Raw genomic sequence first — 57,057 nt, 5'->3', positions numbered from 1 at the left:
ATGCCCGCAGCGACGACGACGAAGTGATCCAGCACTTCTTCCGGGATCTCTCGGTGGAGGTGCGGGCCTACGCGGGCCTGCCGGCCGACACCGACGTCGGCTTCCTGGACGTGCAGAGCATGCCGATCGGGGTCACCTGGTCCCGGGAATTGATGCATGCGCTGGCCGATTGCCGCACTTTTGTCGCCCTTGTCTCGCCCCGCTACCAGCTCAGCGAACCGTGCGGCCGGGAGTGGGGCGTCTTCGCCAGCCGCTTGAAGATGCTGGAGGAGAGCGGTCAGCAGGTCCCGCCCGCGCTGCTCCCGCTGCTCTGGCTGCCCCCGGAGGAAGTGCATCCGGTGGTCGCCGCCGTGCAATATCAGAACAGCACCACGCCGGAGGCCTATCACCGGGCCGGCCTGCGGCAATTGATCCGGTTGCAGCGCCACCACGACGACTATCTGCAATTCGTCACCGAGCTCGCCGAGCACATCGTCAGGTCCAGCCGGCAATCCATCCCGGCGCCTCCCGACAACGTGAATTTCGATCAATTTCCGAGCGCCTTCCACCATCCGCCGTCGAACAATGTGGTGGAACTGGCCGCGGATCAGGTGCGATTCGTGGTGGCGGCGCCCACCCGCGCCGATCTGTCCGGGCCCGAACTGCAGGGCCGCCACACCGAGTTCTACGGCCGGCGGGCCGAGGATTGGGCGCCCTACCGGCCGGCCCTGGACCGGCCGATCGCCGAGTACGCCCGGGCCATCGCCGAGGAGCGGCAGTTCCGGGCCGTGGTGACGGATCTGCCCAGCCTGCTCAAGTGGCTGAAGACCGCCCCGGCGGCCGGCCAGCTGGTGGTGCTCCTGGTCGATCCGTGGGCGACCCGGCTGCGTAACCGGCGCCGGGATCTGGCCGGCTGCGATCAGTACGGCGCCGAGACGATCACCGCGGTGATGGTTCCGGCCAATGCGGACGACCAGCAGACCCAGGAGAAGCTCGGCGAGCTGACCGACGCCCTGCGCAACATCTTCACCAACCGGCTGGCCGGGGGCGAGGACCTCACCTTTCGGACCAGCATCGTGGCCCACGAGTCGTTCGGTGCAGACCTGCGAGTGGTGCTCGAGCGATCGAGGAACAGCTCGTTCCGCACCGCGCCGGTGCGCCGGCGGCCACCCGGCGAGACCCGGCCGCGTCCCATCCTGCGCGGCCCCTAGGAGGAAAGATGACCCGGGACGGACACATCGTCACCTTCTACTCGTTCAAGGGCGGCACCGGCCGGACCATGACACTGGCGAACGTCGCATGGATCCTGGCCGCCAACGGCAAGCAGGTTCTCGCCGTCGACTGGGACCTGGAGTCACCCGGCCTGCACCACTACTTCCGGCCGTTCATGACCGACAAGATGCTGCGCAGCTCCCGTGGCGTCATCGACATGGTCCGGGACTTCGCCACCGCGGCGATGCAGGAGCGCCCCGACGCGGCCGGCCCGGACTGGTATCGCAGGTATGCCGACGTGGAACGCGAGGCCGTCTCGCTGACCTGGAACTTTCCGAAACCCGGCGGGCTCGATCTGTTGCCGGCCGGCCAGCAGGACAGCTCGTACTCCGACACGGTCAGCACGTTCGACTGGGCCGCGTTCTACGGGCGGCTCAACGGCGTCGCCTTCCTCGACGCGCTGCGGGAGAGCCTCCGCAACACCTACGACTACGTGCTCATCGACAGCCGGACCGGGCTGAGCGACTCGGCCGGCATCTGCACGGTCAACCTCCCGGACACCGTGATCAACTGCTTCACCCTCAACGACCAGAGCATCAACGGGGCCGCAGCCGTGGCCGAGTCGATCCTGATGCAGCGCGGCGACGAGCCGATCCGGATGCTGCCGGTGCCGATGCGCATCGAGGACGCCGAGCTGCTCAAGCTGGAGGCCGGCCGGGACCTCGCCCGATACCGCTTCGAGGGGTTGCTCCGGATGCCGCCCGAGCGCGCCGACGCTTACTGGGGCGAGGTCGAAATCCCTTACAAGCCCTTCTTTGCGTACGAGGAGATTCTCGCTGTTTTCGGCGAACGGTCCCGCCAGGAGAACTCCCTGCTCTCCTCCTTCGAGCGCCTCGCCGCCCTGATCTCCAACGGCGAGATCACCGCGCTGCCGCCGCTGGAAGAGCGGGACAGACGCCGCTGGCTGGCCGTCTTCGAACGGCAGAAGCCCGCACGGGGTTTCGACGTCATCGCCAGCTACGCCGCGGTCGACCGCGCCTGGGCCGACTGGATCTCCGACGAGCTGACCGAGCTCGGCCAGCGGGTCACGCTGCGCGAGGTGGACCTGACCGCCGAGACGACCGCGCCGGACGCCGTCACCGACGTCCGCGCCCACCTGGACGCGGGTGGCCGGGTGGTGGCTGTGCTCTCGCAGGACTACGTGCGCTCACCGCAGGCCGCCCAGTTCTGGCGCGCGGCACAGGAACGCGACGTCGACGGCCGCGGGCTGATCCCGATCCGGGTGGACAGCGGCCGGATCGGCCCGCCGTTCGCCGAGCGGCCGGTGGTCGATGTCGTCGGATTGCCGGAGGGGCGTACGCGTGACGCGCTCTTCGCCGCCTTCGACTGGCCTTTCCCGCCGCGCGGCGGGCGCGGCGGCGACCGATCCGGCACCCGCTTCCCGGCGACCCGGCCGCCGATCTGGCGTGTCCCGCCGCGCAACGCGACCTTCACCGGCCGCGCCGGCCTCCTCGAAGGCCTACGGCAGGGCCTGCCGACGAGCGTCACCGCGGTGGTCCCGCAAACGCTGTACGGTCTCGGCGGCGTCGGTAAGACCCAGGTCGCTCTCGAGTACGCCCACCGGTTCGCCGCCGACTACGACGTGGTCTGGTGGATCTCCGCCGAGCAGCCCAGCCTGGTCGGCGCCGCCCTGGCCGAGCTCGGCGACGAGCTGGGCCTGCCACCCCGCGAGACCACCGCGGAACGGGTCCAGGCCGTGCTGGAGGCTCTGCGGCGCGGTCAGCCGTACCGTCGCTGGCTGTTGATCTTTGATAACGCGACCGGACCGGACGAGATCCGGGAGTATCTGCCGCAAGGCCCCGGCCACACCCTGGTGACCTCGCGAAACGCGGGTTGGACACCGCTGGCCACCCCGGTCGAGGTGGGCGTCTTCACCCGCGAGGAAAGCGTGCGGCTGCTGCACCGGCGAGTCCCGAAGCTGCCGCCGGACGCCGCCGACCGCGTCGCCGAACGGCTCGGCGACCTGCCGCTCGCCGTAGAGCAGGCGGGCGCGTGGCTGGCCGCCACCGCCATGCCCGTGGACCGGTATTTCGAGCTGCTCGACACCCAGATGTCGGAAATGCTCGACCTCGCGCCGCCGGCCGGCTACCCGCAGTCAGCTGCGGCTACCTGGCGGCTCTCCCTGTCCCGGCTGCGCCAGATCATGCCTGCGGCGGCAAAGCTGCTGGAGGTCTGCGCGTTCTTCGGCTCCGAGCCGATCCCGATGTCGCTGATCTACAGCCCGAGGTTCACGGCGGTGCTGCTGCCGCTCGACCCGACCCTGGAAGAGCCGCTGCTGCAGGGCCGGCTGGTGCAGGAGATCAGCCGGTATGCGCTGGCGAAGGTGGATCCGGCCGAGGAGAGCATCCAGCTGCACCGTCTGGTGCAGGCGGTGATCAGGGACGGCCTGCCGGAGGCCGACCGGGTGGAGAACCGGCGGCATGTGCACGAGATCTTGGCCGCGGCCAACCCGAAGGCCCCGGACGACCCGGCCGAGTGGCCGACGTACCGGGAGATCCGCCTGCATCTGGAGGCGGCGGAGGCGTACGCGACGCTGACCCAGAACGTCCGGCAGCTGGTCATCGACATGGTCCGGCACCTGTGGCTGGCCGGCGACTGGGATGGCAGCGAGGCATTGGGGCGGCGCGCGCTCGCGGAATGGCAAGCCGCCGGCACCCGCGAGGACGACCTGACCCTGCTTTGGCTACGGGTGCAGATGGCCAATCCGATCCGGCACTCAGCCCGATATGCAGAAGCGCACGAGTCTGACAGCGAGTCGCATCGGCTACTCATGGCCAGCGTCGGGCCCGATCATCCGTACACGATCGTCAGCTTCTCCAGCCTGGCGGCGGACGTGCGTGGTCTGGGCCGCTACGTCGAGGCGCGCGACCTCGACCAGGAGGGGCTTGACCGCTCGATCCGGGTACTCGGCGAGGAACACGAACGAACGATCAACGCGATGAACAACCTGGCGCTGTCCCTCTTCGTGACCGGCGACCTGAGCGGCGCGGTACGCCTGGACGAGCAAGCTTACGAGGTCCGGCGGCGGGTCTTCGGCTCGGATCACATCTACGCCCTGCTGTCCGGCATGAACCTCGGTCGCGACTACCGGGAGGTCGGCCGTTTCCGGGACTCCCGGCGGGTGCTCGAAGAAGCCCTGGAAGGACGGAGAAGAGTACAGGGGGCAAATCATCCCGAAACGCTTAAGGTCGCCAAGACCCTCGCTGTGACTCTGCGCAAACTGGGCGAGCTGACCGAGGCACGGGAGCTCAACCAGAGCACGTTGGGCCAGATGCGAATCATCCTGGGTGAGAACCACCCGGAAACGCTCGGCTGCCTGAGCAACCTGGCGTGCGATCAGGCCGCCATGGGCGAGGACGAAACGGCTCTACGGACCGCGGAAACCGCATGGGAGCAGTACCGCCGGGTCCTCGGTGACGACCACCAGTTCACGCTGGCCTGCCAGAACAACGTGTCGATCTTCCGGCGGCGCCTCGGTGACGTCGCCACCGCAGGAACCCTGGCTCAGCAGGTCGTCGAGCGGCTCACCGCGCGGCTCGGACCGCACCACCCGTACCCGCTGATCTGCCGGGTCAACCTGGCCAACGCCGCGTTCGACGGCGGCTCGCACCGGGAAGCGCTGGAGATCGACCAGGAGGTGTACGCCCGCCTGACCGCGGTGCTCGGCGAGGCCCACCCGGACACCCTGGCAGCCGGCAACAACCTGGCGATCAGTCTGCGCGTCGCCGGCGAGCGCGTCGCCGGTCAGCGTCTTCTGGAGCAGGTGCAGGCCCTGACCGAGGCCGAACTCGGCGTCGATCACTCGAACACCGTGGCGGTCGGCGCCGGCGTGCGCCTCAACTGCGACATCGACCCGCCGAGTCTGTGACAAGCGGGCGGCGGGCCGCGAGCAGGTCCGCCTCCACCCGGCCACGCACGTGGTTGATCAACCGCTGCTGGTCCGGGCAGAACACCGTGGGATGCCGGAATCCTGCGCCGTCCCGGTAGCGATGTGCGTACAGGCCGCCGCCGCAGACCTGGACGAGAGGGCAGCGCCGGCACTCGTCCGCGAGCGCGGTCAGCCCTTCCTGCCGGGCACGCACGCCGGGATGATCCAGCGCGGCATCGAAGGGGTGGTCGAAGACGTTCAGTCCCGTGCCCGCGAGGCCTTCCGCCGCGGTTTTCAACGCGTCACCCTGCTCGATCGCGCCGTCCGCCTCCACCGTCACGAACTCGACCGGGTCCAGGCCGAGGGACTCGACGCCGCTTCGGCCGCCGAGCAACAGCGAAAGCAGGGCGCTGAACAGACGGATGTCGGTCATGGCGGCACCATGCGGGGTGTCGTACCACCGGTCGAAAATGCGAACCAGCCAATCACCGTACGGTGTCTCGCCGTTGTCGGGCCGCAGCGGCGGCCTGGTCGTCCAGTTACCGTGTGGCAGCAACAGATCGATACGGGGCGGTTGGAAGCTGAGCAGGTCCTCGTAGACCGCGACCGGGTCGTTGCGCACATCGACCGTGCAGAGCAGACCACTGAACAGATGCTGGTAACGCGGGCCGCGGAGGCGTTCGAGCGCATCGGCCACCAGCCCGTAGCTGCCCCGCCCGTCGGCGAAACGACGATGCCGGTCGGTCGCGTCCCGGCCGCCGTCGAGGCTCACCCCGACGCTGATGCCGTAGCGGTCCAGCAGATCCAGCATCGGCTCGTCGAGCAGCAAACCGTTCGTCTGGACCGAGAAGCTGACATCGGTCACTCCGGCGGTGGCCCGTCGGACCGTGCCGACGATGAAATCCAGTGACTCGGTTCCGCCCAGAAGTGGTTCACCGCCGTGCAGGACCACCTCGACCTCGGGCAACGACCAGGCGGCTGCGTGTTCGGCGATCCGACGGGCGACCGCCTCGACCACGGCCGGCGGCATCATTCGAGGACGCCGGCGCCAGGACTGGTCGGCATGGCGATACACGTAGCAGTAGTCGCAGGCCAAGTTGCACCGGCTGTGCACCTTGAGCAGCACCTGGCGAAAGGGACTGAGCGCCATGCCGTTCATAGGACCTCAGATGCGGTTCGCGAATCCGGCGCCGCTGATCTGCCGACCGAAGTCCTCGGCTTCGAGCCGCTGCAGGGCGGCCAGAAGTGCCTGACTGACGACAGCATTCAACCTGATGTCATCCCGAGTCAGGATGTCGTTAGGGCGTCCATCGCTGACCGGCTTCACTGCCGCCCTCTCCATGTTCCGCCCTTTCGACTTAAGAGGCCGAACTATAGCGGTGTCATGGTCGACAGTGAACCCCCGCCCGGTGCACATTATCGGACATTCCAGTGATCAGGTGGCGGCGAATCGCCGAGCTCGCTATTGCCTGCCTCCAGGCTCATGTGTCTGCAGGATCGATATCCAAGGTGATGCGAGTTTCATCCCGGATAGCCACCACATTCGGGTGAGCCGCACCCAGCTTGTCAGTGGCCCGCCGGAGCGCTGCCTCCCGAAGCGCCCGCCCACCGTCACGGTCGCCCGTCGCCGTCCGGCTGGTGGCGAGGTTGGCGGCCGCGGCCAACACCGTGGGGTGGTCGTCAGTGAACCGGGCACGGAGCCGTTCGTAACAAGCCTCATCCAGGCTGAGGGCCTCCTGGATCTCACCCACCCCGAACCGCGCCGTGGAGAGGTTGAGCTGGCAGGTCAAGGTGTTCGGATGGTCGGCACCGAGCACGTCCACCATTCGAGCGACGGTCTCGGTCAGCGCGTCGAGCGCCGGCCGATAGTCCCGGGAGCGCAGCATGAAGACCGCAAGATCGTTGATCGCGGCAAGCGTGAACGGGTGCAGGTCGCCGAGAACTTCGCGGTAGATCTTGATGATTTCTTCAGTCCGCGAGCGAGCCTGCGCATGGTCGCCCAGCGCCGAACGGAGGCAGGCGTCCTCCAGCGCACACGCGAGAGTGTCGGGGTGGCGGGGCCCGCGATTCTTCTCGCTGTGGGCCTGTGCCTGCCTGACAAGATCCACACCGTCTTTGGCGCGACCCAGTCGACGAAGGGTGACGGATTGGTTACGCGCCGCGGAGCAGGTGTTCGGGTGCGCTTCGCCCAGCGCTTCACGGCTCTCTTTGAGAACCTGCTCCAGCGCCGCCTCCGACCGCCCGAGATCACCCATCTCGCGCATGTCCCGACCGTGGTGCACCCGGTGCTGAAGCGCGAACGGATGCCGGCGACCGAACGTTTTCTCGCTGCGCGAAACCAATTCCTGATCGTTGTTAAGCGCAGCGGCGTAATCGCCCACGAATCGTAATGTCAACCCGAGGTTGTTGAGCGCCATCAGGGTCCGCTCATGGCTGGCGCCCATGATCGCCGCCCAGCGGATATGAGCCTGGTCGGCCAGGTCTCGCGCGCGTTGATACTGGCCGAGGCCGGTCAAGGCAGCGCTGATGGCATTCAGAGCGACCAGGGTGTACGGATGCGACTCGCCCAGCGTCGGCGCCTTCAACATCCGGTCGTACGCGTCCTCGAGGAGACCCAAAGCCTCTTGATACTGCCCGCGAGCGTTGAGGACGTTGCCGAGTTCGCCGTGCATGCGAAGCACCGCCTCGGCGTTCTGGCCCATCAGACCTTCCCAGGTCTTGGCCGCCCGCTCACCCAAGCGCTGCGCGCCACTGAGGTCACCGCGATAGCGCAGGTAGCGGACCAGGTCGATGACGAGGTTGTGGACCTCGGTGTCGGTCGACTCCAGCGCTGCAGCAGGCTCACTGTGCGCGAGCAGCGACTGATACACCGACCAGTTGTTCGGGTCGTCGGGGTTTCCGCGCTGCTCAGCCGCCAAGATCACGTGCACCTGCCCTTGTCGTTGAACCCGATCATACTCGGGCAAACTGCTCCGCAAGACCGCCTGGACCAGGCGGTGCATGCGCAATGCGTTGGCTGCTGGGTCCACCCGGGCGAGGCCGAAGCGGGTAATTTCGCGCACAAGAGAGCCCCGCAGCAACGGATCTCTGAGCTGCGGGTTGCTCTGCGCGAGGACGCTCACCATACCAGGGCTGCCGAGCAGTCTGACGGGAATCGGCTCCGGCGCGAGGAAAGCACAGATTTCGGCCAGAAGCGCGGCCGCCGGGTTCGATTGCCGCAATCGGGCCTGCGAGAGCCGCCACGTCTCGGCCGCGGGGTGACGGTAACCAGGCGGCGGCGGCTGATCCAGGATGCGGGGCAGCTGCTCGTCGAGAAGTTCCAGGTAGTTGCGGGCGCTCATCGCGGTGGTGGAAAGCCACGACGCCGCCTGTTCGACCGCCAGGGGTAGATCGCCGAGCTTGCCGGCGATCTCGTGAGCTTCAACCTCCGGCAGGCCTTCAACCCGGTTGGTCAAAAGCGCGATGCTCTCCGACCGATCGAAGACGTTGACGTCCAGAGTCCAGGCCACCCGTGACCATTCCTGCCCAGGTGTGGTGATGATCACATCCCCACCGCCCACGGGGATGAACGGCTTCAACTGTTCGGGGTCGTCGTTATTGTCGAAGACGATGATCCAGCGGCTCGAAGGCCGACCTAGTCGCAGCGCCTCCAGCACCGCGGACAACTGCTGATCAGCACGATCGGCGCGATCGGCGACGGGCAGGTCGAGTTCGCGGGCGAGGTCGGCCATCGCGGTGAGAACCAGGGCCGGCTGTTCCGCGGAGATCCACCAGACGATGTCGTAGTCCGCCGCGAACCGGTGCAGGTACTCAGCGGCGATCTGCGTCTTGCCCACCCCGCCGATGCCCTGCAACACCGCCGGGCCGGAGAACGCCGTACTGGAGGCGAGACGCTCTCGCAGCTCTTCCAGCGTCGGGTCGCGACCGACGAAGGTCGCGTTGCGAGCCGGAACTCGCCAGACGCGGGCCGGATTGTACGGAAATCGAGGGCTGGGGCCACCACCCAGGGACTCCGCCACACGTACTGCATCGCGCAGGTCCAGCCGGGAGAGCAGTGCGTCACGGGCGTGATGATCGGACACGTTGGATACGTCCACCGGGTCCCGGCGGTCGTACGGCTCCGGCAAACGGGTTCCGTCCAGCCGCACCGGGACCAAGAACCGCCCCTGACCCGGCACATCCCGGGCGACAGCCTCGTCCCACCAGACACGCAAGGCCGGCGATCGAGTGGACTCGGCGGACAGGATCACCACTGAGCGTTCCACCTCGTCCAGGGCGGCGATGGCCGCCTGTGTACTGCTCAGGTCCTGCAGAATGCTGCGCTGCCCCACCAACCGCAACTGGTGGGCGATCCACTCGGCCCAGACCCGTTCCCGTGGGATGTACCCCACCAGGACTGTGCCGGCATTGGCGGAGCCGCGCTGCTCGAACTCGGTGAGCCAGCCGCGGCGGACCGGCTCCGGCACGCCGGCGAAGGTGATCTTCTCGCCGACCAGCTCGCTCGCCAGCCGCTCATACGCCGCAAGCAAGGTGTTCTGCTGCTTCGGCGGGTCGCCCAGGGTCGCGAGCGTCTCCTCGTACGCATAGAACACCTTGTACGGCACCTCGACCTGACCCCAGTACTTACTCGGATCGGTGTACTTGAGCGCCGCCACGTACTCGGCGAACCGCTGCTGCGCGAGACTGCGCCGCCGGTCCAACTTGGCCGCCTCGCCATCCTCCACCCTGGTCGGAACGGGGAAGATCCGCACGTCCCGGAGGCGTCCAGGATCGGTCCGGATCGACCTGGCGACGGCCACAGCCCCGTCGATGGACTGATTGTTGTAGGTGAAGCAGTTGACCACCGTGTCGGGCAGGATGACCGTACAGATGCCGGCGTTGTCGCTCAGGCCGGTCCGGCTGTCCACCAGCGTGATGTCGTAGTTGTCCCGCATGTCGTCGGCGAGCGCCAGGAGGAATTCGTCGCCGTTGAGCCGGGTGTAGAAATCGTCCCAGTTGAACATGCTGACGATGCGCGAGTACTCCGGCTTCTGCTGGCCCGCCGGCATGAAGTCGATGGAGCCGCCACCGGGAAACTCGTACCGCTCGAGGGAAGTCGCATATCGGCGGACCCGGGCGAGATCCCGGACCTCGTCGACGCTCAGCGTCCTGTCACCGGGTCGAGTGACCACGTCGGCGAACTGCTGGATGGCGTCCATGACGCCCGGGGAATGCCGCAGGTCGCGATCGGCAAGAAACGGCGAAAAGTAGCGGTGCAGCCCGGGAGACTCCAGATCCCAGTCCACCGTCAGGACGCGGCGCCCGGTGCTGGCCAGGATCCAGGCGATGTTGGCCAGCGCCATGGTCCGACCGACGCCCCCCTTGAACGAGTAGAAGGTGACGATCTGGCCAGCTGGAGACGTCGATGTCATGGCGCGCTCCCTCCACCGGTCACCCAGCGTACCGAGGTACGCCAATACGAGTTACTTTTCCCGATCATGGCCCGCCCAGGATCGGACGTTGACGACCACGACTGCCGACCGGACGGCGGAACACCCGGCCGGTGCGATAGATGCGATGCCGCGCGTCGGCAAGGACCCGCCCGAGATCCTTGTCGAACCCCTCCATGGAGCGGATGTCCATAGTCAGCGTCGCAGCCGGACGCGAATCGGAACCGTCGAAGGCCCGGGCCATCGCCTTCCGCAGTTCACCGGATTGGCTGACGGTCTCCGTGTCCTCGCCGTTGGCGGGAACCAGAACAGCGAAGTCGGCGTCCTGCCGCTGGGCCAGGTCCTGCAGCGCCTGGCGGAGTTCGGTCAGCCGGGTGGCCCAGGCGTCGACGAGGAGCACCACTATCTCGTTGCGCTCACGCGCGGCGGCGACGTATTGCGGCATCCCCTCGGCGGACACCACCTCGGAGCCGAGCAACTGATCGGCGGCCACGCCACAAGCGTGTTCGGCGATCGGCTCGGGGACGGTCGGACAGAAGGGTGCCCAGTCCTCACCGCGGTCGCCGTAGAACTGGACGTCCCGGCGGACCTCTCGCATCTGCTGACGGGTCCCGGCCACGACGACGAAATAGACTCGCTGTGGGTGCTCGCCCTCGTCCCAGTGAAACGCGTTCTCCGCCGATTCGAGATTTGTGCCTGGCGGTGCACTCGGCAAACGCTGCTTGTGTGCCACGTCGACCACCCGGTGGGCCAGGGAAGTCACGAATGCCCGATAGGCCGTGTGATTCCGGCGCAGGCGCAGGAGGACGCGGAGGTCCTCACCACCCGGAGCATGATGCGGTGTCACGTCCACGCCATGTCCGTGGAAGGCGCCGTTCGGCAGCCCTCCGCCGGACCAGATGACCGGGATCAGGGCGGGAGCGCGCACCCCCGTCTCGATCTCGTGCCGGCGCACCCGATCGGCGAAGATGCCCCAGGCTCGGCCGCAACGGTCGCTCAGAAAATATCGCCGGGAGCAGAGCGCGATGAACGTCTGGCAAGTAGTGATCGCAGTATGCGCGTCGGCCGGCCACTGCGGTCCGTCCAACATGGATGAGTCGAGAAAGCCAACTCCCGAGCTATCGCGGCCTGCCCGTCGGCTGACCTGATCTGACAGGTCGGCGAAGAACCGCTTGACGAATGGCTCGTCCTCGCCGGGAGCGTGGCTGAGGAAGAAATACGTCATTGGTTCCCCTCAGACCGTGAGCGGGCAGTATTTGAAGAATCCGAGTCGTTGTTGCCATCCGTTCAATAATGATCCGCACGCGACATCCAGGCGTGCGCTTCGACCTGCCGGGACTAGGCATTGAGCTAGCCTTTGTTCATTCCTACCGCAATCGCGCACGGTACGCCAGAGCGTCACCGGGCAGGCGGTAGATCGGTAGCCAGCCGGCCGGCCACGTGGCGGACGAGTTTTGCCAGATCAGCACAGTAGATCGACGGGTTGTCGAAGCCGTTCTCAGCTTGATAACGATGGGCATACAGGCCCCCACCGCAGACTTGGACGATCGAGCAGCGCCGGCACGTGTCACTCAGTCCCGCGAGCCCGGACTGGCGGGCCTGCACGCCAGGATGCTCCAGGTACTCGTCGAACGAGTTCCAGGTGACGTGCAGCCCGGTCGCCGGCGCACCCGGAGCAGTGATCTTGAGAACGTCGCCCTGCTCGATCGTTCCGTCAGTCTCCACGGTGATCAGGTCGACCGGTGCCAGCCCGATCGATTCGCTGCCGCTCGGGCCGCCCAGCAACAGCGAGATCAGCGACTCGAAGAACCGGATCCGAATCTCCTGGACCTCGTCGTCGTACCAACTGTCGAAGATCGGGATGAGCCAGTCCGCATACGGGGTGGCCGGGTCGTCCGGGTGGCGGCCTGGCGGTGGGCGCGTCCAGGTGCCGTGCGGCAGCAGGAAGTCGATCTCCGGCGGCTCGAAGCCGCTTAGATGCTCGAAGACCTCGATCGGGTCGTTCGCCAGGTCCACGGTGCACAGAATGCCGCCGTACAGGTCGCGGTAGCGAGGCTCCTGCAGCCGACGCAGCGCCCGGATCGTCGCGGCGTGGCTGCCACGTCCGTCGGCGTACTTACGGTGCCGGTCGTTCGCCGCGGCGGGTCCGTCGAGGCTGATGCCGATCCGGATGCGGTGCCGGAAGAACAACTCCAGGAAGCGGTCGTCGAGCAGGATGCCATTGGTCTGGACACCGAGCGCCACCTTCGCATGCCCGGCGAGCGCCTGCCGAATCGTCCGGGCCGCGTGGTCGAGTGCCTCGACGCCGGCGAGCAGCGGCTCGCCACCGTGCAGGATCACGATGACGAACGGCAGATTGTGCTTGATCACGTGCTCGGCAATCCGGGCCGCGGTCTGTTCGACCACCGCGGGCGACATCACGAGTGGGCGTCCCCGCCAACTCTGGTCGGCGTGCTCGTAGATATAGCAGTGATCGCAGGCGAGATTGCACCGGCTGTGCACCTTCAGCAGCACTTGGCGCACTGGTGCCGGCGGCGCCACGGCCGGCCTCTAGACGGGCCGCGCCGTGAACATCGGGTCCGGGTCACTAGACGGAGTCCCGTGCGAGACGAAATTCTGGAATGCGGTGACCTGGTCGCAACCAGCCCGGCCGATGATGCGAATCAGAACTGATCGCCGCAGGGCCCATATCTGATCCGGCGAAAGATCCTGCCAGCGCGGGATCTTGGTCAATTCCGCCTCTTCGGACATGGATCCCCCTCGACTCGCAGGTCGGCTAGCCACGGTCAATATACCGCGCGTCAACCGACGCCGACGAGATGTCCATTTACGCCGACGCAATCACTCACGTGAATGATCAATTTGCAGAGATCATCAAGCCCGCGTCCAGAGTCGCCCCGGCTGGACGTAATCGGCGATCAGCGCGGTCGATCACCAGGATCGTCTCTCCCGTACGTCGCGTGCACGACGCCCGGATGACCGACACCCAGAACGTGGATCGCATGCCCACTGACGTCGTCGCGCAGTCTCGGGACACCGACGAAACCACGGTTCCGGGTGAAACCGACGGCGATCAGACCACCCCGGGCGGGAATGTCGAAGACCTCATTGACGTGGAACTGCACGGCTGTCATGGCGACCTGTTCCTATTCCGGTTCAACGCCGGCGCTTCGCTGTCGTACGCCTCGTCCTCGGGCTTGCACAGGGGCCGCTCCCGATGCTCGCCGGCCAGCTGCGAGAACGGGACCGGTGACGCGTCGACGAGATCCAATCCATGCGGCCTGCGCCGTCTCGCACGTTGTCGAGCGTCATCGGGTGCCGGGCCGTGGTCGAGAACGTCCTGGTTGCTCGGAACTGGGCTCTCACTGAAGAGGTGCGTGGCCGCCTGATCTTGCGAAGTGCCTGCTCCATGCGGTGCAGCAAGCCGTTCAGCTTGTCGAGCTTGCTGTCGAGTTGTCGCAGGTTGTTGAGCAGTGCACGGATGAATTCCTGAATCTGGTCCACCCACTTGGCGACCAGGGCGGCTACCTGGCCGGTGACGACCGGGGTGGCGACGCCGAGAGTGAGCCCTTCCATCGCCAGCCACTGGAGCAGACGGGCGGCGAGGGTGAGCCTGGCGGGCTGCCACTATCCGGGTCGCGCTGTCCTGGCCGAGAAAGTAGGCCCGGGATTCGTCGACCGGATCGTGCCGCCGAAGTCATTGCTGGTCAGCGTCGGGTGTTATCGGGTGCTGGCAGTCACCGCTGGTCAGGTAGCATGAGCAACCGCGCCCTCGTAGCTCAGGGGATAGAGCATCGGTTTCCTAAACCGTGTGTCGTAGGTTCGATTCCTACCGGGGGCACCACACCACCGCCGGCCGGCCTGTTCAGGCCGCCGCGCTTCTCTCAACCCGCCGGCGCCGAAGCCCGATGGTTCCCGCCCTCTGTATCGACCCCGGCGAGGCCAAGTTTTCTTGACTCGATCCAGAGAATGGGGCCGGCGTGGGCGGACTTGATGATCCTGCTCCGGATACCTGGCACGGGGGGACATCAAGCAACGGACCTTGCTTCATCAGCGAGGCGCGCCTCTCAGAAAGCCGCCCGGCAATGCTCCAGAAAGACAGCCAACGCCGGGCTGCTGCGCTTCTGCCAAACCAGCGCAAGCAACGCCGGAGTCTCGATCCCCTCAATCGGAACCGCGACCAGATCCGGATAGGCGCCGGCCATCGACTCACTCAAAATCGCCACCCCTAAACCCCTGCGCGCCAGCCCGGCAACTGTGTCCGGCGACGTCGCCACAAGGGCGACCGAAGGATCAACCCCAAGCACAGCGCGAGCTTGATCAAGCACGTTGCGGATGCCGGTCCCGACCGGCAGACAGATGATCGGGTACGCCGAAAGCCCACCAACCGTAATCCCCCGCTGACCAGCCAGTTCACTGTCGCGCGGAGTCAGAGCGACAAGCCGTTCACGCGAGATCACGTGCGTCGCGAGGTGCTCCGGAGGCTCGCCCGCCAGCCCGACCAGAGCCAGATCCAAACTTCCGGAACGGACACCGGCGACGAGTTGGTCGGAGTTCGCCTCCACCAGGTCAAGTTCGATGTCGGGATGCTCGCGATGGAACGCGGCAAGCGCATCGAAAAGGGGCGCCACCTCGCAACCGATCACCATGCCGACCGTCAGCCGGCCACGGATCAGGCCGTTCACGTCGTCGATCGCGTCGCGCAGATCGGCTGCCGCGTCGAGCGCCTCCCGGGCGTAGCGCAGCGCGGCCGAACCGGCCTCGGTTAGCCGCGCGGTGCGGCCGGTGCGGTCGAAGAGGCGGGCGCCGAGCTCGTGCTCCAGGGCTTTGATCTGCGCACTCACCCCGGATTGGGTGATGTGTACGCGCTCCGCGGCCCGAGTGAAGTTGGCCGTCTCGGCGACCGCGACGAAGTACTCCAGCTGCCGCAAATCCATGACTCGCGATTGTAGTTGCCATAAGAACTATGCGTTGGACTTGTCATCGCGCTGAAGGCAGGTTGGAGTCATGACCGATCGCGAGAAGGCGTACCGACCTGAGGACCTGACCCGACTGTTCGTGGAGCGCGCCAACGCGAAGGACGCCGAGGGCCTCGCGTTGCTGTATGAGGAGGACGCCGTGATGGCGTTCCCGCCCGGCAGTCAGACGCGTGGGCGCAAGGCGATCCAGCAGCTTTGGGAGCAACTGCTGCCCAAGATGCCGCAGTTCGAGCCCGAGCAGCCACTGCCCACCCTGCTGAGCGGCGACCTGGCGCTGACGTCCACCCCACCCAAGGACGGGTCGGGCGCTCGCGCGCAGGTGGTGCGCCGGCAGCCGGACGGTTCGTGGCTACGCGTGCTCGACCAGCCGGAGTTCGTCCAGCCGGACGTCCACTGAGGTCCGGTGTGTGTTGAGCCCGGCCGTCCCGTCGCGGGACGGCCGGAGCCCGACGTTCAGATCGTGATCCGCTGGCCTGCGTAAAGGAGGTGCGGGCTGTTCAGGACCGTGTCATTGGCCCGGTACAGGGCACGCCACCCACCAGCCACGTCGTAACGGTTGGCAATGCCCGCAAGGGTGTCGCCTGGCCGGACGACGTACGTGCGGGTGGTCGCGGCGCTGGTGGCCCTGCGCGCCAGTGCGTTGCGGGCGGCGGCCCTACTGGCGGCTGCCCTGCGAGCTGCGGCTTTTCGGGCAGTGGCCTTCGTGGACGCGCTCGGTTTGTAGGCGTTGCGCCTGCCGCAGTGCGGCCAGGCACCGATTCCTTGACCGCGGAGTACGCGTTCGGCGATCAGGATCTGTTCGGACTTGGTCGCCCGATTCGCGGTCGTCGCGTACCTTCCGCCGCCGTAGGCACGCCATGTGCCCCGACTGAACTGGAGGCCGCCGTAATAGCCGTTGCCGGTGTTGATGCGCCAGTTGCCTCCGGACTCGCATTGGGCGATGGCGTCCCAGTTGACGGATGCCTGAGCGGGCGAGGCGGGACCGACCAGTGCCACGGTTCCGGCAAGGCCGGCGGCAACCACGCCGAGGGCACGGTGAAGTTGTTTGTGGATGTGAAACATGAGTAGTTGTCCTCCACGCCTGCGAGGTCAGCTGTCGGGTTCGGGCAGAGGTGCCCGGCCGCACGTGGCGGCTTCACCCCGAGGCGCATCAGCGCCGAGGAACCTTTGGGTCCCCCGCTCCATGCCGTTTGGGTTATTGATCCGTGGTCGGCGGCAGGACTCGGCGTTCCGGCCACGGTGTCCGCAATGTGCGGACTGCCGACAATTGTCACCGCCCGACGAGGCTGGCCATGCCTGCAAGCGGGGTCGGTGACCTTGTACCCCCAAATTAGCGGCTTTGATCCAACTTCGTGCGAGTAACTCCATATATTTCCGTGACTCGACTACCGATCGGTAACCAGTGCTGCGGACCGTCCACCGAGGGTGCACAATCGGCAGCCATGAGCGATGGAGCACGCGAGTTCGACGTGATCGTCTACGGTGCCACCGGTTTTGTCGGTGTCCTGGTGGCGCGGCATCTGGCCGGCCACGCGCCAACCGGCACCCGGATCGCGCTCGCCGGGCGCTCACCGGCGAAACTGGAGTCCGTCCGGTCCGAGTTGGGCGTCGACTGGCCACTCGTTGTCGCGGACGCCACCGACGCTGCCGCGCTGGCCACGATGGCCGCCCGCACCCGGGTTGTCATCACCACGGCGGGGCCGTATGCGAAGTACGGCCGGCTTCTCGCGCACGCCTGCGCCGAGGCGGGCACCGACTACGTCGACCTGACCGGTGAGGTTCTTTTCGCCCGGGACAGCATCGACGACAACCACGAGGTCGCCCGGCGAACCGGGGCCCGAATCGTGCACTCCTGCGGCTTTGACTCGATTCCTTCCGACATCGGCGTGCACGTGCTGTACGAGCAGGTTCAGGCCGACGGTGCCGGCGAGCTGACCGACACCACGCTGGTGGTGACCAGCATGCGCGGGGGTGTCAGCGGCGGCACGATCGACTCGATGCGCAACCAGCTCGACGTCATGAAGAAGGACGTGAAGCTGCGCAAGATCGGGGCCAGCCCGTACTCGTTGAGTCCCAACCGTTCCGCGGAACCAGATCTCGGCCGCCAGCCGGACATGGTCACGCTGCCCGCCTCCGAAGTGGATCCCACGCTTCGCGGCCACCTAGCGCCGTTCGTCATGGCGTCCTACAACACCCGGATCGTCCGCCGCAGCAACGCCCTGCGCGGCTGGTCGTACGGTCGCCGGTTCCGTTACCGCGAGACGATGAGCGTCGGCACCTCCCCGCTGTCACCGGTGCTCGCCTTCGGCACGAAACTCGCGCTGGGCGGCCTGGTCGCCGGGCTGGCGTTGCCGCCCACCCGCTACGTGCTGGACCGCATCCTGCCGAAGCCGGGCACCGGCCCGAACGAGCGCACCCAGCGCAACGGGCACTTCACCATGGACATCTTCACCACCACCACGGAGGGCGCGCGCTACACCGCACGGTTCCGCGCCAAGGGCGACCCCGGCTACGCCGCCACTGCCGTAATGCTCGGCGAGTCCGCCCTGGCACTGGCCCTGGACCGCGACCAACTGCCCCCCAGCCAGGGCGGCGTCCTGACCCCAGCCACCGGCATCGGCAACGCCCTGGTCACCCGCCTCCGGGCCGCCGGAATGGAGATCACCGCCCGCAAGCTGTAACAGCCCGATCAGCCACCTCCAAGCGGCAGCCCGGAAGCTGTAAACGTCCCGATCAATACCTCCAAGCCGCCGGCATGGAAATCAGCGCCCGCAAGCTGTATTCGCCGGGCGCTGGTGGGCCGGTCAGGTTGGGCGGCCGGGCGATCGAACGGAAATCAGCGCCGTCGGCAAGCTGTAGCCGCCGGACGCCGACGGTCTGGTCAGGTTGGGCGGCCGGGCGATCAAACCGAAATCAGCGCCCGCTAGCTGTGGCCGCCGGCGCCGCGGTCCGGTCAGGTTGGGCGGCGGGCGATCAGTTCGAAGACGTGCCAGTGCTTCGGGCCGCTGAAGGCTGGGCCGGGCGCGTCCTGCTCATGCCAGTGCTCGGTCTCCAAGCCGTCCACCAAGGCGCGCGCCTCGGCCTCGGGCAGGAACGTCATCGCGGGATCGCCCGCCCACGAGTCGTGGTCGCCGAAGACATCGACGGCCACCCGGCCGCCGGGACGGAGCGCGGACCTGATCGCTGTCCACAACTGATCGAAGGACGAACGGGGCTGGAACGGAAGGGCGTAGCCGGCGTAGACGAGATCCGCGGCCGGGAGCTCGGACACGGCTTCGAAGCCGCATGTGCGTACCGTCAAAGCTGGATGACGGCCGCCTATGGTGCGCAACAGGCGTGCCTCCGTGCCCGGCTCGCTGTCGACCGCGACCACCCGCCAACCGGCGTCGAGCAGCGCCCGGGTCTCGCGGCCGGCGCCGCAGCCCAGGTCGATCGCGGTACGGCCGGCGCCGGGCCCGGCCAAGGCCATCGCATGCCGGCACAGATCGCGAACCTGCCGGCTGGTCTGGCGGGCGTTGTACCGGGCCCAATGGCCGGCGTCGTGGCGCTCAGTCATGCCCCGATCATGCCGACCAGGCACGCACCCCGGCGATGCCGACCGGGCACGCACACCCCCATCACGCCGGCCGAGCACGCATAGTCTGAGCGTGGCGGATGAGCGGCAGGGATCCGTGGCCCCGGCCGTGCCGACCGGGCGCGGAAAGCCCTGATCATGCTGGCCGGGCCGTGTGGCGCGAAGATCTGGCAAAGGTGGCAAAGGGCTCTGAGCAGGGGCGAGACCGGGCAGCTCAGGAGCGGTGTCTGGTACATGACGCCTGCACAGTCTGGAATCATTCAGGACCTTCATATCGATCGCTACTGGCACCAACCAGGTCCATACGGGCAGGATTCTGACGTGACCGCCAATCCTCTGCCGCACCCGCTGAGGTTGACGGGAACCGGTGTCGTGCTGCGTGAGTGGCGCCCGGACGATCTGGATGATCTGGTCGCGCTGCTGGACGAGCCGGAGATCGCGCGGTGGACGCCGATGCCGTCGCCGTTCGATGCTGAGTCCGGCCTTGCCTACCTCAAGCGGGCCTATCAGGGGCGCACCAACGGCACGCGGATCCAGCTCGCGATCACTGTGGCGGGCGGGCGGCCGCTGGGCGAGGTGCTGCTTTTCGGCGTCAACGCCGATCTCCGCGAGGCGGAGCTCGGCTATCTGGTCGGGCGCCCCTATCGGCGGCGCGGTCTGGCGTCGGCCGCGCTGGCAGCCCTTTCCGGGTACGCGTGTGGCACGCTCCGCCTGCGCCGGCTGCTCCTGCGCATCGACCCGGAGAACACGGCGAGCACCTCGGTGGCCCGGCGCTGCGGCTACTGGCTGACCGGGGAGGCGCCGATCCACCAGGAGGGTCCGTACGGGCCGATCCGGCTGGAGACCTGGGAGTACGTGGACGGGCGGTCCGGCACCCGTCCGGAGCGGCGCGGAAATGTCGCAGCTCGGCGGTACGGTCGTCGGTAAGAGGGGGTGCCGATGATCAACGTGGATCGGGCGCGCGTCATGGCGTACCGGATGGTGGCTCTGGGTTTGGCTGATCGGACCGCGCAGCGGCCGGCTGATCTTGCCGTGCTGGACCTCGGCATTCAGGAGTACACACCGGGTTCTCCACAGGTGGCCCTCACCGCCCGGAGCAGCGCGGAGCCTGAGGACGACCGGCTGATCAGTGTCTGGGGCGCGCGGGGCGCGCCGCATCTGCACCGGCGGGCCGACCTGGCCGATCTGGTGGGGCAGCTCTGGCCGCTCAGCGACGCCGACGCGAGTGCACGGATCAACAGTGCGCAGATCGCCGACGGGGTGCCGCTGGGGACTCGGGCGTTCACCACGACGGCTGAGGCGTTCCGTGAGGTGGTGACCGCCCCGATGCCGCGCGGGGAGGCGAGCACCGAGGTGAGCCAGCGGGTGCCGGCCGAGTTGACCTATGACTGCCGTGGCTGCCAGGCCCGGCACATCGCCGGCAATGTGTGGCAGCAGGCGGGTCTGGCCGGGGGCGTGGAGGTGCTGTCGCGGGGGCGTGACGCGCTGCTCGGGCCGATTCCGGATGCGCCACCGATGCCCGAGGCGAATGCCGGGATCGACCGGCTGATTGCGACCTACCTGCGGTTTCTCGGTCCGGCGACACCCGCCGACGTGGCGAAGTATCTGGGCAGTTCGACCGCGGAGATTCGCAAGGTGTGGCCATCCGACCTGGTCGAGGTTCGGGTGGACGGCAAGAAGGCGTGGGTGCCGGAGCCGCAGGTCGCCGAGCTGGAGTCTGCCGCGACGCCGGAGGGGGTTCGGTGGCTGCCCGGCATGGATCCACTGCTGCAGGCCCGCGACCGCGATCTGCTGCTGCCCGGCCGGGAGCGGCAGAAAGAGGTGTGGCGCCCGCTCGGCAATCCCGGAGTGCTGCTGCTGGACGGCGAGATCGCCGGGGTGTGGCGGGCCCGGATGGCCGGTCGCAAGCGGGTGGATCTGGCCGTGACACCGTTCGAGACGTTGACCGCTGCGCAGCGCAAACGGGTCGACGCCGAGGCGAGCGAGGTGGCCCGGGCCCGGGGTGTGCCCGAGGCAGTGGTTTCCTTCGACTGATCTGCCACACTGCGGCGTGGCCACGATTGGGTTTCTGCACACCTCTGATGTGCACATCGCGACGTTCAAGCAGCTTTTGGCCGAGTTGGCGCCGGAGCATGAGGACCTGCACATGGTCGATCAGCGACTGCTGGCCGACGCTCAGGCCAACGGTCTGACGCCACAGCTGGCGAGTCGGGTCGAGGCCCGGCTGGGCGCGATCGAGGCGGGCGGCGCGGACTTGATCGTCTGTACCTGTTCGACGATCGGCGCGATCGCCGAGAGCCGGGCGGGTTCGCTCGGTGTGCCGGTGCTGCGGGCGGACCGGCCGATGGCCGAGGCGGCGGTGGCTGCCGGCCGGCGGGTCGGCGTTCTGGTCACCACCGAGTCCACGTTGAAACCGACCGTCGATTTGATCTGGGAGAGCGGGGTCCGCGCCGGCGTCGAGGTGAATGTGGTGGCGGGACGCTGCTATTCCACCTGGCAGCACTTCGAGTCCGGTGATCTGGAGAGCTACTACGCGGAGCTCGCGGACTATGCCCGCCAGCTCGCGCCGGACGTGGACGTGATCGTGCTCGCGCAGGCGAGCATGGCGCCCGCGGCGGAGCTGCTGCGGGACCTGCACGTGCTCACCAGCCCGCGGTCGGCGGTCACCGCCGCGGTGGCCGCGGTGCGGGCGAACGGCGGCTGATTCCACCGGGCTCCCGACCGGAGCTTGCTGGCGACACACTAGCGATATATCGTTAGTGTCATGAGAGGTGATGGTGGCCCGCCCTGGGGCGGTGGACATCCACGCGGACGCGGCGGTCGCCGGATGCCGCGTGGTGACGTGCGCACAGCGGTCCTGCTGCTGCTGGCTGAGGAGCCGATGCACGGCTATCAGCTGATGCACGCGATCGCCGACCGCACCGGTGGGCGCTGGCAGCCCAGCCCGGGCGCCATCTACCCGACCATCAGCCAGCTCGAGGACGAGGGCCTCGTCTCGGTGACGGCGAGCGGCGGCCGCAAGCTGGTGACCCTCACCGGGACCGGCCGGCAGCACGTCACCGAGAGTTCGGGCGGCTGGTCCGACCCGTTCGCCGCGTTCCCGGAGCAGTCCGGTTCGACCGACCTGCGCCCACTGCTGGAGCAGGTGCACGACGCCGCCCGCCAGGTCGGGCGGACCGGCTCCGACGCGCAACGATCAGCGGCCGCGCGCATCCTGGCCGACACCCGCAAGGCGCTCTATCTGCTGCTGGCGGAGGGGCCCGACGGACCCGAGGAGTTTCAATGACCACCCAGCACACCGCCACCGCGAGCGTCGCCACCGACAACGCGCCGCGCTACGCCAAGCAGCTCGCCTCCCACCTGGGCCGGCGCAGCGAGATCAAGGAGCTCGGCGAGGACATCGCCATCGTGCTCACAGTCGGCGAGTGCCGGCTGCACAGCACCGAGGCGGCCCTCGAGCTGACCGCCACGGCCGCCAGCGACGACGACCTCCGCACCGTCACGCGGGTCGTCGGCTCCCATTTGGAGCGCTTCGGCCAGCGCAACGAGCTGGCGGTGAACTGGGATTTCCCGGCCTGACCCAAGAAGCACCCAAGGCCATTTTTGTACGCCGACGAGCTCGCCGTCGGCGCCACCAAGACGATCACCGACACCGCCGATGCGACCACCGTGCCGGCGATGACCGGCAGTCTCCCTGCGGCCGGCACGCTTTCCAGCTCGGCGCCTTCGACGGCGATCCGGCCGGCTGCCGGAACGCTGAAATTCACCCCGAACTCGGTGGCGGCCTACGACGCGAAGCCGCGGACCGCCACCACGTCGGACTTCGCCGTTCGACGGCGTCGCCCTCGACCCGGCGTAGCACGTCGATGTCGAGGGGTCCGGCCGCCGGCGAAAGCGGCCGGGTCCCGCCTCCTATTTGGAGAAGGTGAGGTACTGCCAGGTCGCCTCGGTGGTGGTGTAGTTGAAGCTGTCGCCGGATCGGCCGCGCGTGTACTCTGAGCGAATCCGCCACTTCGAGCCGACGGGATGGTTACCCGTCAGCCTGAGCGACGAGTAACCCTGCACGCTCAGTGGGAAGTAATTGTCGGAGAAGACCCTCCATTTGCCGCCGGAGTATCGCTGCAGGACGATCCGGTGGTGCCGGGCTGGATAGTTGGCCGTCATCGAGACGTAGATCTTCGGTTTCACCTTCTTGCGGAAGACGGAATACTTCGTGGAACCGACCTTCTTCGTCTTGTAGTGCCCACGCAGTTCTGTCTTGACCTTGACCTTGGCGTAGACAATCGATTTCACCGTGCGCGCGGCGTAGCCCGCATCGCCGCTGAACTTGGCGGTCACGGTGGTGTTCCGGGTCATCTTCAGACTCGCGGTGACCTTACCGGCACTGTTCACCGTTGCCCGCTTGAGCAGTTGGTTGTAGTGAGTTTCGTGATCCTCGGTCCAGATCTCGACAACGCGGTTCGTCGAGGTGACGCCGAGTGCCGCCGTGAAGGTCACCGTGGTTCCGTATGCGACGACGCCGTTGTTCCGGTCCAAGGTCAAGGCCGGGGTTCGCAGAACCACGTTTATGGTGGCGCTCGCCAAGGCGCCACGCTGGACGTAGGACGAGGCGGAGTACGTGGTCGAGCCCAGAATTGCCGGGGTGTCAGTGAAGTGAACGCTCCCGCGGAGTCGGGCCACACCTGTGCGATCTCGGTTTCCCAGGGCTTCTCCGGATCAGCGCGGGCGATCGTGAGCCATCGGTTCTCGGGAAGGTTGGTGGCGACGCCGGTGATCGTCACCGGCTGCCCCTTGATGACCGATGCCGGCGCACGAAGTGTGGCGGCAGGCGGTTTCGGGGACGCAGTGGTGGCACTCGGGGTCGGGACGGCCGGCTCGGTCTCGCTGACGGACCAGAGGGCGTATTTGTTCGAGCCCCCGCTGAAGACTTCTGTGACGGCAAGGAGGCGGTCGGTGCCCGGCTCCCAGATCAGTCCCCCGGTGACTACATATCCCTGCAGCTCGACTCGCCATTCTGGCGTCTCTGAGCCCGCTTCGTAGACACTTACAGCACCCGTGGCGACCGCGTACCGACCGTCCGGGCGGATGTCCAGTTCGGAACCCGAGATATCGGCGGTAGCGACGATCGCCCCATCACTTAGACGAACTCGCCGGGCTTCACCCGCTAGTTGCACCAACTCGGCCCCATCCGGGCTGAAACCGAAGTCACCGTTGGACGAGGGGGCACTCGCCAGTTCGGTGATCAGTGCCTCCGTGCCGGACGACACGTCGTAGATTCGAGCATCGCCGCTAGTTGCGTATTCTGACGCCACGACGAGTACGCCAGGAGCCGAGGGACTCGAATGCACGGTCGGCGATACGCCGTAGGACTCGAGGCTCTGACGAGGATGAAAATAGACCTGCCCGGACGAGTCCACCGACCCGAACTGCCCGGAAAGCGGCGGACCGTCGTAGCCGAACCATGCCTTTCCTCCGACGATCGTGACATCAGACGGGTGGATCTGATCGCCCAAGACGTAACGATTCGCTTCGGTGAGATCCGGTGTGGAGAACGTGACGATGGCGCGCAAGCTGGGCACCGCTGCATACAGCGTGCCTCTGTCATCGGACAGTGCAAGCCCTTTCACGCCTGGCAGGTCACCAGTCCGCGCCAGCTCCCGACCGCTGAAGTCGGTCGCGACGATCTCTCCGGATCTCGGATCGCTCACGAACAGTCGCTTCTGCCCCGCGTCGAATACCACCTCGCCCACCGAGGTGACCCTGATTGTTCCGGTCTGCGCCGCAGACGCATTGCCGAGTGACACGGCGAGACCTGCCGCTGTCGCTGCGGTGAGGACCGTGGCCGCCAACGCGACCCGGAAGAAGCGCCTCGAGGATCCCCGTATCGATCGGAGCGGATTGTCCGCGCCAGGAGCGTACGTCGAAGATCATCCCGGCATGATCAGCCAAACGGACGAGTCGGGGGCGGTTCGTCGTTACGTGGGCGGATCGGCGTGCTTCGAGCGTACGCCGCTGGGGTTTTGGGGTTGCCGGGATGGGCATGCCCGCGGCATGGCTGTCGTGCTTGACCCGCCGCTGCCCGCTCACCTGCAGGTGGAGGTGACCTCGGCATGCAATCTGCGCTGCACCATGTGCCTGGTCCGCTATCGGCCGCCGGTCAACAAGCTGGCCGGCGCCATGCCGCCGGAGCTGTTCCACCGCCTGGTCGACGAGGTGCCGCTGCGGCGGCTCACCCTGCAGGGGCTCGGCGAGCCGCTGCTGTCTCCCTATCTGCCGGAGATGATCGCGGCGGCCGTGCAGAAGGGGATCCGGGTCGGTTTCAACACCAATGCGACGCTGCTCAATCGAAAGCGCGCCGAAGAATTGGTGGCAAGCCGGGTGGACTGGCTGCATGTGTCGCTGGACGGGGCGAGCGCGGGGGCCTATGAGGCGATTCGCGAGGGTGCGCGATTCGACACGGTAGTCGCGAATCTGGCCGGGCTGGTGCGGGCCAAGCGGGCGGCCGGCAGTGCGACGCCGTGGATTCGGGTGGTCTTCGTGGCGATGCGGGACAACGTGGCCGAACTGCCTGCGCTGGTCGAGCTGCTCGGGGAGATCGGGGTCGACGAATTGCGGGTGCAGAATCTGTCGCACAGTTTCGACGACACCGATCCGGCCGGGCGGTATGACGAGATCCGCAATTTCACCGCTGACCAGGCATTGTGGACCGGAGCTGACCAGGAACGCGCGGCCGCGGCGTTCAGCGAGGCCGAATCAAAAGCCAAGAATCTCGGGGTACGCCTACGACTGCCGAACTTCCACGACGAGGGAGGCGGCAATTGCACCTGGCCGTGGGACGCGGCTTACATCACGAGTTCCGGCACCGTCCAGCCGTGCTGCATGGTGATGGGCGACGACCGGATCTCATTGGGCAGTCTCAGCGAGGCCGGCTTTCCGGAGATCTGGCGGGGCGAGGCGTACCGGGATTTCCGCCGGCGGCTGGCCAGCGCCGAGCCGCCGGCGGTGTGCCGGGGTTGCTCCCTTTACCACCACACGTTCTGAGCGCTACTTGGTGATGGAGGTGCGTCCATGGCGCAAGACCTCGGGTCACCGGCCTCGGCTTCCGGGACCATCCGGAGATCACCGTGGCCAGCGCGGTCGGCCCGGTCCTGGCCGAGCAGGAGACGCTCGCGCTCAGCAGTACGCACCTGGCGATCTGGGGTCTGCGCCGGCACCTGCCGGAGAGCCCGCGCTGGCTGATCATGCATGGCCGCGAGGACGAGGCCGAGGAGAACATCGCCCGGATCGAGCGGGCCGTCGAGGGCCGCCGCTGGACGAGTCGAAGGCGATCGACATCCGGCCCAGCAAGCCGCACGGCTATCTCTCGCTGTTGCGGGTGCTGTTCCGGGTCTATCCGTCCCGGTCGACGCTGGGCGCCACGCTGATGATCACGCAGTCGTTCTGTACAACGCGATCTTCTTCACCTACACGATGGTGCAGACGGCGTCGACGAGAAGAACGCGCCGCTCTATTCGGCGGCATCGTCGAGGCGATCATCGGCATCGACGCCGAGGGCAAGTCGCTGGAGGATGTGGCGACGCCGCTCTCGGCCGCGAGCCACCGGCTGACCGGGCGCAGTCCAAGGTATACGCAGGCCCGGGTGGGGTAGTCGGCGCGCATGAGACGGCTGCTTCGTACCCCGGGCCTGCTGCTCGGCATCGGCCTCGGTGGATTCATCGACGGCATCGTGCTGCACCAGATCCTGCAGTGGCATCACCTGGTGTCCAGCTGGCGTTCCCCGGACACCCTGGACGGCCTGCGGATGAACACCCTGTGGGACGGTCTGTTCCACGTGGTGGCCTGGCTTTTCGTCCTCGCCGGGATCGGCACCCTCTACAGCCGGGTCGCCCGCGATCACCGGCAGGCCTGGACGTCCGGCGCTCTCTGGGGGTGGGCGCTGGTCGGCTGGGGACTCTTCAACATCGTCGAGGGCCTCATCGATCATCAGATCCTGGGCGTGCACCACGTCCGGCCCGGGCCGGGTCAACTCTGGTGGGATCTGGGCTTCCTGGCTCTGGGCGCCGCGCTGATCGGCGCCGGCTGGGCGATTCAACGGCGCGCGGCGCCGTGACCGGTCACTCTCCCGGGGGCGGCACCGGGCCGCTGCTGGTCCTGCTTCTGGCGGTGGCGTACGAGCTGAGCGCACTGAACTCCCCCGGATGGAGCCGATGGCGCGCCGCCGCGTTCCAGGCCGGCTGTCTCGTCCTGCTGGTCGGTCTGGCACTGCCGGCGCACACCATGACCGAGCACATGCGGGGCCACCTGCTGATCGCGATGATCGCCCCGCTCGGTCTGGTTCTCGGTGCTCCGGTGACGCTGCTTCTGCGTACCCTGCCGGTGTCTGCGGCCCGGCGCCTCAGCCGGCTGTTGCGTTCCCGCCCGGCCCGTTTCGTGGCCCACCCGGTGACCGCGCTGGCGCTGGTCATCGGTGGTCTCCCGCTGCTGGCGCTGCCCTCGGCGCACGCGCATCCGCTGATCACAGCGCATTTCGTGCTCGCCGGCTGCCTCTTCGCCTGGGTGATCGCCGGCCCGGACCCGGCACCGCATCGCCCCTCGGTGCCGGTCCGCCTGATCCTCCTCGGCCTGGCGATCGCCGCTCACGCCGTCTTCTCGCAGGTCCTCTACGCGACCGCGACCACCGACGACCAGCGCACCGCCGCCACGCTGATGTACTACGGCGGCGACCTCGCGGAGCTGGCGCTGGCCTTCGCGGTCGTTCAGTCCCGCACCACGCGGAAGGTCGTGAGCTCCGCCTGGGGTGAACCTGGCGCTAGATCAGGCCCGCGCTGCCGGCCAGGGCGGCCGCCTCGGTTCGGCTGGAGACCCGCAGCTTACGCAGCAGGCCGGCGGTCAGGCGCTTGACCGTACGCTCGGAGACGTGCAACCGGCCGGCGATGTCGCTGGTCGACGAGCCGGCGGCGATCAGGCGCAGCAGCCGGCGGTCCGCGTCGTCGAGATGGGCCGTGGCCGCCTGCCCGGTCGGTGCGGCGGCCTGCTGAGCCACCGCCGCCAGCAACTCGGGTGAGAGCACCGCCCAGCCGTCCAGCGCGGCGAGCAGCGGCTGCCGCAGCTCGGCCGGGTCGGTGCCGCGGCGCAGGAAACCGGTCGCACCGGCACGAATCGCCTCGACCACCGGCCCCGGCTCGTCATCGTCGGCGACCGCTACGAGACGGGCCTGCGGCGCGGCCTCCCGGAGCGTGGTGATCACCTGAGGGCTGCCGACGGGCGGCAGTCCGAGACCCACGAAAACCAGATCGGGTACGGCTTCGCGTACCGCTTTCGTCGCCAGGACGGCCTCGCCCGCCGTCGCCACCACTGTCGCGCGCCCACCGCTCAGCTCGGGGAGCAGCAACTCCAGGCCACGGACGAAGTTCTCCCGGTCGTCCGCCACGGCCACCCGGATCCTGTTCTCCATGTGGCCGGGATGCCCACGTCGGCCCGGGTCATGCCTCCGGGCGCGGGTTGGCCGCAACGAATTCGGCGATGTACTCGTCGAGCTTGTGCTCCGGGTGCCAGCCCAGCTCGGTCGCCTTGGTGATGTCCGCCTGGCCGCGGGTCCGCTCACCGCGCCGGACGGGCGCCAGCACGTACTCCGTGCGGAACATCTTGGCGACCTCGAGCAGCGGCCATTCCCGCCCGGCGCCGAGCAGGTAGCCGTCGCCCGAGCCCTTCCGGGCGACCAGCAGCAGGCCGCGGACGATGTCGTCGATGTGGGTGAAGTCGCGGGTCTGGGTGCCCGGGGACACCACGGTGAGCGGCTCGCCGGACAGGTACTGGCGCTCGAAGATGCCGATCACCGTGGCGTACTTCCCGTCGGTGATCTGTCCCGGTCCGTAGACGTTGTAGAAGTATGTGATCGCATAGTCCAGGCCGTACCAGTTCGAGTAGTTCTTGATGTACTCGATGTTCTTGGCCTTGGTCCACGCGTACGGATTGAGGTTCTCGTCCTGCCCGTCGTTGCCGAACTTCGAGCTGGACCCGGCGTAGATCAGCTTCGCACCGTGCCCGGCCGAGAACTTCACCACCTCCTTGGTCCCCAGCAGGTTGAAGTCCCAGGTCAGGTCGTGATCCTCGAACGACTGGACGATCCTCGAGTATTCGCCCATGTGGAAGACGACCTCGGGGCCGGGCAGGCCACGACCGGCCCAGATCTTCGCGATGTCGACGGTCGAGCCGTCGAGATAGCTGACCCGCGGGTCGTTCACGTGGTTCGCCGGGGTGCCGGTGAAGTAGTTGTCCAGCGAGACGATGGCCGCGTCCGGGTACTCGGTCAGCAGCGACCTGATCAGCGCGGCGCCGACGAATCCGGCACCACCGGTGACCAACAGGGTTCGGCTCAACGTACTTCCCATCTTCCGGTCCTCGAAGCGCCGACCAGGCTACCAACCGTTCACGCCCGATACCCTTAACGACCGATGGGACCGAGACCGCGCGGCCGGATCATGCTGTTTCTCGCGTCGATCCTCGCTGCCTGCGCCGCTCCCGCCGAGACACCGGCCTGGACCCGGATCGACCTTCCCGGCGCCGAGTTGCACGCCACCGCCGACTGCGACGGCCTCTGGTACGTCGTAGGCGCTACCCGCGATCCCGCCGGCGCGACCCGGCCGGCCGCCTGGACCAGCCCGGATGCCGTCACCTGGCAGCGGGTCCGGTTCACCCCGGACCCCGCGAGCCAGTACGGTCCGCAGAACGTGATCTCCGCGGTGGCCTGCGCCGCCGGCCGGGTCGTGATGCTCGGCTCGGCGTCCGGCGGCGCGCACGGCAACCCGCGGGTGAGCACCTGGCGCCGGCTGCCGGACGGCTCGATGGCCGAGAACACCGCGCCGTTCGAGACGTACGGCGGGGACACCGCGGTCGACGTGGCCCACCTGAGCGCCGGGCCGGCCGGGTTCGCGATGGCCGGGACCCGCTCGTCCGGCGCGGCCGCCTGGCTCTCCCCCGACGGCGCCCGGTTCACCCTGTTCGAGAACGCGCCCGGACTGGCCGGCCCGAGCGTCGGGCGGGACGTGGTCCCGTTGCCGGACGGCAGGTGGGCGGTGGTCGGCGGGCGCGACGACCGGGCCGCCGCCTGGTACAGCCGGGACGGGCGCCGCTGGACTGCCGCGGATCTGCCGTCCGGCGGATCGGACTGGTCGGAGTTGCATCGGGCGGCCCGCGACGGCGACGACGTGGTGGCGGTCGGCCCGCGCGGAACGGCCTTCGGCGTCTGGCGGCTGCACGCCGGCGTCTGGACCGACCTGGGCGTCTTCGGCGGCGCGCCGACGGGCGTGCAGTCGCTGGCCGTGGCCGGCGACCGGCTGATCGCGGTGGCCGGCGGCCTGTGGCTCTCCACCGACGGGAAGTCCTGGCAACAGCGAACCGTCCCGGTGACGCCGCTGGCCGCGACCGGCCGTGACCACACCCTGCTGGTGGTCACGGCCGGCGCGGCCTGGCGATCGACTCTCTAACCGCTCCCGCTCACCAGCTGGACGGCGCCGGCGGCGGGACGACCGGCGGCCGGTCGTTGCAGGTGATCACGTTCGGCACGTACGGCCCGAGCCAGCCGCCGTCGTTGCCGCCGAGGTCGGTGAGGGTGAACTCGGAGCCGGTCGCCGGGAAACCGAACCGGCCGCAGTTGTTCACCCCGACCGCGCCGACGTTGCGGGCGTCCACGTTCTCGAAGGACGCGGAACCGCCGGCGCGAGCGCTGACCACGCTCGTACCCGTACCGTCGACTTTGATGTCCTTGAACTTGATGCCGTTGATCGAGTAGAGGTCCTTCACGCCCCACTCGGCGACCATCATGATCGCGTTGTACGTGTTGTCGAGGAAGTGGGCGCCGGTGACCTCGACGTTCGCGTCGAAGCTGCGCTCGAGGGCGTAGAGCCAGATCGCGCCGAGCCCGATGTTCCAGTTCAGCTCCAGGGTTCCGGCCCGCACCGTGGTGTTGCCGGTGAATCGCAGACTCCCGGTGAAGGGCTCGGCGCCGAACCGGGTGCCGGCGTGCAGCGCGCTGCCCTCCCGGATCGGGTCGGCGATCAGGTTGTTCGACACGGTGGTGTCGTCGCCGCCGTAGATCGCGATGCCATTGGCGAGGGTGGGCGTCTGGATCGTGTTCCGGTCGAAGGTGTTCCCGCTGTTGGCGGTCTTCTCCGACCACATGGCGAGCGCGTCGTCACCGGTGTTGCGGACGAAGTTGTTGCGCACCAGCGACTTGGTGACGCCGGTGTGGAAGTTCAGCCCGTCGGCGATCTGGTCGACGATGACGTTGTCGGTGACCCTGACGTTCGACATCGGACCGTCGAACCAGAGACCCACCTTGGTGTGCTGGATGTGCAGCCCGCGGATCGTCGAGTCGGTCATCGCCCCGCCGACGCCGTTCACCTGGTCGGTGTCGATCCGCTCCCGGACGTCGCCCTGGATCGCGAAGTCGGCCAGATGCACGTCGCGGCTGCCACCGTCGGCGGCGTCCTTGCCGTAGAAACCGACGCCGGTGTGCACCGAACCGTCGGGAGCGGGCTCGTCGAGCGCGACCTCGCGACCCTTGATGATCGTGTACCAGTTGCCGGCGCCGGTGATCGTCACGTCGTCGACCAGGATGTGCCGGTTCACCTGGTAGACGCCGGGCGGCAGGTAGACCTCGCCGTTCGTCTTCTTCGCGAAGGCGATCGCCTTGTCGATGGCCGGCGCGGAGTCCCGCCGGCCGGTCGGGTCGGCGCCGAAGAGCAGCACGTTGGCCGCGGTCAGGTCCACCTTCGGCAGGCCCACGAGCTCGGAGTCGAGCAGGTCGATGGTGGTCGGCACGGTCCGCGCGGTGAGCCGGATCTTGTCGCCGGCCCGGTACGTCGCACCGAGGAGCAACCGCTGCTCGTCGTAGAAGTGGGTGGGCCGGAACGGCTTGGTGATCACCGGGGCCGGCGTCGTCGCGGACGGCACACACGCGCACTCGGTGATCCACCAGTCCGGGTGCAGCAGGTCGGCCTGCGGGTCGTTGGTGAACGGGTACTGGTTGTAGAGCCAGGAGTACTGCGAGGTCAGGGTCATCGTCCGGGACCCGTGCTTGGTGCCGACGGTCAGCGGCGCGGTGATCCCGCCGCCGCCCGGCGCGTCCGGAATGCTGTACCGCACGGTGATCGCGTTGGCCGAGCGAGGGAGCGTGAACTCCACGTACTCCCCCGGGTCGAGGGTGACCGCGGACCGGCCGGACGCCTCGGCCGGCAGTGTGTACGCCGTCCGGTCCGGCCCGATCACCGTGCCGGTCGTGGTGGCGTGCTCCGCCTCCTGCTCGAGGAAGGCGACGGTGGCGCCGCGGCCCGCAACCAGCGCGGGATCGAGGGCGGCTCGGGTGACGGCGGGCGCGGCCGGGGACGCGGCGGCCCCGGCGGCCTGCGGGGCGCCGGTCACACCGGCCGACACCCCGAGCACCACGCCGAGAGCCAGGACGGACCAGCGCGGTGGAACGCCGGCCCGCCTCGAAACAACGGACATCAAGGGCTCGTTTCTCTTCGATGCGAAGGAGCGAAGTGAGCCGACGATAGATGTCCGGTGATGTTACTCACAAGAGATGGTAGAAGTTTTTCGCATTCCTGCTCGCTTCTTGCAAGCCTGCGCAAGTTCGTGCCCGCCGGCGACCGTGCGGGCAGCCGTCAGGGCTGCGTCGACCTTCTCCTTACGCTTCAGAACTCGCCCGGCGGGACGTTGCACGGGGTGATCACCTGGACCGCCGACGGGCGGGAACGGATCGGCCCGGGCAGCGCGCCCTGGGCGCGCAGCAGGACCAGGCAGGCATGCCGGAGGTCGGCACGCAGATCCTGATGTAGAACTGCCGACAATTGGTACGCCCGAAGCAGCCCCACGTTCTCCCGGTCCAGCCCGTGCGCGACGAAGACGTCGTAGTTGCGGCTCTCCGCGGCGAACGCGGCGATCACCTCGGCGTTCCCGCAGGTGCCCGCCGAGTACACAGCGCGGATCGCCGGGTTCTGCGCCAGCGTGGCCCGTATCTCGTCGGCGCTCTGCACGGTGTGCAGCCGACGGGCCGGCGACCGCTCCTGCAGCAGCGCCCGGAAGCCGGCCTCCCGCGCACCCTTCCCGTTGATCACCAGCACGTCACCGGCACGATCCGCGAGCCGCTGCTCGACCAGGTAAGCCGCGGTCGCCCCGGCATCGAAGTCGTCCACCCCGACGTGCGCGATCCGTTTCCCGGCCGGCAGGTCGCCGTTGAGCGTCACCACCGGCACGCCGAGCCGGGCCACCGCGTCCGCCACCTCCGGTCCCGGCGGCGCCATCACGACCACCCCGTGCGAGCGGGACCGGCCGACCCGGTCGAGGGTACGGACCACGTCGTTGCCGGAACTCTCGGCGAGATGGATCCGTGGCCGCAGCGCCGCCGGGGCGAACCCCGGCACCTCGGCCTCCAGCGCATCCCGGACCGCCGTGCTGTACCGCCGGGAAGTGTGCAGAACGACGTCGATCAGAAAGGTCCGGCCACCGAGCGGCGCCTGGGACTGCTGCCGGTCCAGCTCGGCGATCGCCTGGTGGACCTGCCGGATGGTGCTCTCCCGGACCCCGCCACGGTTGTGCAGCACGCGATCCACGGTGGCCTGACTCAGCCCGGATTGCGCGGCGATCTCCCGGATGCGGTACGGGTGCTTCACGCCGTACAGAATGAGGTGTTTCTGAGGTGGCATGGAAGGTTCTTGATGTTTTTCCGCCCCTTCGCGTGACGGATTGAACCCCCGTCACGCTGCGGCCGGTTCACGCCCGCCGGATGTGATCAAGCGGCGGTTCGGTTAAAGTTGACTCCGCCCGGCCGAGAGGCGCTGCAACGGACCGTCAGGTCCGCCACGCTCGGCGGGGTTAGATGACGCAAGGGCGCCTCCTGAGAGGGAGGAGCCCTCTTTTCATGTCCACTGAGCTTGCTAACTCCAAGTTCCGTTCCGTCAACGGCCTCGACTTCGCCGTAGCCGACCTGTCCCTGGCCGAGGCCGGGCGTCACCAGCTGCGTCTCGCCGAGCACGAGATGCCCGGTCTGATGTCGCTGCGCACCGAGTTCGGTGACAGCAAGCCGCTCGCGGGCGCCCGGATCGCCGGCTCGCTGCACATGACCGTGCAGACCGCCGTGCTGATCGAGACCCTGGTCGCGCTCGGCGCCGAGGTCCGCTGGGTGTCCTGCAACATCTTCTCCACTCAGGACGAGGCGGCCGCCGCGGTCGTCGTCGGCCCGACCGGCACCGTCGACGCGCCGGCCGGCGTCCCGGTCTTCGCCTGGAAGGGCGAGACGCTGGAGGAGTACTGGTGGGCGACCATGCAGCTCTTCGACTTCGGCAACGGCCAGGGTCCGAACATGATCCTGGATGACGGCGGTGACGCCACCCTGCTCGTGCACAAGGGTGTCGAGTTCGAGGGCGCCGGCGCTGTCCCGGCGACCACGCCCGAGGACAACCACGAGTACTCGATCATCCTGGAGACCCTGCGCGGCAGCCTCGCCGCCGACTCCCAGCGGTTCACCAAGATCGCCGCGGAGATCAAGGGCGTCACCGAGGAGACCACGACCGGTGTGGCCCGGCTCTACAAGCTGGCCAAGGAGGGCACGCTGCTCTTCCCGGCGATCAACGTCAACGACGCGGTCACCAAGAGCAAGTTCGACAACAAGTACGGCATCCGCCACTCGCTCGTCGACGGCCTGAACCGAGCCACCGACGTGATGCTCGGCGGCAAGCTGGCCGTGGTCTGCGGTTACGGCGACGTCGGCAAGGGCTCGGCGGAGACGCTGCGCGGCCAGGGCGCCCGGGTCGTGGTGACCGAGATCGACCCGATCTGCGCGCTGCAGGCGGCGATGGACGGCATGCAGGTCGTCCGGCTCGAGGACGTGGTCGGTGAGGCCGACATCTTCATCACCACGACCGGCGGCACCGACATCATCACGGTCGAGCACCTGTCCGCGATGAAGCACAACGCGATCGTCGGCAACGTCGGCCACTTCGACGACGAGATCGACATGGCCGGGCTGGCTCGCGTCGAAGGCATCGAGAAGGTCGAGATCAAGCCGCAGGTGCACGAGTGGCGCTTCCCGGACGGCCACTCGGTGATCGTGCTCTCCGAGGGCCGGCTGATGAACCTGGGCAACGCCACCGGCCACCCCAGCTTCGTCATGTCGAACTCGTTCACCAACCAGGTGATGGCCCAGATCGAGCTCTGGACCAAGCCGGGCGAGTACGAGAAGCAGGTCTACGTCCTCCCCAAGCACCTGGACGAGAAGGTGGCCCGGCTGCACCTGGACGCGCTCGGCGTCCGCCTCACCACCCTCACCAAGAAGCAGGCCGAGTACCTGGGTGTGGACGTCGAGGGCCCGTTCAAGCCGGAGCACTACCGCTACTGATCCCGAAGTACACCGCGACGCGCTCGGCCTTGGCGACATGGCCGGGCGCGTCTGCCATCTGGCCATCGCATCTCCGCGCGCCCGGTTAAGCTGCGAATATGCGTTTGCGTAACCTTTTTGCCACTCTGAGTGCCATTGCCCTTTTGGTCGCCCCCGCCACCAGCGCGGCCGCGGCGCCGATCCGTCCGGTGAGCCCGGACGCCGACTTCCTCATCGCCGTCCACCAGGCCAACCTCACCCAGATCAAGGCCGGGAAGATCGCGGCGAAGAAGGGCGGGAGCGCGACCGTACGCGATCTCGGGCAGCAGTTCGTCACCTTCCACCGCAAGCTCGACGCCCAGGTGAAGAAGGCGGCCCACACGGTCGACGTACGCCTGCCCGACTCGCCGAACTCCGAGCAGACCACCCTGCTCCGGCAGTACAAGACCGCGTCCACCGCCGAATTCGACACGCTCTTCGTCGGCAGCCAGATCCTGGCCCACCAGCGGGCGTTCAAGATGGCCCAGATCGCGGTCGACACCGGGACAAATCCGGCAGTGAAGCACATCGTCGCCACCGCCACACCTGTCGTGCAGAAGCACTACGCCGCGCTGCAGCAGATGGGCGGTGCCGCTCAGCAGTAACAAGCAGTGCCGCTGAGTGATGGGAATCCGCTAGCAGCGAGAATGATCGAATGAACCCCGAGGAGATCCTCTTTTTCGTCCTGGGTGCGGTCGCGGTGATCGTGGCGGTCCGCTGGGTCACCGAAAAAACCGGCCTCCCCGCGGCCGTGCTGCTGACGCTGATCGGCATCATCTACGCCTACCTGCCCGGCCCGAACGTCGAGCTGGAACCCGAGTGGATCCTGACGTTCGTGCTGCCGCCGCTGCTCTACAACGCGGCGCTTGATTCCTCACTGCTGGACATCCGGCGCAACATGCGTACGGTGATCAGTCTTTCGGTTGCTCTGGTGCTGGTCACCGCGCTGCTGATCGGCGTCGGCTTCTCCCTCTGGGTGGCCGGCGCCACGCTCGCGGCCGGCGTCGCGCTCGGCGCGGCGGTGGCCCCGCCCGACCCGGTCGCCGCGCTCGCCGTCGGCCGCAAGGCCGGACTCCCCGGCAAGCTGATCACCTTGATCCAGGGTGAGGGCCTGCTCAACGACGCCACCGCGCTGACCATCCTCACCGTCGCGGTGACCGCCTGGCGGACCGACAACTTCAACTTCGACAACGCGGTCGGGAAGTTCGTCATCGCCGCCGCCGGTGGTGTGCTGGTCGGTGTCGCGGTCGCGTACACCGTCCGGTTCCTGAAGGCGCTGCGGTCCGACCCGCTGAGCTCGAACGCGCTCTCCCTGATCACGCCGCTCGCGGCGTACCTGATCTGCGAGAACTCGTTCGTGCACCACTACGTGTTCATCTCCGGCGTGCTCGCCGTGGTGGTGGCCGGCCTGATCATCGGCCACGACACCCCGCGCTACGCCACCGGCGCCAGCCGTCTGCAGACCACCGCGGTCTGGCGGCTGATCGACTTCCTGCTGGAAGGCGCCGTCTTCCTGCTGATCGGCATGCAGGTGCCGACCGTGGTGAACGGGCTGGCCAAGTACGAGACCAGCACCATCATCATCGCCCTGGCGATCACCCTCGGTGTGGTTCTGCTGCTCCGCCCGCTCTGGCTGGTCGCGACCCAGCTGCTGCCCCGCCAGTTGCACACCAGGCTGGGCGGCCAGCAGCTCAGCGAGGCGGAGGACGACGAGAACGGCCCGCGCGAGGTGCCGCTCAACGGCAAGGAGGTGACCGCGCTGAGCTGGGCCGGCACCCGGGGTGTCATCACGCTCGCCGCGATTTTCACGCTGCCGATGGGCTTCCCGGACCGGGAGCTGCTCTTCTTCTGCGCGATCTCGGTCGTCCTGGTCACCCTGGTCGGCCAGGGCCTCACGTTCGCGCCGCTGGTCCGCTGGCTGGGCCTGCGCGCCAACAAGAAGGACCAGGCGCGACTGCGCAACGAGGCCCGCTCGGCCGCGGTCCGGGCTGCTCTGGACCGGCTGGACGACATCCAGGAGCAGCATCACGACCACATCGAGGACGAGGCCATGGTGACCATGCGCCAGCAGCTGGAGGTGCGGCTGGACCGGTACCGCCGCCGGCTCGACCTGCTCGAGCAGGTCGAGTCCCACGAGCTGCCGAAATCCCCGCAGTACGAGGCGGCGCTCATGGTCCGGCAGGCGGTCATCGACGCCGAGCGCGAGGAACTGCTGCGCTGGCGCGACGCGGGCCGGCTCGAGGACGACAGCCTACGGGTGCTGAACCGCGAGCTCGACCACGAGGAACTGGTCCTCCCCAAACGGCCCAAGGACCATTAGATCCCCATATCTCGGCGGCGCAGGGCCAGCAGGCCGGCGCCGCCGAGAGCGGCCGCGACCAGGGTCAACACCATGAGGGGTACGGCGGTGAAGTCGCCACCCGGCAAGTGCGGGACGTGGGTGAACGGCGACAGGTCGAGCACCCACTGGTCGAAGTCGAGCAGCGGCCCGACCAGCAGGAGCAGCAGCGCCCCCGCGATCACGCCCCACGCCGCAGCCGCCAGTTTCGGCAGCACCCCGATCAGCAGCATCGTCGCCCCGGCCAGCACCCACACGGCCGGGAGCTGGGCCAGCGCGGCGCCGATCACCGGACCCGGATCACCGTGCACGACACCGGACAGGACGCCCTCGGCGAGCAGCGCGGCAGCCGGCCCGAGCAGCGCGAAGACCAGGTGACTGCCGGCCCACGCGTACCGGCTCACGGCGGTGCTCAGCATCGCCTCGGCATGACCGGTCTGCTCCTCGTCGCGCATCCGCAGCGCGGCCTGCACCGCGTAGCAGGCGGCGATCAGCCCGCACATCCCGGCGACGGTGGCGAAGTACGCATCGACGATGGCGTCGCCCCCGCCGATCCGGCTGAACATCTCGCTCACCCCGGCCGAGTCCTCGGCTAGCTGCACCACGCTGCTGCCGACTCCGCCGAAGACCAGGCCCAGGGCGGCGAACCCGGCGGTCCAGCCGAACAGCAGGCCCCGGTGCAGACGCCAGGCCAGAGCGATCGGGGATCGCAGGCCGGGTGACGCGGCGGGCGGGCCGAGGCGGGCGGCGAGCAGGCCGGCACCCAGATCACGGCGGGTCGACAGGTACGCCGAGGCGGCCACCGCGACCACGATCAGCGCCACCGCCAGCAGGGCCGGTGACCAGTCGTCGGCCCCGTACGGAAAGACGCGGTGCACCCAGCCGATCGGGGACAGCCAGGACAGCCACTCCAGGCGGCCGTCCCCGAGAGCCGAGATGTCGCCGCCGAGGCGCAGCACGTACGCAATCCCAAGGGTCAGGACCGCGATCGTGCGTGCCCCGCGTGCGCTGCCGCTGAGCTGCGCGGCGACCGCGCCCACCGCGGCGAAGAGCCAGCCGGACAGGGTGAAGACCGCGCCGAGCGCGACCGAGCCGGCGGCCGGCTGCCCGGCGCCGATCATCGTGGCCGCGACCACCACGCCCATCACCAGAGTGGCCAGCCCGGTGGCCAGCAGCGCGGCGGCCAACTGGGCGTGCCGGCCGACGACCGTGGCTCGGATCAGCTCGGTGCGCCCGGCCTCCTCGTCGGCGCGGGTGTGCCGGACCACGGTGAGCAGCGCACACAGCCCGATCATCACGGGCACGAACCCGCCACGCCAGACCACCAGCTCGCCGACGGACGAGCCGTGCAGCGGGCCGTAGAGGGCCACGAAACCCGCGTTCTCCGAGCTGATCCGGGCGTAGTCGAGCCGCTCCTGCTCGGTGGCGAAGAGCGTGTCGAATCCGGACAGATAAACGTACGGCAGCAGGCCGATGCCGAGCACCCAGAGCGGCATGACGACCCGGTCGCGCCGCAGGGCGAGCCGGAGCAACCGGCCGGTCCCGCTCATCGCTCGTCCCGCGCGTAGTGCCGCAGGAACAGCTCCTCCAGCGACGGCGGCTGGCTGACCAGACTCCGGACACCCGCGGCGACCAGCGATTTCAGGGCCGGTTCCAGGGCGTCGGCGTCCACGTCGAAGGCGACCCGGCCGTCGTCGGTGGTCAGGTCGTGCACCCCGGCGATGGTTCCCAGCCCGTTCACCGGGCCGGTCAGCTCGGCGCGGATCGTGGTGCGGGTCAGGTGCCGCAGGTCGTCGAGGGTGCCGGTCTCCACGGACCGGCCGGCCCGGATGATGGTCAGCCGGTCGCAGAGCGCCTCGACCTCGGCCAGGATGTGGCTGGAGAGCAGCACCGTACGGTCTCCGCGCCGCTTCTCCTGCAGGATCACCTCGCGGAAGACCTCCTCCATCAGCGGGTCGAGCCCGGAGGTCGGCTCGTCCAGGATGAGCAGCTCCACATCGGAGGCGAGCGCCGCGACCAGCGCCACCTTCTGCCGGTTGCCTTTCGAGTAGGCCCGGCCCTTCTTGCGCGGGTCCAGCTCGAAGCGCTCGATCAGGTCGTCGCGGCGCTTGGTGTCCAGCCCGCCGCGCAGCCGGCCGAGCAGGTCGATGACCTCGCCGCCGGTCAGGTTGGGCCAGAAGGTCACGTCACCCGGAACATACGCCAAACGCCGGTGCAACTCCGTCGCGTCGGCCCACGGGTCACCGCCGAGCAGCCGTGCGCTTCCGCCGTCGGGCCGCATCAGCCCGAGCAGCACCCGGATCGTGGTGGTCTTGCCCGCACCGTTCGGACCGAGGAAGCCGTGCACCTCACCGGTCCGCACCTGCAGGTCGAGCCCGTCCAGCGCGGTCACCGCGCCGAACCTCTTGATCAGTCCTTCGACATCGACTGCCTCAGCCATGAGGCACACTCCTTCATGGATTGCCGAGCCGATCCACGGCTTTCATCGCCTGGTCGGCCTGCTCAGGAGTGAGTAGCGGCTGCGAGAAGATCTCGATCGACGCCCGGATCATGCGCAGATAGCCCGGCATCGCCCGGACGTCCTCGCCGAGCACGGCCGTGAGCTGATCGCCCATCAGGAACATGCCCATCTTCATGGCGCCGAGGACCGCGGTGAACGCCCGCGGGTCGGACGTCTCCAGATGCGTGGTCGCCAGCCAGCGCTCGCCGTGCTCCGCCGCCTGGGCGAACACGGCCGCGCCGCGCGGCGAACCGTCCATCAGGGACCGCACCAGATATTGCTGGAGGGCCATCACGTCGGGGGTGATCGGGCCGATCGTCTGGGAGTCGCTGAACTGCATCTGCAACTGACCGATCCGGCCCATCGCCCACTCGTCGCAGGCGTCGCGCAGGCCCTCCTTGGACCCGAAGTGGTGCCGCAGCAGGCCGGAGGAGACGCCGGCCGCCTGCGCGATGTCCCGGATCGTGGCGCCGGCGATGCCGCGCTCGGTGAAGAGCGCGATCGCGGCCTCACGGATCCGGGCGCGGGCGGTCAGGTCGCTGTCACTACTCACACGTGTAGCGTACTACACGCGTGTGTAGTTCAGATAGTCGTCGATTTCCCGTTGATCGTCGCCGCCGGAACCGCACTCGACGAGAGATCCCAGCGGGCCAGCAGCTCGCCGTAGGTGCCCGACTCGATCAACCGCTGCAGCGCCGCCCGCAGGCAGTCCCGCAGCGCGGTGTTGTCCTTGGCGACCGCGATGCCGAACAGGCCGGACTCGTACTGCTCGTCCGACGCGAGCTGGTAGAAGGCGCTGGTCCGCGAGTCGTTGACCAGGTACGTCGCCGGCGGGAAGTCGATCAGCACAGCCGCCGCCCGGCCGGTGCGCAGCAGCACCAGGGCGTCCGCGTTCGTCGGGTGCGCGTCGATGACGATCGGCCGGTCCCCGCAGCTCTTCTGCAGGCCCTGCAGCATCTCCTCCTGGTAGGTGCCGTGCTCGGTGGCCACGGTCCGGCCGCAGAGGTCCGCGAGGTCGGCGATGTGCAGCGGGTTTCCGCGCTGGACCACGATCGACGTACCGGTGCTGAGGTAGTTGACGAAGTCGGCCTTCGCCTGCCGCTCGGTGGTGTCGGTCATCGACGAGAGCACCCCGTCGTACGTTCCGGCGCCCACCTCGTCCAGGGCGGTGCTGAACGTGCCGACCACCATCTCGGTGCGGATGCCGAGAACCTCACCGAGGGCGGCGGCCAGGTCGGGTTCGAAGCCGATGATCGTACGGCCGTCGGCGGCGAAATACTCCATCGGCGCGTAACTGGCGTCGGTGACGAGCCGGATCGAACCGCGCGCCCGGACCGCCTGGGGCAGCTGGTCGTGCAGCGTCCGGTCGACCGTCACCGCGCCGATCGCGTCCAGCGCGCCGGCCGGCGCGGGTTCCTTCGCCGTGCTGCAGCCGCCGACCGCCAGCATCAGGACCGCGCCGGTCACGGCCACGGTCCGCCGGATGAAGCTCATCTGCCAACTCCCTCAGTGATCGAAATCTGGGTCCAGGGCGCCGGGCGGCCGAAGAGATAGCCCTGCGCTTCGTCGCAGCCGGCGGCGGCGAGCCACCGGCTGATCTCGTCGGTCTCCACGCCCTCGGCGGTGGCCCGGCTGCCGAGGCCGTGCGCCAGCTCGATCACCGACCGGACGATCGCCTGGCTCTGCGGGTCGCGTTCCACATCGGAGACGAACGCACGATCGATCTTGATCTCGGTGATCGGCAGGCCGCGCAGGTGTGCCAGGCTGGTGTAGCCGGTGCCGAAGTCGTCGACCGAGATGCCGACGCCCAGCTCACCCAGCTGCATGACGGCGCGGACCACGCTGCCGGTGTCGGCGGCCAGCGCGGTTTCGGTGATCTCCAGAATCAGCCGGTGCGGCGGCGTGCCGGTCGCCGCGAGCGCGTCCCGCACCGACTCCGGGAAGCCGGCCATCTCGAGGTTGCGGGCCGAGACGTTCACCGAGAGCGCCCAGTCCCGGCCCGCCGCGGTCCAGTCGGCCTGGTCCGCGAGCGCGCGGCGCAACACCCACTCGGTGAGCGGCACGATCAATCCGGAATGCTCCGCGGCCGGCAGGAACTCACCCGGCGGCAGCAGGCCACGCTGCGGGTGCTGCCAGCGTACGAGTGCCTCGACCCCACGGATCTCACCGGCCGGGAGATCCACCTTCGGCTGGTAGTAGAGAACCAGCTCGTCGCGTTCCAGCGCGTGCCGCAGCTCGGCCTGGACCACCAGCCACTGATGCGGATGACCGGTCTGCCCGCCGGCGTAGACCACGACGTCCGCGGCGCCCCGCTTCCCCTGGTACATCGCCGAGTCCGCACGCTGCTTCAGGTCGTGCAGGATCACCCCGTGCTCGGGGTAGAGCGAGACACCGAAGCTCGCCTCGATGGAGAGCGGCACACCGTCGAGCACCATTTCGTCGGACACCCGGTCGCATATCTTCTCCAGCAGCGCCACCGCCTCGTCCCGGTCACGATCCGGCAGCAGCAGGGCGAACTCGTCGCCGCCCAGCCGGGCCAGAATGTCGTCCGGGCCGAGACAGGCCTGCATCCGGGTGGAGACCACTCGCAGCAGCTCGTCGCCGGCGTGGTGCCCGAGGGTGTCGTTGACCTCTTTGAACCGGTTGAGGTCGGCGAGGACCACGGCGCCGCGGCCACCGGCACGGTCGGCCGCCCGCAGCACCACCTCGGCGCGGGCCCGGAAGTCCGCCCGGTTCGGCAGCCCGGTCAGCCCGTCATGGGTGGCCTGGTACTCCTGACGCGCGGCGTACCGGCTCAGCGACCGCGTGGTCCACCAGGCGAGCAGAGCCAGGACCAGGTAGAGCGCGGTCAGCGCGCCACCGATCCGCCACCACGCCCGGTTCACCTGGGCATGGATCTGATCGGCGATCGGCTGGTACGGCAGGTACAGCTCGAGCACCCCGACCGACTGCCCGGACGCGCTCGCGACCAGCGGCTGCAGCACCCGGATCACGTCGGCGCCACCACCGATCACCCGGGCCCGGGACTCGCCGGCCGAGGCGGCCCGGAAGTCCGGGTCCGAGGCCGGTACGCCACCGCTGGTGGTCCCGTCGTCGGAGAAGACCACCCGCCCGCTGAAGGACCGCAATCGCAGCCGCAGCACCGAACCACGGAACACGGCGTGCTCGGTGGCGTCCCGCATCCCGTCGAGCTGAGCCGTGGTCAGGCCCTCGGTGAGCCCCTCGCTGGGCGCGGTCTCCCCGCTGTTGAGGGCGGGCGTGATCGCCATCTCGGCGATGACCGCGGCCTGCGCCAGCCCCTGGGCGCGGCCCTGCTCGGCTGCGTCGGACTCGTATCCCTGCAGCATCACCGCGCCCAATGCCATCACGGGCACCAGGCTGGCCGCGGCATACGTCGCGAACAGGCGACGGGTGCTGGTCCGAGCACGCGGGCGCCGGTGGGCGCGGCCAAACAACATGCGGGACTGATCGACCCAGCGTGCTCCGGCTTGAGGGGTTCCGCCGCGCGGTCAGTCCCGGAGTAGCGGCACCAGCGTCCCGGCGACCCACTCGGCCAGCGTTGTGGGCGTGGTCGTCACCGGTGTCCGCACCTGTTCCGGCTCGAACCCGTCCCTCGTCCCGGCGGTCATCCCGACCAGACCCGCCACGGCCGGCTCCGGCAGACCGGCCTGCCGCAGCCCACCGGCCATCGCCTCGTCGGAGATCACCGACAGGCTCACCTTGTCACCGGTCGCCGCCGAGACGATCGCGGCCACCTCGGCCCAGCTCAGATCGGCCGGCCCGTGCACGGCCTGGATCACCGTCCCGGACCAGCCGCGTGCCAGCAACCGGACCGCCGCGACCTCGCCCACGTCACGCGGGTCGACCCAGGCCAGCGGCCGGTCCTCCGGCATCGTCGTGGTGAGCCGGCCGTCCCGCAGCTCGTCGAGGTTGCCCAGCAGGTTCGTGAAGTAGTAGCCGTTGCGCAGGATCGTCACGTCCGCCCCGGTCGCGGTGAACTCCTCCTCGGCCCGGGCCAGCCCGTCGATCAGCCCGGCCCCGTGCCGGCGTTCCGCCCCGACGCTGCTGATCACCACCACCCGCCGTACGCCGGCGGCCCGTGCCGCGGCGGCCCCATTCCGGACGACTGTGGCCATCTCAGCCAGTGGGTCGGCGGCGGTGAGGTCCTCCGGCGTCACCCACAGCAGCGCATCCAGCCCGGCGACCGCGGACTCGACGAACGCGGCGTCGCGCAGGTCGCCGCGCGCCACGTCGACCGATGCGGCCAGGCCGGGTGGAAGCTTCGCGGGATCCCGGACCAGCACGCGCGGGCGTTCACCGGCCTGCACCAGCAGGCGTACGGCCCGTGCACCGACGTTTCCGGTTGCTCCTGTCACCCCGATGGTCATGTCTTCTGATTACCCGGAACGGCGCTCTACGCGTACCTATGCCGGGGTTTTCTCCTGAGGCGGCGCAGCCGCTCCGGTCATGATGGCGACCGCTTCGGACATGGAATGCGATTCCGGGGTGATCACCGCGACCCGGCGGCCCAGCCGCTGGATGTGGATACGGTCGGCGACCTCGAAGACGTGCGGCATGTTGTGGCTGATCAGGATGACCGGCAGGCCGCGGTCGCGGACGTCGCGGATCAGCTGGAGCACCCGGTTGCCCTCCTTGACGCCGAGCGCGGCGGTGGGCTCGTCGAGGATCACCACCTTGCTGCCGAAGGCGGCGGACCGGGCCACCGCGACCGCCTGCCGCTGACCGCCGGAGAGCGACTCGACGGCCTGGCCGATGTTCTGCAGGGTGGCGACGCCGAGTTCGCTCATGTGCCGGGCGGCCTCCTCGCGCATCCGCTTGCGGTCCAGCATCCGGAACACCGATCCCAGCGGGCCGGACCGCCGCTCCTCCCGCCCGAGGAACAGGTTGTCCGCGATGTCCAGGCCCGGAGCGACCGCGAGGGTCTGGTAGACGGTCTCGATGCCGGCCGACCGGGCGTCCATCGGGTTGCGGAAGTGCACCCGTTCGCCGTCCAGCAGGATCTCGCCGCTGTCCGGGATCAGCGCGCCGGAGAGCGCCTTGATCAGGCTGGACTTGCCGGCGCCGTTGTCGCCGATCACCGCGAGGATCTCGCCGGGGTAGAGCTCGAGGTCGCTGCCGTCGATCGCGACGACCCGGCCGTACCGCTTGCTGAGCCCCTTCGCCTGCAACACCGGAGTCGTCACGTTTTCACCTTCCTGATCCACTGGTCCAGGGAGACGGCGATGAGCACGAGCAGACCGATCGCGAAGCCCTGCCAGACCACCTCGACGCCGCTGAGCTGCAGGCCGTTGCGGAAGACACCGACGATGAGCGCTCCGATCAGGGTGCCGATCACGCCGCCGCGGCCGCCGAAGAGGCTGGTCCCGCCGAGCACCACCGCGGTGATCGAGTCGAGGTTGTACTCGGTGCCGACGTTCGGGCTGGCCGAGGCGAGCCGTCCGATGAGGATCCAGCCCGCGATCGCGTAGAGCAGGCCCGCCACGGTGTAGACCGAGAAGAGCACCCGGCCGGTACGGATACCCGCGAGCCGCGCCGCCTCCACGTCGTCACCGGTCGCGTAGACGTGCTTGCCCCACGCCGTCGAGCTCAGCGCGTAGGCGAAGAAGCCGAACAGCAGCAGCATGATGATCGAGCCGTAGCTGAGCCGGAAGGAGCCGATCGGGATCGACTCGCCGGTCCACGTCATCAGGCCGGGCATGTCCGTTCCGCGTACCGTCTCGCTGTTGCTGACCACCGAATTGAGCGAGAAGAAGATGGTCAGCGTGCCGAGCGTGACGATGAACGGCGGCAGTTTGATCCGGGTGACCAGGGCGCCGTTGATCGCGCCCATCGCCGTGCCGCACGCGAAGCCGAGCAGCAGCGCGATCGGGCCGGGCATGCCGGCGTCGGTGCAGAAGAGCGCCATCAGGATCGACGAGAAGACCGCGATCGCGCCGGCCGACAGGTCGATGCCGGCGGTCAGGATGATCAGCGTCTGCCCGAGCGCCAGCGTGGCGATGACGGTCACCTGGAGGAGCACCAGGGAGAGGTTCGCGGCGGAGAAGAACCGGGCGTTGACGATCGAGAACGCGATGATCGCCACGAGCAGCACGGCCAGCGGCCCGAGGACCGGGTTGCCGTGCAACAGGTGCTGCACGCGCAGCCCGAACGAGTCGTGCTGTTTGACCTCGAAGTCCGCGGTGGTGGTCGCCATCGGTTACCCCCAGCAGTTCTGCTTGCCCCACGCGGAGTCCTTCGCCTCCACGCCGGCCTGCGGGTCGTCGGTGATCAGCTGTACGCCGGTGTCCACGAAGTTCTTGCCGGCGGTGTTCTGCGGCCGGGTGCCGTCCTTCGCGTACTGCGCGATCGCGGCGACCCCCAGCTCGGCCATCCGGATCGGGAACTGCATCGAGGTAGCGCCGATCACCCCGTTGGCCACGTTGTCGACACCCGGGCAGCCGCCGTCGACCGAGACGATCGTGACGTCCCGTTCCTTGCCGGCCGCCTTGAGCGCCTCGTACGCCCCCGCCGCAGCCGGCTCGTTGATGGTGTAGACCAGGTTGATCGACGAATCCTTCTGCAACAGGTTCTCCATCGCGGTACGCCCACCCTCCTCGTTGCCGTCGGTCACGTCGTGCCCGGCGATCCGTGGGTCGTTCTCGTCGCCGATCCGGCCGGGGTCGCCGATGTCGATCCCGAATCCCTCCAGGAAGCCCTGGTCGCGCTGCACGTCCACGGAGACCTGGTTGGCGTTGAGGTCGAGCATGGCGATCTTGGCGTTGCCACTGTCCCGGCCGAACTTCGCCTTCGCCCACTGACCGATCAGCCGGCCGGCCTCGAAGTTGTCGGTGGCGAACGTGGCGTCCGCGGCATCGGCCGGTTCGACCGGGGTGTCCAGCGCGATGACCAGCATCTCCGCCTCGTGCGCCCGGTCGATGGCCGGCACGATCGCCTTCGAGTCGTTCGGCGTGATCAGGAAACCCTTGGCGCCGAACGAGATCAGGTTCTCGATCGCCAGCACCTGCGCCTCGTTGTCGCCGTCCACCTTCCCGGCGAAGGTCTGCAGGTCGACGTCGAGCTGATCGGCGGATTTCTGCGCGCCCTGCTTCATCGTCACGAAGAACGGGTTCGTGTCGGTCTTCGTGATCAGACCGACGACCTCCTCGTTTCCGCCCCGGTTGCAGGCGGCGCCGGCGAGGGCCAGGAGCAGGCAACCCGCGGCGGCAACGAGCCTGGATGGCTGGCGCATGTCTCCTCCGGACATCGAGAGACAACGTTGTCTTGGAGTAGACGCCCGTGTTTTGTACGTGTCAACAATGAGTTTCCAGCTAATTGCTGTCCGTGCTGGAGGTTCCGACATGTCCGGAAAACCGACCATGAACGACGTGGCCCGCGCCGCCGGAGTGAGCCTGAAGACCGTGTCCCGGGTGGTCAACGGCGAGCCCACCGTCGCGCCCGACCTTGCGGATCGGGTGCGGGCGGCGGTCGAGTCCCTCGACTACCGGCCGCATCTCGGCGCCAGCATGCTGCGGCGCAACGATCGGCGTACCCGGACCATCGGGGTGCTCCTGGAGGACGTCGCGAACCCGTTCTCGGCCGCCCTGCACCGGTCGATCGAGGATGCGGCGCACGGCCGCGGGGTGCACGTGCTCACCGGGAGCCTCGACGAGGACGACCGCCGGGAACGCGAGCTGACCCGCGCGTTCCGGCAGCGGCAGACCGACGGTCTGATCGTGGCACCGGCCGCTTCTGATCAGTCTTACCTGAGTCGGTTCACCGGTACGCCGATCGTCTTCGTGGATCGGCGGCCGTCCGGCTTCGAGGCCGACACGGTGGTCTCCACCAACGTCGCCGGTGCTGCCGGAGCCGTCCGGCACCTCGTCGCGCACGGCCATCGCCGCATCGCCTTCCTCGGCGACCACCAGCGGATAGCCACCGCGCGCGACCGGTTCCGGGGATACCTGCAGGCGCTCGGGCACCGACCCGGCCCGGTGCTGCACGACATTCACGGCGAGGCCGCGGCGGAACGCGCAACGCTGACCCTGCTGCGCCGCGCCGATGCACCCACCGCCCTCTTCACGAGTCAGAATCTGATCACCATCGGCGCGGTCCGCGCGCTGCGCCGGCTCGGGCTGCACCGCGAGGTCGCGCTGGTCGGCTTCGACGACTTCCCGCTCGCCGATCTCCTCGACCCGGCGGTGACCGTGGTCGCGCAGCACCCGGTGCGAATCGGCCACGCGGCTGCCGGTGTGCTCTTCGAGCGCATCGACGGCTACGACGGCCCACCGCGCGAGATCAAGGTGGCGACCACCCTGATCCCGCGCGGCAGTGGGGAGATCTACGGGAAGTTGACCACGTAGGACGGAACTGTCGCGGTCCCCTGCGCCGGCCCACCGGTCGTGTTGACCACGTGGTCGATCACGCCGTTGCCACCGAGTGACACCGTGAGCAGGTTGTGCAGCCGCACCCCGGACTTGACCGGAACCTCGAAGCCGCGGTCCGCGTGGATCGACGGGTTGACGTTGAAGTAGCAGTAGCTGCCCATCGCCCACGCCTCGTGCGTGTTCACCGAGTCGGCCACCTTGTAGGCCGCGTACCCGTTCGCCCCGGTCCGCCAGGCCGCCTGGGTCGGCGGGTCGTACGGCATCTCGTTCTGGAAGAAGTAGGTCCGGCCGCCGTTGCCGTTCCAGATCACCTGGTACTTCTGGTAGTGCTCGACGAACAGCCCGTACGCCGTCACGTCGTTGCCGTTGACGATCAGACCGTGGTCACCGATCGCCGTGTTCCAGGCGTAGGTGCCCGCGTTGCCGTGGTCGGCCCGCCACGCCCAGATGTGGTCGATGATCACGTTGTTGCTGTTCACCAGCAGGCTGTTGGTGGCCTTTCCGGCGATGTAACCGCCGACCCGGAGGAACACGTCCTGCACCGAAGACGGGTTGGCCGCGTGGTTCGCCGACGATCCGCTCTGACCCATGACCAGCAGGTTCGGCGACAGGGTGGTGCCCGCGTCGAAGAGGATGCCGGCCACCTTCACACCGTCCACATCGGCCACCTGCATGGCCGTGATGCCGTTCATCGGGATGATCGTCGCGTAGCCCAGGCCGAGCACGACGGTGTTGGCCCGGTTCACGTTGATCGTCTGGTCGATCTGGTAGATGCCCGGCGTGAAGAGCAGGTTCAGCCCCTGGGCCAAGGCCTGGTTGATCCGCGCCGCCGAGTCACCCGGCTTGGCCACGTAGAACTGGGAGAGCGGGATGGTCGTGCCCGGCGTGTTGCCGTTCGCCCAGGAGATGCCGGTGGAGTTCGTCCGCAGCGACGGCACGAAGACACCGCCGTCGTAGAGGTACGGCTTCTCCCGGATCACCGGCGTGTTCGCAATCGTGGTGTACGGCGGGTTCGGGTAGCCGGCCGCCGACGGAGCACCCTGCACCCCGACGAACGCCTGGTTCCACACGCCGTTGGTGTTCGAGGCGATCTGGCTGTTCCGGGTCAGCCACTGCTGCTGCGAGTACTGCCCGAGACTGCCGCTGATCCGTGAGTCGGCGACGTAGCCGCCGGACGCCCAGCCGTAGCCGTTCGGCGCCAGGTTCAGGTTGCCGTGGATGTCCATCCGGCGGAACGGCGCCGCCTGTGAGACCGCCCAGCGGTTGGTGCCGTTCACCGGGTAGACCGACAGGTTCTCGGTGGACCGCCAGAAGTTCTGGGTGGCGTTGCCCTGGAACCAGCCGGCGTCGACGGTGATGTCACCGTTGATCCGTACGTCCTGCGGGTTCTGCCCGAGACCGACCACCGAGGTGTAGAAGCCGACCTGGATGTTCAGCCCGTTGTAGGTGCCCGGCTTGAACGCCAGCACCCACCGGCCGGTGCCGAACTGGGCGGTCTCCTGCTGCCGGAAGATCTCGTCGGCCCGGGCCTGGATGGACGCGCTCGACATCGACGGGTCGAAGACCACCACGTTGGCGCCGAGGCTGCCACCGCCGGGAATCGTCGGGCCGGTGCCGCCACCGTCGTCACCGAAGACCTTGAACTCCCAGAGTGAGTAGCCGTAGCCGGTGGTGCGCTGGGTGCCGTACATCCGCACGTACCGGCCGGTGCCGTTGACCGTGAGGTTCTGGTTCCCGCCGGTTGCCGTGGTGGTCGAGTAGATCGAGTTCCAGCTGGTCCCGTTGTCGGACACCTGGATCTGGAAGGCCCTGGCAGCCGCGGTCTCCCAGCTGAGCTCCACCCGGGAGACGGCCTTGCTGGTGCCCAGGTCGACCTGCAGCCATTGCGGATCGGAGAAGGCCGACGACCAGCGGGTGCCGGCGTTGCCGTCGACCGCCTCGGATGCCGCGTACGCGCCGGACGCCTCGGTGGAGGAGGCGGTGGCCGGCCTGCCTTGGGACAGGAGCACCTCGGCGGCTGCGGCGCCGCTCGCGGTGATCGAGGTGAACCCGGCCACCAGTACGGCGACCAGGCCACCGGCGGCGGCGAGCCGCCAGGGGGAGCGTCTCATTGCTTCTCCTTGGGAACGGTAAGGCTTCCTAGGGAGCACCTTGGAGAGCGCTCCCCGGCCGAACCGTAAGGAGGAGCACGAATTGATGTCCATAGTTCGCAACAGTTCCGGAACCTGACCGTCATCTGGCGCCGAATCCCTGCTCAGCCGGGACCACCAGCGCGTTCACACGTTGATAACAGCGAATCCGGAACCGGTTCCGGCGTGGCGTGCAACAACGCCCACGGCACCCAGACCGCAACAATTAGGATCGATCGCATGCGTCTTGTCCTGATCAGCGACACGCACGTCCCGAAGCGCGCCCGCGACCTGCCGGCCCCACTGTGGGCCGCGATCGACGCCGCCGACGTGGTGATCCACGCCGGCGACTGGGTGGTCGTGGATCTCCTCGATCAGCTGGAGGCCCGCTCGGCCCGGTTGATCGGTTGCTACGGCAACAACGACGGCCCGGCGCTGCGCAAGCGCCTGCCGGAAGTCGCGCATGCCACATTGGAGGGCGTACGGTTCGCCGTCATCCACGAGACCGGGCCGTCCGGTGGACGCGAGAAACGCTGTGCCGAACGCTTCCCGGACGTGGACGTACTGGTCTTCGGCCACTCCCACATTCCCTGGGACACGACGACCGACTCCGGCCTGCGGCTGCTCAACCCCGGCTCCCCGACCGACCGGCGGCGCCAGCCCTACGCCACGTACCTCACGACCGAGGTCGCCGCCGGCACCCTGACCGACGTGACTCTGCACAGACTGCCGCCCCGGAAGTGATCCGTTGATCTCTCCGGGGCGGCGATTGCGAACGATCAGCCGAGGTCGACGCTCGGGTACAGCGGGAACGGCGCCAGCAGCTCGGACGCCTGCTTGCTGATCCGGTCCGCGAGGGCCGGGTCGAGGGTGAACTTCGCCTTGGACCCCTCGGCCGGGCTGGTGTTGGCCAGCACGGTGTGGATCAGCTCGGCGATCTGGTCCATCTCCGCGGTGCCGAGACCACGGCTGGTCAGCGCCGGGGTGCCGATCCGGATGCCGGAGGTGTACCAGGCCCCGTTCGGGTCCTGCGGGATCGCGTTGCGGTTGGTGACGATGCCGCTGTCCAGCAGGGCCTGCTCGGCCTGACGGCCGGTGATGCCGAACGGGTGCACGTCGAGCAGCACCAGGTGGTTGTCGGTGCCGCCGGAGACCAGCTGCACGCCCCGCTTCGCCAGGCCCTCGGCGAGCGCCTGGCTGTTCGTGACGATCTGCTGGGCGTAGGTCGCGAACTCCGGCCGGCGGGCCTCGGCGAACGCGATCGCCTTGGCGGCCATCACGTGCGGCAGCGGGCCACCGAGCACCATCGGGCAGCCGCGGTCGACCTGCGACGAGAGCTCCGGCTGGCAGAACACCGCGCCACCGCGCGGGCCGCGCAGGCTCTTGTGCGTGGTGGTCGTGACGATGTGCGCGTGCGGGATCGGGTTGTAGTCGCCGGTGAACACCCCACCCGCGACCAGGCCGGCGAAGTGCGCCATGTCGACCATGAAGGTGGCGCCGACCTCGTCGGCGATCTCGCGCATCTTCGCGAAGTTCACCTTCCGGGGGTACGCCGAGTAGCCGCCCACGATCACCGCGGGCTTGAACTCGCGTGCCGACTCCAGCAGCGCCGCGTAGTCGATCTGCCCGGTCGCCGAGTCGACGCCGTAGCTGCGCTGGTCGAACATCTTGCCGGAGATGTTCGGCCGGAACCCGTGGGTCAGGTGACCGCCGGCGTCCAGCGACATGCCGAGCAGCCGCTGGTTGCCGAAGGCCTGCCGCAGCTCGGCCCACTCGGCGTCGGTCAGGTCGTTGATCTGCCGCTTCTCGAACTTCTTCAGGAACGGCACCTCGACGCGGTCGGCCAGAATCGCCCAGTAGGCGACCAGGTTCGCATCAATGCCGGAGTGCGGCTGCACGTACGCATAGGGCGCGCCGAACAGCGCCTTGGCGTGCTCGACAGCGACGGACTCGACGGTGTCGACGTTCTGGCAGCCGGCGTAGAAACGACGGCCGATGGTGCCCTCCGCATACTTGTCGGAGAGCCAGTTACCCATGGCGAGCAGCACAGCCGGGGAAGCGTAGTTCTCACTCGCGATCAGCTTCAGCGACTCACGCTGGTCGGTCAGTTCCTTGGCGATCGCATCCGCAATACGCGGCTCGACGGAACGGACCACCTCGAGGGCGGAGCGGAAAGCAGTGGATTCGGCGTTCAACTCTGACATGGGACCTCCCTATCACGTAGTGAAGAGGCCCAGGCGCACGGCAAGTCGTCGTCTCGACGGAGCCGCTCCCCGATGGTCAACCATCCGAACGCGCCAGTCACGGCCCGCACGCCAGCATACCGACGCGGTCCGGTGACGGCACACCCAATCCCTACTCGTAACAGTCCTGGTCACGCAGCTGCAGGTTCATGTGCACGACCTCGTCCTCGGCGATCGTGATGTTGTAGACAGCCTTGCTGTTGCCCGGAACCTTCACCCAACCGCGGCCGTCCTCCCCGGGACCGGTGAGGACATCCCAGTCCGAGTACGCCTTCTTCACAGCGGCGAGGCTGCTGCCGAGCTTGATGCCTTCCGGAGTAGCCACGCCCCGGTACGCGGTGAACGACACCAGACCCTTGTCGCCGTTGAAGAACACCGCAGCATCAGAGTCGCCGGAGGACTTGGGGTAGTAGTTCGAGTTGCAGCCCTGAACCTCTGCCGCCGGGTCGTCGGAAACCAGCAGGCCGGTCTTCTTCGCCGCGGTGAAGGACATGCCGAGCTTCAGCGCGCCCAGGCCGTCGGGGCCGAGCACTGAGGAGGCCTTCGGCTTCGGCGGCCTCGTGGTGGTCGTCACCGGCGGGTCCGTCGACGGCGCCGCCGACGGTGACTCGGTGACCGCGGCCGGCGTCGGCGCCGAACGGGAGACCGCTCCGCCGACCGGTGCTGCGGCACCGTCCAACGACTCCGGGGACTCGGTGCAACCGGTGATCAACGTCAGGCCGGCCACCGCAGCCAGAACCAGAACTGTGCGTCGCATGCTTTGCCTCTCCTCGAACTCTCATCGCTGTCACTAGGTGCGATGCGTCCCTCACGACGTTGGTTCGCGGATCCAGGTCACGGAACGGTAACGAGTCCGGTACGGGGCAAAAAGAAAGGCCCACCCCGGTCGGGGTGGGCCTTTCTGTCACGTTGAGTCCGGCGGCGTCCTACTCTCCCACACCCTCCCGAGTGCAGTACCATCGGCGCTGGCGGGCTTAGCTACCGGGTTCGGAATGTAACCGGGCGTTTCCCCACCGCTATGACCACCGAAACAACTATCAGCGAAACGCTAACCAGCAACCCGTGCCGGCCTTTTGAGGCCGAACAACCGGGGTGGTTGTTCGTTTGCTGTGAATCACACAGTGGACGCAAGCAGAAAATTTAGGGTGGTTAAGCCCTCGGCCTATTAGTACCGGTCAACTCAACACGTTACCGTGCTTACATTTCCGGCCTATCAACCCAGTCGTCTAGCTGGGAGCCTTACCCACTCAAGGTGGTGGGATACCTCATCTCGAAGCGAGCTTCCCGCTTAGATGCTTTCAGCGGTTATCCCTTCCGAACGTAGCCAACCAGCCGTGCCCTTGGCAGAACAACTGGCACACCAGAGGTTCGTCCGTCCCGGTCCTCTCGTACTAGGGACAGCCCTTCTCAAGTATCCAACGCGCACGGCGGATAGGGACCGAACTGTCTCACGACGTTCTAAACCCAGCTCGCGTACCGCTTTAATGGGCGAACAGCCCAACCCTTGGGACCTGCTACAGCCCCAGGATGCGACGAGCCGACATCGAGGTGCCAAACCATCCCGTCGATATGGACTCTTGGGGAAGATCAGCCTGTTATCCCCGGGGTACCTTTTATCCGTTGAGCGACACCGCTTCCACACGCAAGTGCCGGATCACTAGTCCCGACTTTCGTCCCTGCTCGACCCGTCAGTCTCACAGTCAAGCTCCCTTGTGCACTTACACTCAACACCTGATTGCCAACCAGGCTGAGGGAACCTTTGGGCGCCTCCGTTACCCTTTAGGAGGCAACCGCCCCAGTTAAACTACCCACCAGACACTGTCCCTCGACCCGATCAGGGCCGCAAGTTAGATACCCAAACCCAACAGAGTGGTATTTCAACAACGCCTCCACCCGAACTGGCGTCCGAGCTTCACCGGCTCCCACCTATCCTACACAATTAAATTCAGATACCAATGTCAAGCTATAGTAAAGGTCCCGGGGTCTTTCCGTCCTGCCGCGCGTAACGAGCATCTTTACTCGTACTGCAATTTCGCCGGGCCTGTGGTTGAGACAGTGGGGAAGTCGTTACGCCATTCGTGCAGGTCGGAACTTACCCGACAAGGAATTTCGCTACCTTAGGATGGTTATAGTTACCACCGCCGTTTACTGGCGCTTAAGTTCTCCGCTTCGCCCCGAAGAGCTAACAGGTCCCCTTAACGTTCCAGCACCGGGCAGGCGTCAGTCCATATACATCGTCTTACGACTTGGCATGGACCTGTGTTTTTAGTAAACAGTCGCTTCCCCCTGCTCTCTGCGGCCATACCACGCTCCACCCGCACGGGGCTTCACGCGTCCGGCCCCCCTTCTCCCTAAGTTACGGGGGCAATTTGCCGAGTTCCTTAACCACAGTTCACCCGTCGCCTCGGTATTCTCTACCTGACCACCTGTGTCGGTTTAGGGTACGGGCCGCTCGGAACATCGCTAGAGGCTTTTCTCGGCAGCATAGGATCAATGACTTCACCAGAACGGCTCGGCATCACGTCTCAGCCTATATGCGCCACGGATTTGCCTATGGCACGGCCTACACGCTTACCCCGGCACAACCACCGGCCGGGATCATCTACCTTCCTGCGTCACCCCATCACTAAACTACTACCACCCGAGGTCCCAGACTCCACACCCTTGACCCGAAGGTCGCCGGCGCTTTGCGTGGTTAGTACAGGAAGGTTCGTCTTGGGCGCTCCTTTGCGGGTACGGGAATATCAACCCGTTATCCATCGACTACGCCTCTCGGCCTCGCCTTAGGCCCCGACTCACCCAGGGCGGATTAGCCTGGCCCTGGAACCCTTGGTCATCCGGCGGAAGGGGTTCTCACCCTTCATTCGCTACTCATGCCTGCATTCTCACTCGTATGGCGTCCACGGCTGGATCACTCCGCCGCTTCACCCCCCATACGACGCTCCCCTACCCATCCACACACCTGGATCATTCAGTCTAGCTGAACGACCGGGTTAATGTGTGAATGCCACAGCTTCGGCGGTGTGCTTGAGCCCCGCTACATTGTCGGCGCGGAACCACTTGACCAGTGAGCTATTACGCACTCTTTAAAGGGTGGCTGCTTCTAAGCCAACCTCCTGGTTGTCCATGCGATCCCACATCCTTTTCCACTTAGCACACGCTTAGGGGCCTTAGCTGGCGATCTGGGCTGTTTCCCTCTCGACTACGAAGCTTATCCCCCGCAGTCTCACTGCCGCGCTCTCACTTACCGGCATTCGGAGTTTGGCTGATTTCAGTAAGCTTGTAGGCCCCCTAGACCATCCAGTGCTCTACCTCCGGCAAGAAACACACGACGCTGCACCTAAATGCATTTCGGGGAGAACCAGCTATCACGGAGTTTGATTGGCCTTTCACCCCTAACCACAGGTCATCCCCCAACTTTTCAACGTTGGTGGGTTCGGTCCTCCACGCAGTCTTACCCACGCTTCAACCTGCCCATGGCTAGATCACTCCGCTTCGGGTCTAGAACATGCGACTAAAAACGCCCTATTAAGACTCGCTTTCGCTACGGCTACCCCACACGGGTTAACCTCGCCACATGCCACTAACTCGCAGGCTCATTCTTCAAAAGGCACGCCATCACCCCAAAAGGCTCTGACGGATTGTAGGCGAACGGTTTCAGGTACTATTTCACTCCCCTCCCGGGGTACTTTTCACCATTCCCTCACGGTACTTGTCCGCTATCGGTCACCAGGAAGTATTCAGCCTTACCAGGTGGTCCTGGCAGATTCACAGCAGATTCTAGGAGTCCGCTGCTACTCGGGAACACCACAAAGAGGCTAGATGCTTTCGCTTACGGGGCTCTCACCCTCTACGGCCGGCTTTCCCACACCGTTCAACTAACAACTAGCTTTGTAACTCTTCACCGCACTGTCAGATACGATAAGTGGGTCCCACAACCCCGAATAC

General features: G+C 67.8%; 49 protein-coding genes, 1 tRNA gene, 2 rRNA genes and 3 riboswitches (2 of these 55 running past the window's edge). Of the genes, 21 read left to right on the top strand and 31 right to left on the bottom strand.

Annotated elements, in window-relative coordinates; genetic code table 11:
- Positions 1 to 1,190, top strand: partial view of a TIR-like protein FxsC gene (locus tag OHA21_RS41755; protein ID WP_328464780.1) — the 3' portion only. Its footprint begins 37 nt before the window's first position; the window shows 1,190 of its 1,227 coding nt (coding positions 38-1,227); its start codon lies beyond the left edge, outside the window; its stop codon occupies positions 1,188 to 1,190.
- 8 nt (positions 1,191 to 1,198) lie between these two features.
- Positions 1,199 to 5,119 carry an FxSxx-COOH system tetratricopeptide repeat protein gene (gene fxsT, locus OHA21_RS41750; RefSeq protein WP_328464778.1) on the top strand — a complete coding sequence of 1,307 codons (3,921 nt, stop codon included), beginning with the start codon at positions 1,199 to 1,201 and terminating at the stop codon, positions 5,117 to 5,119.
- Here fxsT (OHA21_RS41750) and OHA21_RS41745 read toward each other — a convergent pair.
- From OHA21_RS41745 to OHA21_RS41710, 8 genes are all read right to left on the bottom strand, one after another.
- Entirely contained in the window at positions 5,088 to 6,269 is a 1,182-nt protein-coding gene (locus tag OHA21_RS41745) for an FxsB family cyclophane-forming radical SAM/SPASM peptide maturase (protein WP_328464776.1), read from the bottom strand. The two genes, fxsT (OHA21_RS41750) and OHA21_RS41745, sit on opposite strands and share 32 nt — an antisense overlap.
- A gap of 15 nt (positions 6,270 to 6,284) precedes the next feature.
- The gene (locus OHA21_RS41740) at positions 6,285 to 6,446 is read right to left on the bottom strand and encodes a hypothetical protein (RefSeq protein WP_328464774.1); all 162 of its coding nucleotides are present in this window, start codon (positions 6,444 to 6,446) and stop codon (positions 6,285 to 6,287) included.
- A 154-nt stretch (positions 6,447 to 6,600) separates the two neighbouring features.
- Positions 6,601 to 10,530 carry an FxSxx-COOH system tetratricopeptide repeat protein gene (gene fxsT, locus OHA21_RS41735; RefSeq protein WP_328464772.1) on the bottom strand — a complete coding sequence of 1,310 codons (3,930 nt, stop codon included), beginning with the start codon at positions 10,528 to 10,530 and terminating at the stop codon, positions 6,601 to 6,603.
- 64 nt (positions 10,531 to 10,594) lie between these two features.
- A complete protein-coding gene (gene fsxC, locus OHA21_RS41730; protein ID WP_328464770.1) occupies positions 10,595 to 11,773 on the bottom strand; it encodes an FxsC protein in 1,179 nt (392 codons plus the stop codon).
- A 173-nt stretch (positions 11,774 to 11,946) separates the two neighbouring features.
- Entirely contained in the window at positions 11,947 to 13,062 is a 1,116-nt protein-coding gene (locus OHA21_RS41725) for an FxsB family cyclophane-forming radical SAM/SPASM peptide maturase (protein WP_328464768.1), read from the bottom strand.
- Between the two features lie 36 nt (positions 13,063 to 13,098).
- Complete coding sequence (locus tag OHA21_RS41720) at positions 13,099 to 13,299, bottom strand: hypothetical protein (RefSeq protein ID WP_328464766.1); 201 nt, start codon at positions 13,297 to 13,299, stop codon at positions 13,099 to 13,101.
- A 167-nt stretch (positions 13,300 to 13,466) separates the two neighbouring features.
- Positions 13,467 to 13,682, bottom strand: a complete 216-nt coding sequence (locus OHA21_RS41715) for a hypothetical protein (RefSeq protein WP_328464764.1) — start codon at positions 13,680 to 13,682, stop codon at positions 13,467 to 13,469.
- A gap of 22 nt (positions 13,683 to 13,704) precedes the next feature.
- Positions 13,705 to 14,124, bottom strand: a complete 420-nt coding sequence (locus OHA21_RS41710; RefSeq protein ID WP_328464762.1) for a hypothetical protein — start codon at positions 14,122 to 14,124, stop codon at positions 13,705 to 13,707.
- Between the two features lie 192 nt (positions 14,125 to 14,316).
- On the opposite strand from OHA21_RS41710, the gene OHA21_RS41705 reads away from it, so the two are divergent.
- Positions 14,317 to 14,392 (top strand) — tRNA-Arg (locus OHA21_RS41705).
- A gap of 223 nt (positions 14,393 to 14,615) precedes the next feature.
- Here OHA21_RS41705 and OHA21_RS41700 read toward each other — a convergent pair.
- Positions 14,616 to 15,485 carry a LysR family transcriptional regulator gene (locus tag OHA21_RS41700; RefSeq protein ID WP_328464760.1) on the bottom strand — a complete coding sequence of 290 codons (870 nt, stop codon included), beginning with the start codon at positions 15,483 to 15,485 and terminating at the stop codon, positions 14,616 to 14,618.
- A 70-nt stretch (positions 15,486 to 15,555) separates the two neighbouring features.
- Between OHA21_RS41700 and OHA21_RS41695 the strand changes: the two genes are divergently transcribed.
- On the top strand, positions 15,556 to 15,924 hold the full coding sequence (locus OHA21_RS41695; protein WP_328464758.1) for a YybH family protein: 369 nt from the start codon (positions 15,556 to 15,558) through the stop codon (positions 15,922 to 15,924).
- A gap of 56 nt (positions 15,925 to 15,980) precedes the next feature.
- On the opposite strand, the gene OHA21_RS41690 is transcribed toward OHA21_RS41695, so the two are convergent.
- On the bottom strand, positions 15,981 to 16,589 hold the full coding sequence (locus tag OHA21_RS41690; protein ID WP_328464756.1) for a transglycosylase family protein: 609 nt from the start codon (positions 16,587 to 16,589) through the stop codon (positions 15,981 to 15,983).
- Between the two features lies 1 nt (position 16,590).
- Positions 16,591 to 16,734: riboswitch (cyclic di-AMP (ydaO/yuaA leader) on the bottom strand.
- Positions 16,735 to 16,969: 235 nt separating this feature from the next.
- Here OHA21_RS41690 and OHA21_RS41685 point away from each other — a divergent pair.
- The gene (locus tag OHA21_RS41685) at positions 16,970 to 18,208 is read left to right on the top strand and encodes a saccharopine dehydrogenase family protein (protein ID WP_328464754.1); all 1,239 of its coding nucleotides are present in this window, start codon (positions 16,970 to 16,972) and stop codon (positions 18,206 to 18,208) included.
- 272 nt (positions 18,209 to 18,480) lie between these two features.
- Here the strand turns inward: OHA21_RS41685 and OHA21_RS41680 are convergent, their stop codons facing one another.
- Positions 18,481 to 19,083, bottom strand: a complete 603-nt coding sequence (locus OHA21_RS41680; RefSeq protein ID WP_328464752.1) for a class I SAM-dependent methyltransferase — start codon at positions 19,081 to 19,083, stop codon at positions 18,481 to 18,483.
- A gap of 339 nt (positions 19,084 to 19,422) precedes the next feature.
- Here OHA21_RS41680 and OHA21_RS41675 point away from each other — a divergent pair, with 339 nt between their 5' ends.
- From OHA21_RS41675 to OHA21_RS41655, 5 genes are all read left to right on the top strand, one after another.
- Positions 19,423 to 20,028 (top strand): GNAT family N-acetyltransferase, encoded by a 606-nt coding sequence (locus tag OHA21_RS41675; RefSeq protein WP_328464750.1) that lies wholly within the window; start codon positions 19,423 to 19,425, stop codon positions 20,026 to 20,028.
- Between the two features lie 12 nt (positions 20,029 to 20,040).
- The gene (locus OHA21_RS41670) at positions 20,041 to 21,135 is read left to right on the top strand and encodes a DNA glycosylase AlkZ-like family protein (protein WP_328464748.1); all 1,095 of its coding nucleotides are present in this window, start codon (positions 20,041 to 20,043) and stop codon (positions 21,133 to 21,135) included.
- Positions 21,136 to 21,151: 16 nt separating this feature from the next.
- The gene (locus OHA21_RS41665) at positions 21,152 to 21,805 is read left to right on the top strand and encodes an aspartate/glutamate racemase family protein (protein WP_328464746.1); all 654 of its coding nucleotides are present in this window, start codon (positions 21,152 to 21,154) and stop codon (positions 21,803 to 21,805) included.
- A gap of 138 nt (positions 21,806 to 21,943) precedes the next feature.
- Positions 21,944 to 22,387: a PadR family transcriptional regulator gene (locus OHA21_RS41660; RefSeq protein WP_328464744.1), complete on the top strand. Its 444-nt coding sequence runs from the start codon at positions 21,944 to 21,946 to the stop codon at positions 22,385 to 22,387.
- Positions 22,384 to 22,680 carry a DUF2218 domain-containing protein gene (locus tag OHA21_RS41655; protein ID WP_328464742.1) on the top strand — a complete coding sequence of 99 codons (297 nt, stop codon included), beginning with the start codon at positions 22,384 to 22,386 and terminating at the stop codon, positions 22,678 to 22,680. The genes OHA21_RS41660 and OHA21_RS41655 overlap by 4 nt, the downstream gene beginning before the upstream one ends.
- A gap of 333 nt (positions 22,681 to 23,013) precedes the next feature.
- On the opposite strand, the gene OHA21_RS41650 is transcribed toward OHA21_RS41655, so the two are convergent.
- Positions 23,014 to 23,685 (bottom strand): hypothetical protein, encoded by a 672-nt coding sequence (locus OHA21_RS41650; RefSeq protein ID WP_328464740.1) that lies wholly within the window; start codon positions 23,683 to 23,685, stop codon positions 23,014 to 23,016.
- A complete protein-coding gene (locus tag OHA21_RS41645; protein ID WP_328464738.1) occupies positions 23,667 to 24,851 on the bottom strand; it encodes a hypothetical protein in 1,185 nt (394 codons plus the stop codon). The genes OHA21_RS41650 and OHA21_RS41645 overlap by 19 nt, the downstream gene beginning before the upstream one ends.
- An 88-nt stretch (positions 24,852 to 24,939) precedes the next feature.
- Here OHA21_RS41645 and OHA21_RS41640 point away from each other — a divergent pair, with 88 nt between their 5' ends.
- The 5 genes from OHA21_RS41640 to OHA21_RS41620 all read left to right on the top strand — a co-directional run bounded on the left by OHA21_RS41640 (position 24,940) and on the right by OHA21_RS41620 (position 28,002).
- Positions 24,940 to 26,142, top strand: coding sequence for a radical SAM protein (locus OHA21_RS41640; RefSeq protein WP_328464736.1), 1,203 nt, complete (start codon positions 24,940 to 24,942; stop codon positions 26,140 to 26,142).
- 83 nt (positions 26,143 to 26,225) lie between these two features.
- A complete protein-coding gene (locus OHA21_RS41635) occupies positions 26,226 to 26,525 on the top strand; it encodes an MFS transporter (protein WP_328464734.1) in 300 nt (99 codons plus the stop codon).
- Positions 26,471 to 26,749 carry a hypothetical protein gene (locus OHA21_RS41630; RefSeq protein ID WP_328479087.1) on the top strand — a complete coding sequence of 93 codons (279 nt, stop codon included), beginning with the start codon at positions 26,471 to 26,473 and terminating at the stop codon, positions 26,747 to 26,749. Before OHA21_RS41635 ends, OHA21_RS41630 begins: the two co-directional genes overlap by 55 nt.
- Positions 26,750 to 26,758: 9 nt before the next feature.
- The gene (locus OHA21_RS41625; RefSeq protein ID WP_328464732.1) at positions 26,759 to 27,211 is read left to right on the top strand and encodes a DUF2243 domain-containing protein; all 453 of its coding nucleotides are present in this window, start codon (positions 26,759 to 26,761) and stop codon (positions 27,209 to 27,211) included.
- A gap of 53 nt (positions 27,212 to 27,264) precedes the next feature.
- Complete coding sequence (locus OHA21_RS41620) at positions 27,265 to 28,002, top strand: cytochrome c oxidase assembly protein (RefSeq protein WP_328464730.1); 738 nt, start codon at positions 27,265 to 27,267, stop codon at positions 28,000 to 28,002.
- Here OHA21_RS41620 and OHA21_RS41615 read toward each other — a convergent pair.
- Positions 27,911 to 28,555, bottom strand: a complete 645-nt coding sequence (locus OHA21_RS41615) for a response regulator transcription factor (RefSeq protein WP_328464728.1) — start codon at positions 28,553 to 28,555, stop codon at positions 27,911 to 27,913. The two genes, OHA21_RS41620 and OHA21_RS41615, sit on opposite strands and share 92 nt — an antisense overlap.
- Before the next feature lie 28 nt (positions 28,556 to 28,583).
- The gene (locus OHA21_RS41610; RefSeq protein WP_328464726.1) at positions 28,584 to 29,492 is read right to left on the bottom strand and encodes an NAD-dependent epimerase/dehydratase family protein; all 909 of its coding nucleotides are present in this window, start codon (positions 29,490 to 29,492) and stop codon (positions 28,584 to 28,586) included.
- A 63-nt stretch (positions 29,493 to 29,555) separates the two neighbouring features.
- Between OHA21_RS41610 and OHA21_RS41605 the strand changes: the two genes are divergently transcribed.
- Positions 29,556 to 30,587, top strand: coding sequence for a hypothetical protein (locus OHA21_RS41605; protein ID WP_328464725.1), 1,032 nt, complete (start codon positions 29,556 to 29,558; stop codon positions 30,585 to 30,587).
- 10 nt (positions 30,588 to 30,597) lie between these two features.
- Here OHA21_RS41605 and OHA21_RS41600 read toward each other — a convergent pair whose 3' ends face one another.
- A complete protein-coding gene (locus OHA21_RS41600; protein WP_328464724.1) occupies positions 30,598 to 32,607 on the bottom strand; it encodes a glycosyl hydrolase family 28-related protein in 2,010 nt (669 codons plus the stop codon).
- Between the two features lie 188 nt (positions 32,608 to 32,795).
- Positions 32,796 to 33,806 carry a LacI family DNA-binding transcriptional regulator gene (locus OHA21_RS41595; protein ID WP_328464722.1) on the bottom strand — a complete coding sequence of 337 codons (1,011 nt, stop codon included), beginning with the start codon at positions 33,804 to 33,806 and terminating at the stop codon, positions 32,796 to 32,798.
- A gap of 118 nt (positions 33,807 to 33,924) precedes the next feature.
- Positions 33,925 to 34,003: riboswitch (S-adenosyl-L-homocysteine riboswitch) on the top strand.
- Between the two features lie 18 nt (positions 34,004 to 34,021).
- Between OHA21_RS41595 and ahcY the strand changes: the two genes are divergently transcribed.
- The 3 genes from ahcY (at position 34,022) to OHA21_RS41580 (ending at position 37,835) form a co-directional block, all read left to right on the top strand.
- Positions 34,022 to 35,497, top strand: a complete 1,476-nt coding sequence (gene ahcY / locus OHA21_RS41590) for an adenosylhomocysteinase (RefSeq protein WP_328464720.1) — start codon at positions 34,022 to 34,024, stop codon at positions 35,495 to 35,497.
- 98 nt (positions 35,498 to 35,595) lie between these two features.
- Positions 35,596 to 36,120: a DUF4142 domain-containing protein gene (locus OHA21_RS41585; RefSeq protein WP_328464718.1), complete on the top strand. Its 525-nt coding sequence runs from the start codon at positions 35,596 to 35,598 to the stop codon at positions 36,118 to 36,120.
- A gap of 50 nt (positions 36,121 to 36,170) precedes the next feature.
- Positions 36,171 to 37,835: a Na+/H+ antiporter gene (locus OHA21_RS41580; protein WP_328464716.1), complete on the top strand. Its 1,665-nt coding sequence runs from the start codon at positions 36,171 to 36,173 to the stop codon at positions 37,833 to 37,835.
- Here the strand turns inward: OHA21_RS41580 and OHA21_RS41575 are convergent.
- The 9 genes from OHA21_RS41575 to OHA21_RS41535 all read right to left on the bottom strand — a co-directional run bounded on the left by OHA21_RS41575 (position 37,832) and on the right by OHA21_RS41535 (position 47,602).
- On the bottom strand, positions 37,832 to 39,403 hold the full coding sequence (locus OHA21_RS41575; protein WP_328464714.1) for an ABC transporter permease: 1,572 nt from the start codon (positions 39,401 to 39,403) through the stop codon (positions 37,832 to 37,834). The two genes, OHA21_RS41580 and OHA21_RS41575, sit on opposite strands and share 4 nt — an antisense overlap.
- Complete coding sequence (locus OHA21_RS41570) at positions 39,400 to 40,293, bottom strand: ABC transporter ATP-binding protein (protein ID WP_328464712.1); 894 nt, start codon at positions 40,291 to 40,293, stop codon at positions 39,400 to 39,402. Before OHA21_RS41570 ends, OHA21_RS41575 begins: the two co-directional genes overlap by 4 nt.
- A 13-nt stretch (positions 40,294 to 40,306) precedes the next feature.
- Positions 40,307 to 40,906 (bottom strand): TetR family transcriptional regulator, encoded by a 600-nt coding sequence (locus OHA21_RS41565; RefSeq protein WP_328464710.1) that lies wholly within the window; start codon positions 40,904 to 40,906, stop codon positions 40,307 to 40,309.
- Between the two features lie 29 nt (positions 40,907 to 40,935).
- The gene (locus OHA21_RS41560) at positions 40,936 to 41,847 is read right to left on the bottom strand and encodes an ABC transporter substrate-binding protein (protein ID WP_328464708.1); all 912 of its coding nucleotides are present in this window, start codon (positions 41,845 to 41,847) and stop codon (positions 40,936 to 40,938) included.
- Positions 41,844 to 43,718, bottom strand: coding sequence for a putative bifunctional diguanylate cyclase/phosphodiesterase (locus tag OHA21_RS41555; RefSeq protein ID WP_328478881.1), 1,875 nt, complete (start codon positions 43,716 to 43,718; stop codon positions 41,844 to 41,846). The genes OHA21_RS41560 and OHA21_RS41555 overlap by 4 nt, the downstream gene beginning before the upstream one ends.
- Positions 43,719 to 43,862: 144 nt before the next feature.
- Positions 43,863 to 44,741, bottom strand: coding sequence for an NmrA family NAD(P)-binding protein (locus OHA21_RS41550; RefSeq protein ID WP_328464706.1), 879 nt, complete (start codon positions 44,739 to 44,741; stop codon positions 43,863 to 43,865).
- A 36-nt stretch (positions 44,742 to 44,777) separates the two neighbouring features.
- Positions 44,778 to 45,557: an ATP-binding cassette domain-containing protein gene (locus OHA21_RS41545; RefSeq protein ID WP_328464704.1), complete on the bottom strand. Its 780-nt coding sequence runs from the start codon at positions 45,555 to 45,557 to the stop codon at positions 44,778 to 44,780.
- Positions 45,554 to 46,567 carry an ABC transporter permease gene (locus OHA21_RS41540; RefSeq protein WP_328464702.1) on the bottom strand — a complete coding sequence of 338 codons (1,014 nt, stop codon included), beginning with the start codon at positions 46,565 to 46,567 and terminating at the stop codon, positions 45,554 to 45,556. Before OHA21_RS41540 ends, OHA21_RS41545 begins: the two co-directional genes overlap by 4 nt.
- A gap of 3 nt (positions 46,568 to 46,570) precedes the next feature.
- Complete coding sequence (locus OHA21_RS41535) at positions 46,571 to 47,602, bottom strand: substrate-binding domain-containing protein (protein ID WP_328464700.1); 1,032 nt, start codon at positions 47,600 to 47,602, stop codon at positions 46,571 to 46,573.
- 109 nt (positions 47,603 to 47,711) lie between these two features.
- On the opposite strand from OHA21_RS41535, the gene OHA21_RS41530 reads away from it, so the two are divergent.
- Positions 47,712 to 48,713: a LacI family DNA-binding transcriptional regulator gene (locus tag OHA21_RS41530; protein WP_328464698.1), complete on the top strand. Its 1,002-nt coding sequence runs from the start codon at positions 47,712 to 47,714 to the stop codon at positions 48,711 to 48,713.
- Here the strand turns inward: OHA21_RS41530 and OHA21_RS41525 are convergent.
- A complete protein-coding gene (locus OHA21_RS41525) occupies positions 48,692 to 50,848 on the bottom strand; it encodes a discoidin domain-containing protein (protein WP_328464696.1) in 2,157 nt (718 codons plus the stop codon). The two genes, OHA21_RS41530 and OHA21_RS41525, sit on opposite strands and share 22 nt — an antisense overlap.
- A gap of 258 nt (positions 50,849 to 51,106) precedes the next feature.
- Between OHA21_RS41525 and OHA21_RS41520 the strand changes: the two genes are divergently transcribed.
- Positions 51,107 to 51,610: a metallophosphoesterase family protein gene (locus OHA21_RS41520; protein WP_328464694.1), complete on the top strand. Its 504-nt coding sequence runs from the start codon at positions 51,107 to 51,109 to the stop codon at positions 51,608 to 51,610.
- Between the two features lie 35 nt (positions 51,611 to 51,645).
- Here OHA21_RS41520 and OHA21_RS41515 read toward each other — a convergent pair whose 3' ends face one another.
- From OHA21_RS41515 to OHA21_RS41500, 4 genes are all read right to left on the bottom strand, one after another.
- Positions 51,646 to 53,070 (bottom strand): glycine hydroxymethyltransferase, encoded by a 1,425-nt coding sequence (locus OHA21_RS41515; RefSeq protein WP_328464692.1) that lies wholly within the window; start codon positions 53,068 to 53,070, stop codon positions 51,646 to 51,648.
- Between the two features lie 20 nt (positions 53,071 to 53,090).
- A riboswitch (ZMP/ZTP riboswitch) is annotated at positions 53,091 to 53,181 on the bottom strand.
- A gap of 40 nt (positions 53,182 to 53,221) precedes the next feature.
- On the bottom strand, positions 53,222 to 53,866 hold the full coding sequence (locus OHA21_RS41510; RefSeq protein ID WP_328464690.1) for a hypothetical protein: 645 nt from the start codon (positions 53,864 to 53,866) through the stop codon (positions 53,222 to 53,224).
- 156 nt (positions 53,867 to 54,022) lie between these two features.
- Positions 54,023 to 54,139: ribosomal RNA gene (gene rrf, locus OHA21_RS41505) — 5S ribosomal RNA — on the bottom strand.
- Between the two features lie 115 nt (positions 54,140 to 54,254).
- Positions 54,255 to 57,057 (bottom strand): 23S ribosomal RNA (locus OHA21_RS41500); it runs 307 nt beyond the window's last position.

The organism is Actinoplanes sp. NBC_00393, assembly GCF_036053395.1.
Lineage (GTDB): Bacteria > Actinomycetota > Actinomycetes > Mycobacteriales > Micromonosporaceae > Actinoplanes.
Note: the sequence above shows the minus strand (reverse complement) of the source record. Positions and strands in the feature narration are given on the sequence as shown.

Excerpts from the sequence above, each read along its gene's own strand:
- fxsT (WP_328464778.1), top strand. The coding sequence starts at position 1,199 with ATGACCCGGGACGGACACATCGTCACCTTCTACTCGTTCAAGGGCGGC.
- OHA21_RS41745 (WP_328464776.1), bottom strand. The coding sequence starts at position 6,269 with ATGGCGCTCAGTCCCTTTCGCCAGGTGCTGCTCAAGGTGCACAGCCGG.
- fxsT (WP_328464772.1), bottom strand. The coding sequence starts at position 10,530 with ATGACATCGACGTCTCCAGCTGGCCAGATCGTCACCTTCTACTCGTTC.
- fsxC (WP_328464770.1), bottom strand. The coding sequence starts at position 11,773 with ATGACGTATTTCTTCCTCAGCCACGCTCCCGGCGAGGACGAGCCATTC.
- OHA21_RS41720 (WP_328464766.1), bottom strand. The coding sequence starts at position 13,299 with ATGTCCGAAGAGGCGGAATTGACCAAGATCCCGCGCTGGCAGGATCTT.
- OHA21_RS41715 (WP_328464764.1), bottom strand. The coding sequence starts at position 13,682 with ATGACAGCCGTGCAGTTCCACGTCAATGAGGTCTTCGACATTCCCGCC.
- OHA21_RS41710 (WP_328464762.1), bottom strand. The coding sequence starts at position 14,124 with ATGGAAGGGCTCACTCTCGGCGTCGCCACCCCGGTCGTCACCGGCCAG.
- OHA21_RS41700 (WP_328464760.1), bottom strand. The coding sequence starts at position 15,485 with ATGGATTTGCGGCAGCTGGAGTACTTCGTCGCGGTCGCCGAGACGGCC.
- OHA21_RS41695 (WP_328464758.1), top strand. The coding sequence starts at position 15,556 with ATGACCGATCGCGAGAAGGCGTACCGACCTGAGGACCTGACCCGACTG.
- OHA21_RS41690 (WP_328464756.1), bottom strand. The coding sequence starts at position 16,589 with ATGTTTCACATCCACAAACAACTTCACCGTGCCCTCGGCGTGGTTGCC.
- OHA21_RS41685 (WP_328464754.1), top strand. The coding sequence starts at position 16,970 with ATGAGCGATGGAGCACGCGAGTTCGACGTGATCGTCTACGGTGCCACC.
- OHA21_RS41680 (WP_328464752.1), bottom strand. The coding sequence starts at position 19,083 with ATGACTGAGCGCCACGACGCCGGCCATTGGGCCCGGTACAACGCCCGC.
- OHA21_RS41670 (WP_328464748.1), top strand. The coding sequence starts at position 20,041 with ATGATCAACGTGGATCGGGCGCGCGTCATGGCGTACCGGATGGTGGCT.
- OHA21_RS41655 (WP_328464742.1), top strand. The coding sequence starts at position 22,384 with ATGACCACCCAGCACACCGCCACCGCGAGCGTCGCCACCGACAACGCG.
- OHA21_RS41625 (WP_328464732.1), top strand. The coding sequence starts at position 26,759 with ATGAGACGGCTGCTTCGTACCCCGGGCCTGCTGCTCGGCATCGGCCTC.
- OHA21_RS41615 (WP_328464728.1), bottom strand. The coding sequence starts at position 28,555 with ATGGAGAACAGGATCCGGGTGGCCGTGGCGGACGACCGGGAGAACTTC.
- OHA21_RS41610 (WP_328464726.1), bottom strand. The coding sequence starts at position 29,492 with ATGGGAAGTACGTTGAGCCGAACCCTGTTGGTCACCGGTGGTGCCGGA.
- OHA21_RS41605 (WP_328464725.1), top strand. The coding sequence starts at position 29,556 with ATGGGACCGAGACCGCGCGGCCGGATCATGCTGTTTCTCGCGTCGATC.
- OHA21_RS41600 (WP_328464724.1), bottom strand. The coding sequence starts at position 32,607 with ATGTCCGTTGTTTCGAGGCGGGCCGGCGTTCCACCGCGCTGGTCCGTC.
- OHA21_RS41595 (WP_328464722.1), bottom strand. The coding sequence starts at position 33,806 with ATGCCACCTCAGAAACACCTCATTCTGTACGGCGTGAAGCACCCGTAC.
- ahcY (WP_328464720.1), top strand. The coding sequence starts at position 34,022 with ATGTCCACTGAGCTTGCTAACTCCAAGTTCCGTTCCGTCAACGGCCTC.
- OHA21_RS41585 (WP_328464718.1), top strand. The coding sequence starts at position 35,596 with ATGCGTTTGCGTAACCTTTTTGCCACTCTGAGTGCCATTGCCCTTTTG.
- OHA21_RS41580 (WP_328464716.1), top strand. The coding sequence starts at position 36,171 with ATGAACCCCGAGGAGATCCTCTTTTTCGTCCTGGGTGCGGTCGCGGTG.
- OHA21_RS41575 (WP_328464714.1), bottom strand. The coding sequence starts at position 39,403 with ATGAGCGGGACCGGCCGGTTGCTCCGGCTCGCCCTGCGGCGCGACCGG.
- OHA21_RS41570 (WP_328464712.1), bottom strand. The coding sequence starts at position 40,293 with ATGGCTGAGGCAGTCGATGTCGAAGGACTGATCAAGAGGTTCGGCGCG.
- OHA21_RS41560 (WP_328464708.1), bottom strand. The coding sequence starts at position 41,847 with ATGAGCTTCATCCGGCGGACCGTGGCCGTGACCGGCGCGGTCCTGATG.
- OHA21_RS41555 (WP_328478881.1), bottom strand. The coding sequence starts at position 43,718 with ATGGCATTGGGCGCGGTGATGCTGCAGGGATACGAGTCCGACGCAGCC.
- OHA21_RS41550 (WP_328464706.1), bottom strand. The coding sequence starts at position 44,741 with ATGACCATCGGGGTGACAGGAGCAACCGGAAACGTCGGTGCACGGGCC.
- OHA21_RS41540 (WP_328464702.1), bottom strand. The coding sequence starts at position 46,567 with ATGGCGACCACCACCGCGGACTTCGAGGTCAAACAGCACGACTCGTTC.
- OHA21_RS41535 (WP_328464700.1), bottom strand. The coding sequence starts at position 47,602 with ATGCGCCAGCCATCCAGGCTCGTTGCCGCCGCGGGTTGCCTGCTCCTG.
- OHA21_RS41530 (WP_328464698.1), top strand. The coding sequence starts at position 47,712 with ATGTCCGGAAAACCGACCATGAACGACGTGGCCCGCGCCGCCGGAGTG.
- OHA21_RS41525 (WP_328464696.1), bottom strand. The coding sequence starts at position 50,848 with ATGAGACGCTCCCCCTGGCGGCTCGCCGCCGCCGGTGGCCTGGTCGCC.
- OHA21_RS41520 (WP_328464694.1), top strand. The coding sequence starts at position 51,107 with ATGCGTCTTGTCCTGATCAGCGACACGCACGTCCCGAAGCGCGCCCGC.
- OHA21_RS41515 (WP_328464692.1), bottom strand. The coding sequence starts at position 53,070 with ATGTCAGAGTTGAACGCCGAATCCACTGCTTTCCGCTCCGCCCTCGAG.
- OHA21_RS41510 (WP_328464690.1), bottom strand. The coding sequence starts at position 53,866 with ATGCGACGCACAGTTCTGGTTCTGGCTGCGGTGGCCGGCCTGACGTTG.